Source organism: Dawidia soli, assembly GCF_018598185.1.
GTDB classification, from domain to species: Bacteria; Bacteroidota; Bacteroidia; order Cytophagales; family Cyclobacteriaceae; genus Ohtaekwangia; species Ohtaekwangia soli.
Window position 1 is genome coordinate 1 of sequence record NZ_JAHESC010000052.1, and the last position, 55,065, is coordinate 55,065.

Below are 55,065 nucleotides of genomic sequence, written 5' to 3' on the forward strand. Positions count from 1 at the left end.
ATAAAACTTTGCCATGCAGAGCTGCATGGCTATTTTATTATATATCAGTCACTTACATTAAGTAGACGGCTATGGTCGCAGACTGGCAACAGTAGCAGGCAAAAGTCCCGCGCTGCGCGCTAAGACTTGCGCCAGCAACGCATTTAGCGCGCTTGTTTGAAAGCACGAGCAGTCGTTAGACTGTCAACCAAAAAAAGGGCCGAATCGGCCCTTTTTATTTAATACTTGTCAGTCCGCTATTTCTTTACAGGCCTGGCGCCCATAAAGAACGTAAGCTGTCCACCCTGAGTAATCTCCGCGTGCGTGAGATACAAACGATCCAATGTCTTTCCATTCAGCACCAGCTTCTGCACATATACATTCTTATCGCTTTGGTTTTTAGCCTCGATGGCGAAGGTTTTTCCGTTCTCCAGCGTGAGCGTGGCAGACTGGATGGCCGGGCTGCCTACTATATATTGATCCGAGGCGGGGGCTACGGGGTAGAAGCCCAGTGTTGTGAAGATATACCAGGCGCTCATCTGGCCGCAGTCGTCGTTGCCGCCGAGACCGTCCGGGGCGGGCTGGTATTGTTTCTTCAGGATCATGCGGGTGCGCTCCTGTGTTTTCCAGGGTTGATCGGTCCAGTGGTACAGGTAAGCGGCGTGGTGGGCCGGCTCGTTGCCGTGTACGTAGTTGCCGATGATGCCTTCGCGGGTGATGTCTTCGGTGTGGGCAAAGAATTCGTCGGGCAGGTGCATGGTGAACAGTGAGTCGAGGTGTTGCACAAAGCGTTTCTTGCCGCCCATGCTGGCAATCATCTGCTCGGGCTCGTGCGGTACGTACAGGCTGTAGTTCCAGGCGTTGCCCTCGATATAGCCCTGACCGTGGGTGCTCAGTACATCAAACTCTTTGCGGAAGCTGCCATTGCTCAGCTTCGGGCGCATATAGCCGGTGCTGGCGTCGTACACATTGCGCCAGTTCGTCGAGCGCTTCTGAAACTCGGCATATACATCCTGGCGGTTCAGTTTCTTCGCCACCTGCGCAATGCACCAGTCGTCATAGGCATACTCCAATGTTTTAGATACAGAGGATGAGTTCTTGTCTTCCGGTACATAGCCCAGGTCGATATAATAACTGATGCCGTCAAACTTGCGATAGCGGGCGGTGGCCACACAGGCATCAAGCGCCCGGTTGGCATCGCCCGTGAAATTGCCTTTGATGATGGCGTCGCATATCACGGATACGCTGTGGTAGCCGATCATACACCAGTTCTCGTTCGCATAGTGCGACCAGACGGGCAGCATCTTGTGAACGCTTTGGTCATAATGCGCGAGCATGGATTTTACCATGTCGTCGTTGCGCTTGGGCTGGATGATGTTAAAGAAGGGGTGCAACGCACGATAGGTGTCCCACAGCGAGAAGGTGGTGTAGTTTGTAAAGCCTTGCGCGGTGTGATTGTTCTGGTCCAAGCCGCGGTATTGCCCGTCGACGTCGTTGTATACGGTCGGGCCGAGGAATGTGTGATACAGGGCCGTGTAGAAGTTTACCAGATCGCCACGGGTGGCTGCCTGTACGCGGATCTTTTGCAGCTCCTGCTCCCACCGTTGCTGGCCGTCCGCTTTTGCTTTATCAAAGTTCCAGTGCGGAATTTCCTGCCGCAGGTTGGCCAATGCGCCGGCGGTGCTGACGGGTGACAAGGCAAACTTGATCTTGATCTTCTCGCCTTCGGTGGTTTTGAAGTCAAAGTACATGCGCAGCTGCTCGCCGGCCAGGTCGGGGAAGTTATGTTCCTGGTCGAACTTGCGCCAGAAACCTTTGTATACATCGGGTTTGGAAAAGTCTTTCGCGCCGTACTGCGCGAACGGCTTCGAGAAGCTCATGGCAAAGTATACGGTACGGGTACGCGCCCAGCCTGCTGTCTGGCGATAGCCGGTGATGAGCGTGTCGTTCTCCACGCGCACGAAAGTCCATACATTCTTATCGGCGTAGTTATAGATGCCGTGCATCAGGTCCAGGATGATGTGAGCCTGATCGGACTTGGGAAATGTATACTGGTGAAAGCCTACGCGGGTGCTGGTGGTCAGCTCGGCCAGGACGCCGGGCTCTGTCAGCTTTACGCGGTAGTAGTTTGCTTCGGCGTGCTCCTCTTCGTGTGAGAAAGCGGAGCGGTAGCCTTTCTCCGGATGTTCTTCCGTGCCGGGATTGAGCTGCAGCGGGCCCGTGGTGGGCATCACCAGGAAGTCGCCCAGGTCGGAGTGGCCGGTGCCGCTGAAGTGCGTATGGCTAAAGCCCACGATGGTCTTGTCATCGTATTGGTACCCCGCACAATATTTATACACCAGCGGATTGTATTTGCCCTCGGCTTCGTACGGTATAGTGTCCGTATCGGGACTAAGCTGCACCATGCCAAAGGGCACGGTGGCACCCGGATACGTGTGCCCCATCTTGTATGTGCCGATCATGGGGTTGACATACGGCACCAGCTTTTCCTGCTGTGCAATGGCCGAAAGCACTGACAGCGCTAATAGCGCTGTCAGAACTTGTTTTTTGAATGAATTTTGAACGATCATTTCTTTTTCTTGGTCGGAGTCGTAGGATTCTCGATCGAAAATGAATACGGAGCATCCTCTTTGGCGATGCTGCGTTGTTTCTGCGGCGTGGCAACCATGTCAAAGTCCAATGTAGCACCTTCCAGCAGGGCCTTGTGGCTCAGCCAGTTTTTGGTGTAGGGCTTGCCGTCAACCTGCAGGGAAGAGATGTAACGATTTTCGGCGCTGTTCTTCGGTGCGTTCAGCGTAATCTTCTTGCCGTTCTCCAGCGTCACGATCGTTTTCTTGAACAACGGAGCGCCTACAACATACTGATCGGTTGCCGGACATACCGGGTAGAAGCCCATCGCCGAGAATACGTACCAGGCCGAAGTCTGACCGTTGTCTTCGTCACCGCAGTAGCCGTCGGGTGTCGGCAGGTACATACGGTTCATGGTCTCGCGTACCCAGTACTGCGCTTTCCAGGGCTCACCTGAGAAGTTGTACAGGTAGATCATGTGCTGGATGGGCTGGTTGCCGTGTGCATACTGGCCCATGTTGGCGATCTGCATTTCGCGGATCTCGTGGATCACCGCGCGATAGTAGCTTTCATCGAATGTAGGAGCCATGTCGAACACCTCGTCGAGCCTGGCATTAAACTTCTCTTTGCCGCCCATGAGGTCGATGAGACCCTGGATATCGTGAAATACCGACCAGGTGTAGTGCATGCTATTGCCTTCGGTAAAGGCATCACCCCATTTCACCGGGTTGAACGGAGCCTGGAACTTGCCGTCCTTGTTTTTACCGCGCATCCAGCCGGTCTCTTTGTCGAAGAGGTTGCGGTAGTTCTGGCAACGCTTGGCGAAGAGGTCGATCTCTTTCTGAGGCCGTTTCAGGGCTTTTGCCAACTGGTAGATGGCAAAGTCGTCATACGCATACTCCAGCGTGCGCGCAGCGTTCTCGTTGATGTTAACATCGTATGGCACATAGCCCAGCTCGTTATAGTACTTTACACCGGCGCGGCCAACGGCTGTCAGCGGGCCTTCGTTGTTGGCATCTTTCAATACGGCCTCATACAGGGTGTTGATGTCGTAACCACGTCCGCCCTTCAGGTACGCGTCTGCTACAACAGAAGCAGAGTTGTTGCCCACCATAACGTTGCGGTAGCCGGGGCTTGCCCATTCGGGCAGCCAGCCTCCTTCTTTGTATGCATTTGCCAAACCTTCCTGCATCTGTGCATTGAGAGACGGATACATCAGGTTGAGGAAGGGGAACATGGAGCGGAAGGTATCCCAAAAACCGGTGTCGGTAAACATATAGCCCGGCAATACCTGGCCATTGTAAGGGCTGTAGTGTACAACCTTACCTTGTGCGTCGAATTCAAAGAATTTGCGCGGAAAAAGCAGTGAGCGGTACAGACAGGAGTAGAACACACGCAGCTGATCGATGCTTCCACCGGTTACGGCAATGCGCGTCAGCTCTTTATTCCAGGTGGCCTTGCCTTTTTGCTTCACCGTTTCAAAGCTGTCGCTGCCGAGCTCTTTCAGGTTCAGCTCGGCCTGTTCTGCGCTGATGAACGAAGACGCCACGCGTACGTGCACCTGCTCGCCGCGGCGTGTCTTAAAGCCTACCACGGCGCCGGCATGCTCTGCCTTTACTTCGAGCGCGTCGGTTTCGTTGTATTTATCCCAGCCTTTGGCAAGCGTAAAAGGCTTGTCGAACTTCAGCACAAAATAGTTTTTGAAGTTGTCGGGCACACCGCCGCTGTTGCGGGTGGTGTAACCGATGATCTTTTGTTCGTTCGGAATAATCTTCACATACGAACCTTTATCGAAGGCATCCAGAATAATGTAGGCCTGATCGGTTTCGGGGAACGTAAAGCGGAAGATCGAAGCCCGCTCGGTGGGCGTCAGCTCGGTGGTTACGTCATAGTCTGCCAGGTACACACTATAGTAATACGGCTTGGCAACTTCCGCCTTATGCGAAAACCAGCTGGCGCGCTTATCTTCGTTCAGCTCCCGCTTGCCGGTTACGGGCATGATGGAGAACTGACCGTAGTCATTCATCCAGGGCGACGGCTGGTGAGTCTGCTTGAATCCTCTGATCTTAATAGCGTCGTACGTGTACGCCCATCCGTCTCCCATCTTACCCGTCTGTGGCATCCAGAAGTTCATCCCCCAGGGCATGGCAATGGCCGGATAGGTATTACCGTTAGACAACGCGTGATTGGACGCGGTGCCAATCAGGGGATTTACCCATTCTTCAGGATCGGCTATCGGCGCGCTTACTTCCTGCGCCCGTAGCTGCATACTTCCCAGGCACACCAGGATCACGAAACAAAGAGATCTCATCATGATATAAAAATTGGTTATCGTTGAACACTCATTTCAGCCTGCTCGCCGGTGTAGCGGTTCCAGAGCTCGTCCAGCGTATAGCCGGTTTGCTCCTGCCACAGGGCATCGTGGTAAATGCCCATCTGCAGCTTCCGGTGCAGCATGTAGACAATGCCCGGCTGAATGCGTTCTTCCATCCACACGAGGAAGCGCGCCGCCACCCGGTACCCTTGCAGGTAGTGCTGGCCGATGCGGTAAGGCGGTAAGGACCACCCCGCGCCGCTGTTGTCAACCCCGAACTTATAACGCGCATAGTCGGCAATGCCTTCTGTGAGCCAGCCCGGGCACCGTTCCCACGGATAACTCTGGGCGACATGCATGACCTCGTGCGTTACCACGTCGATGTCTTCGGGATACGCGTGCAGCCAGCGCGAGCTGAACCGCACGTGGGCATTGCCGGTTACTTCGGCCACGCCCGTGTACGCCGTGTCTACGTGAAAAATAACCTGGCGCTCCGCCAGGGGGTTGTACTGCGCCGTCAGCACAGCATACACCTGGAAAAAGGTCTCGATCATACGATCTTTTACCTTCACATCCAAGGTACTGTCTTCGCTTTCAAATATAAGTGTAAAACCATTGCGATGATACACATCAGGATGATCCTGGGAAAATCCATTAAGGGTGACCCCCAGGCAGACTCCTGCCAGGAAGCCTTTCAGCATGTTACAAAACGATGGCATGGTGGTGGTGATTGTCCGGGATGCCGATTACTTGCGCTCGTCGTAGACGCCAAACTCCATAATTACCGGTGCGCTGCTAAAACGCTCCACTAAAATGCGCACTTTGCCGCCCCAGACCCGATCAAAACGGTGAATCTTGATCTTATTGGCATTCTCTCCGGCAAAGATTGTCTTCCAGACGCCGTTCAGCTCGTACTCCAGTTTATACTGACGAATGTTCGGCTGATGCTCGGCAATGACCACCATATTAAAAGAACGGTCCTTGTCCAGCGCGACTTCGTACCATGGCGCCTTCACCGTGCTGTTCGAGGTCCAACCCGTGCTGAAATCGTCGTCGTTGGCAAAGTCCATGATCCACATGTCGTTGCTCCAGCTGGCATTGGCCGGCTGGCCTTTGGCAATGTTAGGCGAAATGATCGGCGCATCGCTTGCCGGCAGCGGCGACAGGGGGCCTTCGTGCTTCCACAACTTGCCAATTTCCTTTAAACCGGCCAGGGCATTGTCGTCGATCAGGCCGTCGCGGTTGGGCGCCACGTTCAGAATAAAGTTGCAATGCGCCTGATTGAACGGCACCAGGTTGTCTTTCACCAGCACGTTTACGTCTTTGATGGCTTCCGTCGGAAAGCCGCTCTTCCAGAACCACGATGCCTGCAGCGGCAGGCATGACAGCGCCGGCAGCTTGTTGGCTTCCTTCGAAATGTGCTGGCCTGCCCCCTGCTCGTACGACTTGATGTCGGTGTAATACAACGCTTCGGCTGGATATTTAGCTGCGTTCAGATCCATCACCAGGCAGTTGGGCTGCAGTGTCTTGATGAGGGTATAGATCTCTTCAAACGGAATGTCATCGTACGAAATGCGCGACCAGGGGGCGTCCCAACCGTCAATGATCAGGGCGGTGATGTCGCCGTAGTTAGTCAGTAGCTCGGTGAGCTGTGCTTTCACCATGTCAATGTGCGCCCGGGTGATGTGGCCCGGACGCAGCTTGTGATGCGTATCGAGAATGGAGTAATACAGCATAACCTTCAGGCCGTTGGCACGGAAAGCATCCGCATATTCTTTTACGACATCGCGCTTCAACGGACTGTTCATGACGTTGTACGGTGTCGTTTTGGTATTCCAAATGGCAAAGCCGCTGTGATGCTTGGTTGTCAGGCAACCGTACGTCATGTTAGCCGCCCTGGCAGCCTTGGCCCACGAATCGCAGTTCAGCCTGGACGGATTGAAGAGCGCCGGCGAGGCATCGGGGTCTGCCCAATCCTGATCGGCATACGTCGGGATGTTGTAGTGTATGAACATGCCGAAGCGAAGATCTACAAATTCCTGTTGCAGTTGGGCCAGGCTTTTTGCGGCCGTACTCTTCCGGACAGTCTGTTGCGCTCGTAAACCGATGCCGGGCAATGCACACAGCATACAAACAAATACAAAGGTTGATAATGAGTAACGATTCATGGTTTGAGGTTAGACGTAAGGTATAAAAATGACCGGAGGGCCACAAGCGCCCTCCGTATCCGTTTTTTTCTCTTAGTGGAAGATCTCTTCCAGCTTTGCATTCAAGGTTTCGGCCCGCAGGTCTCTGGCAATAATCTTGCCATCCGGCCCGATCAGGAAGTTTGCCGGTACGGCACGGACCCCGTACTGCACCGCCGCCTGGTTCTGCCAGCCCTTCAGATCACTGACGTGCACCCACGGCAACTCGTCTTTTTCAATGGCTTTCTTCCACGGTTCGGCTTTGCTGTCCAGCGATACCCCCAGGATATTGAATCCCTTGGCACTATACTTTTTATATTGTTCGCGCAGGTTGGGGTTCTCGGCACGGCACGGCCCGCACCAGCTGGCCCAGAACTCGAGCAGTACGTACTTGCCTTTGTAGGACGATAGCTTTACCGGTTTGCCGTTCACATCGTTCATTACGAAATCGATATACCCGTTGCCCACTTGCGTGGCGCGCAGGTTGGCGATGCGATCGGTGATCTCTTTGGCCTTGGCCGTCTTCTTCAGCGGCGCATCCAGTTTGTCGAAAATGGCCTGCGCCTCGTCCAGGTTCTCCGAACTTACATAGTTCATCAATTCATTCAAGCTCGCAAAGCTACGCAGGTGGTCCAGCACAAATTGCTTGCGTACGCTCATCTCGCCGCGGTACATATTATCGGCTTCTTTCTGGATCGTAGCCGCCTGTACGGTATCACCCGCGTTGCGCACCTGGTCTGCCTTGTTGTAGAGTTCCATGACCTTGGCACGATAGGCGGTGATCTGCGCTTCCAGTTGCGCGTAGTCATCTTGCACCGGCGAGCCTTTTACTTCCAATTTGTCCAGTGCGTCGGCCTTGCCCACGAGTTGCAGGTCCAGGTTCTGGACGTAGAACACTTTTTGAAAGCGGGCCTCCGGAGAGAAGATGATGGTCATGTCGGCCGGCTCTTGCACACGGCCGCGAAATACAAACGTACCGTCGGTAACGTTTATCGTATCGGCGATGTCTTTTACGCCGTCTTCCATATGGCGCATGATGACGTTGCCTTTCAGGCCTTCGATCTTGCCGGTAATAACGTAGCCACGGGGGCTTTGCGCATAGGCACCCACGCCCAGCAGCACCAGCATCGTAACAACAATGAATTTGTTTTTCATGTTTTTAAGTAAGGTTACAGTATTGAATAAGGATCCTGTAAGCACTTTCCGCACGAATATCGCCCGGTCAGGTTACAGCATAAAACCGGTTATATAAATTATCGCCCCGGCACCGGCCTGGCCGGGGGTTACCTTGTAATCAACGCCCGGAGCGCCCGCACGGGAATCGCTTCCCGTGAGACCATCTGCACGTGGTTATCGCCGTTGTACAACGACCGCGTGGCGGATACTATGCCGATGACGTTGCCTTTGTCGTCCAGTACGGGTCCACCGCTGGAACCCTGTGAAAAATCGGCCGTCACGCTCATCTTTTCGCCGCCATTGCGACGGTACCAACGCGACACGGTGCCCTGGGTAAAAGAGTAAAACATGTTGTGCGGGTGACCGATGACGTTGGCGTCGTCGCCGGGCGCGGCATCGGGTCCAAGCGGTAACACTGGTAATTTGTTGCCCCGCGTGTCGATCTTAAAGATGGCCACATCGTCGGCTAGGCTTGCGGCCAGCACTTCCGTCACGGCGTATACCGTGCCCTCGGTATCCATCACCACCACCGTCAGGTCGGTCTTCTCATCTGTCGCGTCGCCGCGGAAGATGTGATAGCTCGTGACGGCAATGCCTTCTTCGGCAATCACAAATCCCGACGCCGCACGCAGGTGGTCGTTGGGGCAGTGGGAGCATTTGTACAACGTACCCACCACTAGCACACCCTTGCGGCATTGCGCATAAATGCGTGTATCGGGCAGGGCTTTGGCCTGCGGCCTGGGCAGGGTCACCGCGCACTGTGTACGGCCGAGCTCTTCGGCCAGCGTCACGAATGCGGTTGTCTTGCCCTCGTCCACGAGCCGGCGCGCACCGCGCTCGAGACTGCCATAAACAGCTTCATCTTCGATCACGGAAACTCCGTCCATCCCGGCAGTGCCTTGTGCACGGACGATCCGGCCAACCGGAAGCACGAACACCATCACAAAAATAAAAAGGGTAATGTGTCTGTAAACTTTCATCTTCTTCACTTCTATTATGTCCACAACAGAGATCCCCTCGGGCGATCTCCGCGCCATGATCAGTAGTCTGCCAACGGGCCGGCTTCCCTAAGCCAGCAATCGTTTTTCCCTACCTTTTAAATCATTTGTACAACCGGCGGATTACACTGCGGTAAATAAACCAACGCTGTACAATCGCACAGCGTTGGTCCTTTCCAGGCAAACAAACTATTTCCGTATAGCCACATCGATCACGTCGCCGTCCAGTCCGTCCAGCGTGTACGTGATATTTCCATTCTTACCCGTATCGATGTCCAGGTAATACAACGCACCCTCCGTGCCCGCCACCAGGACATCCTTTCCATTGATCTTATCCAACTTGATCATGGTTACCGTTTTGCCGCCAAAATCGGCATCCAGCGCCTCCAGGCCTTCATTGATGTGACTGTAGCGATAGATCTTATCGTCAGAGTTGAAATACAGATCCTCATAGATCGTACCGACAAATTTCGTATTCTCCCGCACCAGACCGGCACCTTTAAACTCCCGGCGATACTTCGGACGGATGGTTGCGGGATCGTGCGAGAAATTATATTCATAGATCTTACCGGCCGCATCGCGCGCAAAGGCAAGACTCACCGAGCTATTCAGGTTTTCCATGGCAAACATGTCGATGCCTACATTCTTAGGATCGAACCCGGGGCCGGTAGGCATTACATCATAAGTAGTATCCTTATACACGGTTGCCATATCGAACGTCACGATACGTTTCCTTTTGGTATCGAATGTTATATAATATTGCGGACCAGGAGTTTCCGCTCCGGCCAGGATATAGTCATCGGCCAGCTCGTAGTCGCCCGCGGCTGCCAGCCCGTATTTACCGTACGTAGGAAACCCATAAAATGTATTGGAAGTACCACGATATAACTTATGATCAATGACACCCGTCGTAATACCAAAAAAGTTCCCGGCCTGAAGGTTGTTGACGGTGAACGATGCCGGGGGATCAAAAAAGTTATCGCGCACCAGGGACGCTTTCTTCATCGTGCTGGCGTCGATAATCACGCCGGCATTCTGAGGATCGCCGCTGATCACCCAGTAGTCAATGATGTTCGTTGGCTGGAACGCCAGGTTTCGCGCAAGCAGCTGTTTGGGTTGCGCCGGCAGCGGCTCACCATTCAAACCCTCATATAAGTTGGGCATGATCGTACCATCCGGCTTCACAAAGGCCAGGTGTGACTCGCCACCCACATCCGTCAGCACAACAGTTCCCGCACTGAACTCGGTCTTGGCACTGATCTTGAAGTCGTAGTAATATTTCAGGTTGTTCGAATGATCTGTAATCGTCAGCGTGGCAGAATACGTACCGGGTACGAGCGAAAACAGTGTCTTCAGCGTCCGTCCTTCGAAATATTGAAAGAATGGCTCGTACGGAAACATGAATTGCCACTTATAGCTCAGCTGATCGGTGTTCGCCAGGCTGTGAACGACCGTGGGCGTGATCTCCAGCGTGTCGCCCACGATGGCATCGAAAGTCGAGTCTACGAGGTCTTTCACGACGGGGACCTCAACATTCGTATAATCGTAGCTCCCCTGGTCTTCATAGCAGGCAGCCGCCACCAAAAGAAGGACGACAATGGAAAAATATATTCTTTTGCGCATAGAAAAGCCGTTTAGTTGAATAGCACTTTGCTGTTGTTCTCATCAATGAAATAATGCCGCTGCGCGTCATTATCCCACCGTATCTTAAACCGGAGGGTGGCAGGATTGGCCTTGCTGAACAAAACATATTCCTTGTCCTCCACGACCGTATCGAGCTGATAATCCGGATTGGATTGCACCCACGTAAAAGGGTCTATCAAAAAGCGGCGGAACTTGTCCATGATGAACAGGTTATAGGGAATGTTAGCTCCTTCCATAACCAACGGGATGTTGCCAATGGAAACCAGGTATAGTTGATGTTTTACGCGCGAGTAATCCATAAATACCGATTCAACACCCGTCCACCAGTCCGGTTTCTCCAGCCGGCTTGAAAAAACCAGCTTTGCATATACACCATGCGGCAATGCCGTACCGAAATCCTCCGTAGGGACCAGCATGAAGTGCAGGGCAACACTTTTATCCTGCAGGAGCGTATCCTGGTTGTACAGCACGATCGGCACCTGCAGGGTGCCCGAGTCCGCTGAAATGGTATAAAACTCCTCCAGCGGTTTGTAATGCAGCCCCGAGGTAGCCGTGGTAATGGAATCTTCCAACACCTTGATCCCGAAGCGACGGTCATGGCTTACCCGCAAACCCGCTATACGCACCGGCAGGTATAGAGTATCGGAAGTTTTTTCCGGTGTATAGGCAAACGAAAAAACGACACTGTCGCGGTCACTCGTTTCCTCATCATCGAAATCGAAATAAACGTTGTCGGAGGTTCCGTACCGATCGATCTCCACTTCACCGCAGGAGAACAAGGCACTGGCCACCAACAGGAATAATATGGTTTGTTTCATACGAAAAGACGTTAATGGTTGAATTAGTTACGTTGGCCAAAAGCAATCTCGTCGTCCGGCATGGGCAGCACAAAGATCTTGTCGGAAGCCGGAATCGCTATTTGCTGCGCACCGAGAATGTCGCGGTTCAATCGCTTATACGCGTAGAACAACTGTCCCTCGGCAAAGAATTCTTTGCGATATTCTTTTACCAGCTCACTCAAAAATACTTCCCTGGACGTCTCCCCATGGATCTCCGTACCGATGCCCCGATTGTAGCGCACCTTGTTGAAATAATTCCAGGCAGTCTCCGGGTCAGCATCGAACGAGCACTCCGCTGCGATGTAATACATTTCGCTCAGGCGCAGCATCGGCGCAACGAGAGGGTGGCGATTGCCGTCACCATCGCGCTTATACTTTTGGAGGAACAGCGCCGTAAAGCCGCTGGTGGTGCCCTGGGTCAACCATTGTTTATACCGATAGTCTGATGCACCTACGCTACCGGTCTCGTAGATAAGCGTACCATCGTCTACCAACGCACACAAGGAGGTGATACTTTCATTAAAGTGATTATCCAGATCGCCACCACGCTTGTCAATATCCCAGCCAAACAATACTTCTTTATACGCAATGCGGTCCCTGTCTTCGGTGGCATCGGCGTTAAAATCTTCTTTTGCTGTCCACGGAAACTTGCCCGCGTCGATGACCAAACGTGCATGTGTCAACGCAGCCACTTTGTCGTTCTTATACAGGTATACACGCGCCAACGCACCGCATACCGCATAGTAGTTCAGCCGATGGCGGCGGTTCTGCAGAAACATACGATTGGCTGTTTCCGTTTCCTTCGCATCATCCGGATACCCGACGACATAGGTATCTTTTACGATGGGATCCCATGCCTCCAACAGGTCTTTGGCTTGCAGAAGGTCGGCAATTACCTTCTCTACCAGCTCGGCCCCCGTCGACTGCGGCGTAACGGCATTCGTAAAGGCGGTTACATAGGGGATCGTCGGCGACGCCGGGTCGCTGAGGTACGATGGTGCAAACATCCGGTAAAGATCAAAGTGCAGGTATGCCCGTAACGCCAATGCCTCTCCCTTGATGATATAATAATCGCCCTCGTTTTGGAAGATCGCTTTTTTATCGTCGATATGCTTCAGGATAATGTTCGCGTTCGCGATGGCCGTATACAGCCCCTCCCAGATATCATCGCGCCGCTCCCGAAAATACTCGTGTGAATAGTTAAACGTTCGGGTCTGCAGGTATTGCTTGTCCCAGGTTGCGCTTGTATTGGCGGGAGCGTAATAATCCTGCGCGAGCACGTCGGGTGTGCCGGCCAGCAACTCGTATCCATAGAGCTCTTTGGTCACACAGCTTAGGTATACCCCGATCAATGCTTCCATAAATCCTTCCTGGGTACTGAAGAGCGTCTCCTCCTCCACCTGTGACTTGGGCTTCACATCCAGGTAATCCGAGCAGGATACCATCAAACAAGCCACCATTAACCAACAGAATATATGCTTTTTCATAGGCTTAGAATGTTGAAAAGAGAGAGAATGTCACCGAGCGTGCAAATGGATAGTCGATCCCGCGCTCCATCTTGATCGTAGACCAACGGGTAATGTCATTGGCCGTCACACCCAATCGCATCGTACGCATTTTCCAGCGACGCGCCATGACAGATGGCACCTCGTAAAAGAGGTTGGCGCTGCGTAGCTCGACGGTGTTTTCGCGCTGCACAAAGCGCGACGAAGCACGCGTTTTCTCCAGGTTGGTGATATCCTTGAACGCTGCGTGATCTCCGGGCTGCTTCCAACGCCCCTGAAATACGCGCGCGTCCACGTTTTCGTACGGGTTCGCATTCTCCACCCGGTCGATCAGCGTTTGATTATACAGATCGCCACCGAACCTGCCGTAGAAGTTCAGGCTTAGCGTAAAGTTGCGGTACATGATATCCGTACCAAACGAGCCGTCTACTTTCGGAGCTTTGTCGCCTACGGCCACGAAGTCCTTTACACTATATTCATACGTGAGCGTTCCGTCTTTCTTCAAAAAGATCTCTTTACCATTCTCCGGGTCGATACCCAGCGAGCGAACGGCATAGATGGTATTCAGCGACTCGCCTTCGTAGTAGCGCAACAGCGGCGTGGTCTGATTGTCATCTTCGCCCTGCTCATCATCTATCTGCTCGTTGTATTTCTTGAGCGACTCTGATATCTTTTTGATCGTATTGACATTTCGCGACGCATTGGCCCACAGCGAGACATTCCAGTGGTTGGTGCGGTAGACGGTACCCCGCATGTAAAGCTCAAACCCTTTATTCTCCATCTTACCGAGATTCGACTTATAGGATGTGAAGCCCAATGACGGCGGCACCACGATGTCGGCCACGAGGTCGTCTGTCAACTTATAATACCCACGCAACGTAAAGCTCAACCGGTTCTTAAAAAAGATCGATTCGAGGCCCAGATCATACTGGCGCGTACGCTGCCAGCGCAGATCGTTATTACCATAGCCCATAAATGCAGCGCCCACACCGCTGGAATACCAGTCATTGAAATATTTATAAGTAGTCTCGGCCAGGTAAGATTCAAACGAAACCTCACCCGTTACACCCGTCGTGGCCCGCAGCTTTAACTGATTAATATTAGGATTGCCTTGCAGGAAGGATTCCTTGTGCAGGTTCCAGCCCAGGCCTGCCGCCCAGAAGGGTGCAAACTTGTTGTCGTTACCAAACTTAGACGATCCGTCCATCCGAACCGACACGTCGGCCAGGTAACGATCTTTGTACGAATAGTTGGCGCTGGCGAAGTAGCCCAGCAGCCGCTCTTGCGAGTACCAGCCGCCCGGCATGTCGTCTTCCCGGTAACGTGTAGCGAACCCTACCTGATCAAATCGGTCGTTTACAAAGCCGATCGCCCGGAAGGCAGTGAAATCAGAAGTATAGTCGCGAATGTTCGCTCCCAGGTTGGCGAAGATCGTATGCTTGTCAATGGTCTTGTTATAATTCAACACCACGTTGCCGTCATAGGTGATCTCGTCGTTTGTTTTATACTGATACTCGCCGCGTTTCTTCAGGTCGTCGCCGGCATAGTTGGCATATTCGTTCCGGAAAGGCGACTTGAACATATCCTCCTGCGTCAGCTTTTTATCGAGGTTCAACTGGCCGCGCAGCTCTAACCGGGGCGTGAGGCGCCAGTAAAAACCCGTCTGGTTGATGATCTGTGTGTAGACGTTCTTATTAAAGCTATGCAGCGTCGCATCGTACACGGGGTTGAGATACTCAACCCAATCGTTCATATTATGTGCCTGAAAGAAATCCAGCACCTGCATGACGTTTCCGTTTTCGTCGGACTTGCGGTAATAGGGATTTGTCTTTACGTATTGTTCAAAGCTGCCGTATGGAGATTCGTGCGCACTCACCTGGCTTACCTGCACACTATTGCTGATATTGAACTTCTCTTTGTTGTATTGCAGGTATACTTCCAAGCCCGACCGATCGCGTTTCGAGCCTTTCATAACACCGGCCAGCGTTTGATAACGCCCCGTGAGCCGGTACGTGAGCGAGTTCGAACCGCCCTCTATGGCAACAGAAGCTTTGTGACCAATCTCCGTCTGGATCGGCTCCGACAACCAGTAGGAGTCCACCCCTTCCTCTATCGCTTGCGCGCGATGGTTGTATAAGCGGTCGAGATCCAGCTGTGTCCAGGTGCTGCGGCCCGACGTATTTGAATAGACTCCCGCCAGCCGTTCGTACTCCAGCTTATCCCTGGCGTTAAGCACGTCGTATACCGACAGGTCCGGTCCCGTTACCTGCATGTCGTAATTGAACGTTACCTGCAGCGCTCCTTCTTCGGGCTTCTTCAAGGTAATAACCACCACGCCGTTCGCAGCACGGGATCCGTAGATCGCGGCGGCGGCGGCATCTTTCAACAAGGTGATCGACTCGATGCGGTTCATATCCAGGTCGTAGATCGTTTGAATGCTCACCTGGAAGCCGTTCAAAATAAACGTGGGCAGGTTGGGATTGTTCATCTCCGCCCGGTTTACGAGACCATTGGTCTGATCTGTTGCCGTGGCATTGGATGGCAACCCGGTAGCACCGCGCACCTGAATGTCGGGCAGCCGGTTCGGATCGGAACCAAACGAGTTGTCTTGCTGCACGCGGAACGAAGGGTCGAACGACTGAATACTTTGCAGCAGGTTCATGGGGTTTACACGCCGCAGCTCTTCGCCGGAGACGGTGATCGGCCCGCCGGTAAAGCTCTCTTTGCGGCGCTCGCCGTAACCGTCTTGAATGACAACCTCGTCGAGCTCGGAAGCATCAGACTCCAGCATGACGTTGACCTGTGTACGGCCGCGCACCGGTTGTTCTTGTGTCTTAAAACCGATGAAGGAAAATACCAGGATATCATCTTCACCCACCGCCAGCGCGTATACCCCGTTGTTGTCGGTGGTGGTACCCTTGGTCGAGCCCTTTACCATAATGCTTACGCCCGGCAGCGCCACGTTGTCGGCATCGGTCACGCGACCGGTAACCGTCTGGGCCAGCCAACGCTCCGCATTGGGTTTTGCATTTTGTACGACGGCGGATTCCGGGCCTTTAAACAACAGGATGCGGTCGTCCATAATTTTATACTGGATCTGCTGAGGTGCCAGTATGTCGTGCAACACATCGGATACAGGTTTATCGGCAACCTGTACCGACACTTTTTGGTCTACCGGCACCGCGGTAGAGCTATAGACGAATTTAATACCGGTCTGCTCCTGAATGAGCGTCAGCACTTTGCGGATTTCCTCCTGGTCTACGGAAAGGGAAACATGCTTATCGGTCAATTCCTGGAAGAAGGAAGCTGCGAACAACGGTTGGGCCAGGAAAACGGACAGCGTGGATATAACAGTGACTTTCCATACCGCCTGGAAATAGGCGGCAAGTCGCTTTTTTTTCATACCTTTAAATGTTTTGTTCTGAAATTGGTACTTCGGGCAAAACGCTACCCCCTCAAAACGGATAGCTCTCTAAGCTGGCAATGCCCCACATTGTCAGCTTTTTTTGTTTTGCTATTATTAAAGGATGCTGTAGAATTGTTGTTGCATAGGATGTGATTAGGTTAGGTTAAGTAATTATAGGTTAGGTACTTCTCATGTATACTACGGGTTTACCGGGCAGCCCTTTCCGGTGATCCGGATCGTGGTGCCTTCGATGGTATAACCAGCGCCCACCGAACTGCAGATAAACTCCAGGCGCGTCTGCAGGTCTTCGCCGGCCAGGTCACCTGTAAACGCACAGTTATACAGGTTCGCGTCTTCTGGTTGGATCGCAATCCCATACGCACGCTCCAAATTATGGAGTACGGTTTTCAGCGGGGTTTCGACAAAGTCAAAAACAATGCGTTCAGCCGGTGCATCTTCCGCCGCCAGCGGTACAGGCTCTGCCACCAGCGATACCGTGAGCTCTTCCGTTTCCAGGTCCAGCACAGCCCGTTGGTTGGGTGTGAGGTATACCTGGCGCTCTTCCGTCAGCAGCCCCCGCAGCAGAGCCCCTTCGGTGTTGCGCGATACCATGACTTTACCCGTCACGACGGCTACCTCACTGGGATGCCCCGCGCCGTGCGCCTTTACGGTAAAGCTCGTCCCGACCACCTGTGTGATCAGGTCCTGGCTGAATACCATGAACGGGCGCTCCCGGTCTTTATTTACTTCAAAAAAGGCCTCTCCCGTCAGGAATACCTCGCGCTTGTTGGCGGCAAACCGCGCAGGGTATTGCAATGAGGCTCCCGGTTGTAATGTTACCCGCGTGCCGTCTTCTAACGCCAGGGATACCGGCAGCACCGTCATGTTCTGCCGCAGCTGCAACGTCGCACCGGCTTCGCGCGCAATAGCCTCGGGCGTAGTGTGATCGGTGCGGACAAAATAACCCGCGACCAACAACCCCATGATGAGCGAGGCGGCAATGGCCAGCTGTGTACTACGTCGCCGAAAAAAGCTTACCGGGCGTGATTCGGTGGCATCGTCCAGCTTTTTGCTGAGCGTAGCCCATAGACGATCGTCGATCGCCCCGAACTCGCTTTCCCGGTAGGCAGGCAGCCCTTCCTGGTCCAGCACGTTGTACCATTGCTCGACGATCTTCTTCTCCTCTTCGGTACAGCGTCCTTCCAGGTAGCGCTTCAATAAACTGTGGAACACCTCTTTGCTCATGCAACGGATCTTTTTGTTTTGCCTGTTAATAAGTCAATATAGAATACGATCATCCCTAAAATGGATAGACATTATTTTTAACATTTTTTTAACAAGAGCCGGTCATCATTGCCGGGCGGCAGGCACGGTCGACCGCAATATGTCTGGGGGGTTATAGGAGATGGATCAGCAGAAAACCGTATAGCAAATAGTCCTTCAGGTGGACACGCATACGTTTCAGGGACTGGGTAATGTGATATTCGACAGCCTTTTCCGAAATGTTCAGATCGCGGGCAATCTCCTTGATCGAACGATTCTCAAAACGACTCAGCTTAAACACCTGCTGCGTTTTTTCGGGCAGCAGAGCGATACCTTTGTCGATGGCCTGTGAAAGGTCATGGTGTATGGTTGTTTGTTCCGTCGTGTGCGCATGGTCAGACGCCGTATGCTGCACATAGGTCACAAACTTTTCGTGAACGATCTGCGACTTGTAATGATTGATGATGCTGAACTTGATGGCGGTAAAAAGCCACGCACGCACGTGCTGGATATCGACGGCGGCACGTCGCTCCCATAAGTTCAGGAACAGATTTTGAGTGAGCTCTTCCGCGATCTCTTTGCTGCCCGTCTTGCGATAGGCTACCAGCAGGATCTCCTTCCAATACCGCTCGTATACCACACGAAATGCCCCCTTATCCTCATGCTTCATGAGGCCCACCAATGCTTCGTCCGGGAGAAGAGAATAGTCCATGATCGGGTCGTGAGAATCTGAACGTGAAATTTAAAGGTAAGCAAAGGAGACATATAAAAAAACGCATTATGGGCCAACGGTGTCGATTTATTCTAAAAATCGCACTAAAACGTTTACGATATTTTAAGATTTTCAAAAATCATGAAATAAAATTCCAATTCTAATATCCGAAAAATGGGGGTATTAAGGGGCAACACGGTGTATAATAAAAAAGGCCGTCTGATGCCCGGCCCTCTTCTGTACTCTTCTATTCTTCGTAGAACTCCTGTAAGGCGCCGAAGTAGATCGTGTTCCAGCCGTCGACGATGTCGTCGTAGTCGGCGTCGGGAATGTTGATGTGCCGCAATTCGACGGACGTGCCGCTGCCGGCCGTGTGGAGCTTGATGGTGACGATCGATTCTTCTGCCTGGTCGCCGAAGTACCATTGTTGTACGATCATCTTATTTTCTTCGAAGGAGATGTTCTTGCCGACGATGCTTCCCTCCCACAGGGAGAACTCGCTCCCCGGCTCAGTAGACATTTCGGCTTCTTCTCCCGACCACAGATGGATCGTGAGCGGGTTGGTTAACGCCAGGTAAACATCTTCTGGCGGAGCGGCGATCGTATAATATTTTTTGAATGATTTCATGATCTCTGTGCCAATGGCCTGGTAAAGATAACAAAAAGCGATCGGTCGTATCAGCGGGCCTGGACTTCTTCTGCGGGGGGCAGGTCGGGAAGCTTTGCGTAAAAGACAGAGCCTTCGTAGAGCACACTGGTAAACGTGATCGTACCGTGCAGCTTCTGCACCGCTTTCTTGACAATGTATAATCCCAGGCCGTTGCCCTTGGAGTTCTCGTTACTGCGGAAGTACATATCGAATATGCCTTCGTGATAGCGCGGATGTATGCCTTGCCCGTTGTCACCGACTTCGAGTACGATGTCGTCCGCCTGCCGATACACGCGCAGGTGGATATACGGACGGTCGGGCCGGCGGAAATTGATGCTGTTCTCAATGAGGTTGCCCAGAATGACCGTTACCAGCGATGGATAGGAATAAAACGATGTTACCCCCACCGTTACGCGAAAGTCGATCTGCGCGTTTGTCAGCTCATCCTTAAAGGTCTTGAACACGCCGTGCAGCAGGTCGTGCACGTCGATCTCGGTAAACTGCAGCCGCTGCAGGCCTACGTCGCTGATGGATTGCAGCTTCACCAGCATGCGGTCGAGGTGATGGGCCGTCTGCTGCACGCGCTCGAACAACTCCAGCACGGGCGGATCTTGTACCGTAATGCGCGCCACCTGCACCAACCCCAGAAAGGTGGTCACAGGCCGACGAAAGTCGTGCGACGCGCGATAAAAGAATGTATCGAGCTCTTTATAGGCCTGCGTCAGCTCGGCCGTGCGCAGCTGGATCGTCTCTTCTTGTTGCTGATTGATCTGGGTGATCTCTTCCTTCTGCTCGGCAATTTCATTGTTGAGGCGGATGAGCATGGCATTGCTTACCGCGAGTTCTTCCGCCTGGATCCTGATCTCTTCTTTCTGCTCGGCGATGTTTTGATTCAGCTTCTTCTCGCGCTTGAATGACCGGTAATTTACCGCCGCGAGCACCGCCATGAGCAATGTAATGATGCCCGCCAGTACGGTAAAGTATCGCTGCCGGTCCAGTAACGTCTGTTGTTCGCGCGCTTCGGCGCGGCTCTTTTCCAGAAAGCGCGACAGCTGCCGGGACGAGTCCTGCATAAAAGGTGTAAAGACGTGGGATTGATTATCCACAGGAGGAAGTGAGTCGTATGGCGAGGCCATGTTCACGCGCACCATTACCAGCAAGCACAAAAAGCACAGAACCAGGGTCAGGTGGATCTTCACGTATAGAGGGTCTAGGGAACGAAATATAAACAACTCCCCACGATAATTCCTACTCCTGCTGTACCAACAGGGCCTCTTTTTACAGTTGCCACCCCGTTAGCAGGCATCGGTCCGCTGGTGTATACCCCATTTGGGTAGTATCGATGTTCCGCTATGCGCTGCCCAACCGGATGCCCATGACCAGGATATCATCCGTCTGGACGCGGCCGTCTTTCCACTCTTCCATGGTCTTGTCGAGAATGGCGAGCTGCTCGGTCATGGGTAACGTATGGATGTCCAACAACAGCTTGCTGAAACGCTTCGACATAAACTTCATATTCTCTTTGCCGCCAAACTGGTCGCGGTAACCGTCGGAGAAAAGGTATACCGTGGTGGGCACGTCAACCCGTATCTCGTGTTTCTTAAACGACAACGTGGGCTTGGTCTTGCTGCCGCCGATGGGGTGAATGTCACCTTTTACCTGGTGCAGGGTATTGTTCTGAATATAGATCAACGGATTCTTGGCGCCTGAGAACTCCAGCATCTTTTTCTCCCGGCGGTAGATACACAGCGCGGCGTCCATGCCGTCGTTGTTACCTGTTATCTCCTGGCGCAGGGCCGTACGGATCTCCCGGTGCAGCGCGTCGAGTATGGCGTTGGTTTCCGCCACCCCGCGGTTGATGATGCCGTTCAGGGCGTTGATACCGATCATCGACATGAAGGCGCCCGGCACGCCGTGGCCGGTACAATCCACCGCGGCAAATGCTATGTCGTTGTGCGCGGGATCGTCGTGGCCGTTGGGCACGTCAAAGAACCAGTAAAAGTCGCCGCTGACCACATCGCGCGGTTTAAACAATACAAAAGAGTCGCCGATCTTGCTCTGCTGATCTTTGCGGGGAAGCATGGCCTCCTGGATCCGCTTGGCGTAGTTGATACTGCTCTTGATGTTTTCATTCTGCTGATGCAGCCGCTTGTTGACGCGGATCTTGCGGCGGTAGCCCACGATCAGTACCAGCGCCAGCACGCCTACCAGCAGTATGCCGACAATGACCGAGCTGCGGAACAAAGCTTCCTTCTCGATCAATGCGTTTTGCTCGCGGATCTTGGCACTCGCCAGTTCCTTGTCTTTATTTAACAGATCGATCTCCAGTTGCCGCTTCACACTGATCTCCTCCACGATGCGCAGCGAGTCTTCCGTCTGCTGCAGTTTCATGCGCTGTTCCAGCAATTCGGACTCCGTCAGTTTCTTTTCCGACTCCACCTGGTCGATCTGCTGCTTCAGCTCCTGCATTTTGCGGGCGTTGAGCTGTTGGCTCTGTTTCCCCTCGCGGGTCAGCTCGCGGATCTCCCTGGCATTCTTTTGGCCAAGAATGATGGCATTGTAATGCGCCAGGTATTCTGTCGCCTTCTTTTCGTCGCCCAGGGCTTTATAATTGGTCGCCAGCAGGGAATAACATTTCGCCTGCGCATCGACATCGTTTTGCTCCAGCGCCAGGGCGAGCGCTTCGGTGAGCGGCTCGAGGGAACGCTTCGGTCGGTCCAGGGCCGCATGCGTCATGGCGCATTGTATCAGGTCTTCCGTTTCGAATGCTTTGTTCTGCAGGGCATGTGCGGCTTTGACGGCGCTCTGGAAATTATCGAGGGCTTTGCTATAGCTCCTCAACGTGCTGTATATACGTCCGAGTTCGTGGTGGGCACGGTATTGTCCTTCGACGTTCGATGCCTTCTTGCTATAGGTCAGGCTTTGCCCCAGGTAGGTAGCGGCTTTATCCAGCTTGCCGGCCTCTTTGTAAAGGGCAGCAAGAGCATAGGCATGTTCGGCTGCCTCGGCCGGTTTGTTGCCTTTGACGGCACCGGCCAACTGCTGCTCACGTTCGGCAAGCTTCGTCGCATCCTGTGCCATTCCCGACGGGGTGATGGCAAATGACAATACAACGAAGAGGAGAAAGCAACGAACTACGACACAGATTTCTTTCATATGATATCAACCCTGCTCTGAACAGGGATCATGAGGTGCGAAGTTTGTCAACTGCAGCCAACTAAATGCTGCGCAACTATGTAAAACCTTACAAGGGCAAGAACTCAGAAACGCCCGTTGCGGCGAAAAATGACGCTCTGCAACACGTACCGGAAGTGCCAACCGTAAACAACGTACTGGCCGTGCACAGCCGGCACCACCCGCTGTTGGCACCGCCGGAAAACAACACTTTTCTTTACCGCCCGTAACATATAAAACAGCGGCACACGGCGCACACCGCAACAATTTCGCTCGAATTCGCCGTCCATAGAAAAGATAATACATCGCAACGAAATTTCCGACCCCACCAGACACCGCCGCCAAACTTTATTCAACCCGTCAACACGGCCACTCGACCCCGGCGAATGGGTCGATCGTCATGCCCGCGGTTTGATCAGAACCGTTCAGCACGCTGTACATTTTCGGATATACGTCCCGCGTGTAACGTGGCTGAAAGACTCCGAAAGGCGTTTTTAAGTCTGGCCATAATTTTGTTTTACCGTCTGCAAACGCCTACTGCCGTGAAAACACTCATCGCTATCATCTTATGGTGCATCCTCTTTGTACTGTGCTGGCCGCTGGCCCTGGTCATGATCATTTTGTTTCCCATCGTATGGTTGTTGCTGCTGCCGTTCAAGATCGTCGGCCTGAGCATCGACCTGGTCTTTAAGCTCATCGGCGCGATCCTGCTTTTCCCTTTCAAACTCGTCAAGTCGCTGTAGAAAAAAGCCCGTGTATGCGCCGGATGTAGTATCTTGCTGCGGTGGAGAAGAACCGTACATCATCGCTCCGTTCATTCATAACTTCGCTGCGCAAGGCCTATATCCTGCTGCGGCGCAATGATCCACTGATCCTGGCGTCGTCTACCGCGTTCTTTGCAACCTTCTCGCTGTCGCCGATCATCGTCATCCTGGTGAACGTCTTTAGTGTCTACTTTAAATCGGAACAGATCCGGAAACAGCTGTTTGAAAAGTTGAAGACGACCGTAGGTCCCTACGCCACCGAGGAGATCGAAAAGATCGTGCACAACTTTATGTCGGTGGAAGGAAGCGCCTGGATCACCGTGGGTGGGTTTGTCTTCCTGTTGTTTGTCGCCACGACCCTGCTGGGCGTCATCCGTAAGGCCATTCACCAGCTGTGGTACATTCGCCGCAAGCATTCGGTGCGGATCCAATACGGTATCAAAGAACGGATGATCGGCATCGGCATGCTGCTTTTCCTGGGACTGTTGTTCCTGACAGCCCTCTTGCTGGATGCCTCCGTCGCGGTGATCCGCGAACATTTTCCCGACGTCAACACCGCCTGGATACGGCTCATGAACATCCTCTTTTCGCTGCTGGTTGTTACCGCCTGGTTTACCGGCGTGTTTAAGATCTTACCCGAAGCGCGTGTAAAATGGAAAGCGGCGTTGACCGGCGGACTGCTGACCGCCGTATTGTTCAGCATCGGCAAGATCATCCTCGGAAAACTGCTGGTGGAAAGCAACCTGCAGACACTCTTCGGCGCCTCCGCCTCCATTGCACTCTTATTATTATTTATCTTCTACTCCGCATTGATGATGTATTACGGCGCAGCGTTCACCCACGTATATGCCGAAGCCATCCACCACCCGATACAGGCCGGCCGTTATGCCGACGAGTACGAAAAACGCGTGGTGCAACACTCCTGATCTTTGTTCTTCCGCACGGAAAGTGTTCGGAAATGATCAATATACGGCCGAAGCATTCGCAGAAAAACGGCATTACGACGTAAAAAACGCATCTTTATACATCCGGCACGCTGCTTGAACGGGGTTTGACGCCTTTTGATATCAAACCCCTTTACCGCTATGTTTAGAAATTACCTGCGATTCTCCACACGTGTCTTTCTCAAAGACAAATTCTTTGCTTCGCTCAACATCCTCGGCCTTGCGCTGGGCATTGCAGTCAGCATTCTACTGCTGCTGATCTTACAGAATGATCTGACCTACGACCAATACCACGAACACCACCAACGCATCTATCGCGTGGGTGGCCACCTCAGTGCTACTGGCATTGACATTCGCGTGGCGCGCTCGGCACGCGAACTGAGAAATGTATTGCAAGACGAATTACCGGAAGTGCAAGCCGCCGTACGGGCCAACAGCTGGGACCACACGCTGGTGAAATATGAGCCACGGGCCGGCGAGGAACGTGCCTTTTACGAAGAGAACATCGTGCGCACCGACTCCAACTACTTCCAGGGGTTTTCACATACCTTTCTGGCCGGCAATCCCAAGACGTGCCTGGTCGATCTGAACACGCTCGTGCTGACGGAGTCTACCGCCAAACGGTATTTCGGCGACGAACCCGCCCTGGACAAAACACTTCTGATCGACAACACGTCGTACAAGGTAACCGGCGTGATCAAAGATCTGCCCTCTAATACACACCTGTCCTTTGATATATTGCTCTCCCAACTTGCCGATCGCGAATGGGTGCGCGGTGAAAATGGCCAGATCAAGTCGGAAGCCTTCTGGAATCCCGATGTGTATCTGTACGTGCTCGTGCCCGAGGACTACGAGCCGCAGACATTTTATAGTAAGTTTCCCGCCATCTTCGATAAGTACTTCAAATCCTTTGGCGACCAGGTGGGCGGTAAGTATGAACCGATCCTGGAGCGTCTCGACCAGATCCATTTTCATTCCGGTCTGGAAGCCGACGAACCGCAAGGCAATATGGCCTATCTCTATGCCTTTAGCGGCATCGGCATCTTTATCATCCTGCTCGCCTGCGTCAATTATATGAATCTGTCTACCGCCAAATCGGTGAACCGGGCCGCGGAGATCGCCATGAAGAAAACGCTGGGCTCGGGCAAGCCTGCCCTGGTGGCTTCTTTCCTGGGCGAGTCTGTTTTTCTTTCCGTCATTGCTTCCATCCTGGCACTGGGCATTGCCGCCACGGTCATTTATGCCACCTCGTTCAACGACCTGATCGGCAAAAAACTTGCACTCGACTTTGTGCACAACCCCGTATTGCTGTTCGGAACGGTAGGGCTAACAGTATTGATCGGCGTCATCTCGGGGCTATATCCGGCCTTCTACCTGCCCGCCATTCCCACCTTGCAAGCGCTCAAAGGCGCGTATAAAAACCGCAAATCAAGCCTGGTGCTCCGAAAAGTGCTGATCACAACGCAATTCGGCATCTCCATCTTTGTGGTGGTGTGCACAGTCTTCATGCAACGGCAGATCCGCTACGTACGGAACAGGGAACTGGGCTTTAATAAAGAGAATATCGTAGTACTGCCGATCAACGACACGCTGGTACAAAACCAGATCGAAGGCATCAAACATGAATTTCTGCAACGGCCGACGATCACGCAAGCCACGACGGCCTACCATGTATTGGGTATGAACGTCAATGGACAACCCGTTATGTGGGCTGAAAGCGAAAGCGGCATGAAGCAACAAGCCTTTACGCTGATGTTTGTAGGCGACGATTACCTCAAGACGATGGGACTGACGTTGGTCGATGGCCGCGACTTTCAACCCGGCCTGGCCGATGCAGACCATTCCTTCCTGGTGAACGAAGCCGCCGCCAAACTGATGGGCTGGGGTAACAACGCCGTGGGTAAAAAGGTCAAGTTCTTCCATGACAAGGACGACAAACAGGTGATCGGCGTGGTCAAAGACTTTAACTATAACTCGCTTCACAATGCCGTAGAGCCGCTTTTGATAGCACGCGGACGCGACAACGGCGGCTTCTTGCACCTGCGTGTACGGGGTGAAGACCTGCCCGAAACCATGGACTATATCCGGCAAAAGTGGTCGCAGATCGATCCGATCCACCCCTATGAATACTTCTTTCTCGACCAGCGTTTCAACGAACAGTACCGCGCCGACGAGATCCAGTACAAGCTAGTATCCACATTATCTTACATCTGTATTTTCATCTCCCTGCTCGGGCTGCTGGGCTTGTCGGCATTTACGGCGGCGCAACGCACGAAAGAGATCGGCATACGCAAGGTGCACGGCGCATCGGTACCGCATATCATCTACATGCTGTACAAAGATGTGATGTATCTCGTCTTGCTGGCGTCGGTGTTGATCATTCCGGTAGCCTGGTATGTTGTTACGCAGTGGCTGGGCAACTTTGCCTATCAGATGCCGCCGGACTATGGGTTGTTTGTTGTCGTTACCGTGTTTGCCATAGCCATCTCGTTCCTTACCGTTGCGTTCCATTCCTGGAAGACAGCACGTACAAATCCGGTCGACTCATTGAAATATGAATAATCGATCGCAAATAATACATGCTTAGGGCCGGTTTATGCAAGCGAATTGAGTTGTTTTTGTAGCGATATATTGGAAATAATAATTTGTCATTATATTTTAGCGGCTCAAACAAATTAAATTTTATAGCTATGGCAAAATCAGCTAAAAAAACAGCAAAGAAAGTAGCGAAGAAAGCTGCTCCTAAGAAAGCCGCTAAGAAAGCTGCCCCTAAGAAGGCCGCTAAGAAAACTGCGAAGAAAGCCGCTAAGAAAAGCAGCAAGTAATTCAGTTGAAGGCAGCATAGACAACTATGCTGCCTTCGCTATTTAAACACGTTACCCGTCATTGTTCCGCTACTGCTCCTCCTCTTCTTCCCCCATTCCCTGATCCTGTAGTCTCCGTCAACGCGATTTAGTCGCTTCAGCGCAACGCTTTTCTCCTGTCCATACATTTACACAGAAATATCCCCAATAAGCCCCTGCGTGGCCTCAAATACGCCTAAAACACCCATTCGGTGCAGGCATACATTTGCTATCTCGGGGGTATAAGAAGAAAGTTTGAAGCCATGGAAACCGAGAATAACATCAACAACCACGAGCTGATCATCGAAGTGATTACCTGGACGGCATTGATCGCCATCGTCCTGTATTGATAACCGCCCGCTACCGGTGCAGATCGCTGACCGGAAGACAACCGGTCCGTTGCCGACTAACTATTCAGGAACCGTTCGACCGACAATCCTTCGAACTTTTCAGGATTTACAATCTTGTAAAACACTTTCTCCAGCGCTTGATTAAGCTCTACCGGCAGCTCCAGCATCGGAAAATGACAGGTGCCGTGGAGTACGAACAGCTCATAGCCGGCATTGGCATGTTTGCTCAGCAGGCTTTCGTCGGTAGGGATGTAGTCAACGTTGATCAGGTACAATTTCCACCGCAGTTGCTCCAACAGCTCTCGCTCGCGTGCGGCAAAGCTGAAGATAGACGTGAGCGAACCGATGACCATTGGCGGGTATGCCGTCCGGTAGTCGTTCGTCACCATGTCGACAATGCCGATATCGGTATCGTGGGTCAACAATCCTTGTTTGGCGTATGACTCGACAGTGTTACCAAAGTCGGCCTGCAGGTTTTGGTGGATGCTGTTGACCTGTTGCATCACCTCCTCCGGCATTTCCGTACCGGCATGCTTCAACGCATCGACCACTACCAGCCCTAATATCGCGGCAGGGTTAAGGGCGGAAGCTTCCAGGATAACATCGGAACCCATCGAGTGGCCGATCAGGATGACCTTGCTGAGATTGAGTTCCTGGATCACCGCATTCACATCGGCCGCAAATGCTTCGATGGTCCATTCCTGACGGTCGTTTCCCGACTGCCCATGTCCCGGCAGGTCGATGGCGATGACGCGGTAATGCGCCGAAAAATGGTTGATCTGTTCTTGCCAGTATAACTTGTCGATGGCCGCGCCGTGCACGAAGAAAAGGGTAATATCGCCGGCACCGGCGTCTGTATAGTCGATCGGAAGACCGTCTCTGTAAACTACCATAAGCATGGGGTTATGAACACCCAAAAGTTAAAAAAGCATGCCTATTGTGATGTTTTTCATGCGGCGTTTCCGGAAATACAACCATGCTCCCCCCGCCAGCAACACCAGCCCCGCGCTGTATAGATGAAATTTTAATTGCCATATGCCCGGCGCGCTTGCGGAAGGATCGGCCGCGGCATGTCCCCAGGCAATGAACGCATCTGCCATCGGTAACTGTCCAAACAGATATTGTTTTTTCCCCCCGTGCGTCATGGGTACACCAAAGGCTTCGATGCTGTTTCGCAATCCGACATAGAGCGGCTGCTCGTCGTAAAGCGCCAGGGTGCGCAAGCCCGCCAGCGACGCGGCTGCACCTGCCTGTAAGATCACGGGGCCGGAGTCGATGTCGCCAAAGCCAATGGTTCCCGCCGGATACTCGCGTATGCAAGGCAAACCGAATCGATGCGTAACGAAAAGCGCGCGGTAGCGTTTAAACTGCTCGCGGGCAAAGACCGCATCGACCTCTGGCAGAAAAGAAAGCATTAGACTTTGCGACGATCCTCGCGCCTCTTCTAGTATCGCCCCCGTTACCGGATCAACCTCGTGCGGAATCAGCCCATACGTATCGAGCTGCGCGCGTACCCGCGTGATCCATGCGTCCATGACGTTACGGTATTGTGGTTTGAAAAGTTTGTCGTGCAGCGCCAGCGACGCTACTCCCACCACCGCATCGGCTGGCCAGGCTCCAAACCGATACGACGCTGGATACGGTGTTTTGTCTGACCGGATGGCCTGTGCAATATCCCGACACCGTGCCTGGAAGGCCGCAACCTCGGATGCCGGCCGTTTCGACGGCGCCTGCAGCAACAATTTCCGACCAACCGTATAATTATACCATCCCTGGTAGAAGGCACCATAGGACAAAGGCAGATACTCGTCAAAGATATCACGCGCGGTGTTCGAGCCCAGACGCGCTACGGAGGTTTCAATTTCCAGGAATGCTTCATGACGCAGGGATCCACCCACATCGGCCCGGGCGGCGACATCGGCCCACGCCAGACCATACAGGGCGTGCATAAAAATATATCCCTCCGGATACAGCTGCTGCATGTCGGCCGCCGCACCATTGTCCATGGCCTGTTTTAAACCCCGAAGCTCGTGCAACAGATCATCATACTCCACCTGCCCGGGATGCACCGCAACGGCCGGCCGGTAGTACAACGCAACATTCCAATATAGGATCAGCACGGCCGATACGCCGACCAGCACGAAGCCTATACCTTTCCAAAGCTTCTGCATCCAAAGGAATTTATACAGTCCCAAAAGGGCAATTTACGATGTAAATGCGCAGCGAACAGCAACTCACGGTATAGAATGTTGGAAGTGAGCCGTTCCTTTTGTATCTTCCTTGGTCTTTTTCGTTAACGCCGCTCCTAAACATTTCGGGTATATGCGCACGCTCCTATGCTTATGGCTCGTTCTGCTGCTTACTGCCTGTCAATCGGGAAGGATTCCCTGCCCCGAGCCCAGGGCGGCCAAGGTCAAACGTTCGGTGATTCACAAACGCTTCCTGGATTCCGACGAAACGCTTTCCGCAAAAGCGGAAGACACCAAAACCCACGCCAAGGGTGGTAACAAAAGCTCGGTGCGCACGATCAGCAGTGTTTCGGTAGAAGAATGGGATTGCCCGCAACCGGGCCGGAAGAAATATATGCCGCGGTCCGTCAAGCAGAACATCCGGAAGAATATGAAGAAGATCAATGCCCCGGAGAGCAAACGCGACTCTGCCGCCGCCACCGTGCGACCATAGCCGTTACAACCTTCCCGCCTCACGCGCATCTTTTACAACCCGCATGGTGACATACAGCTGCCCGGTATGACGCTGCGTATGCTCGGCCGCATGTACGAGCAAACCCAGTACCGTCGACGGTATTTTTTTACGGCCCACGCCACGGCTTTCCAACAGCGTGCTTTCATCTGTCTGGCGCAACTGTTCCAGGCAGGCATCTACCTGCTTCCGGAATCTTTCAAGCAACAGGGCGACGGTGCATCCTTCAAACGGCCTGCCTTCTCCCTGCAGCGCTTCCAATTGTTTCTCGGAAAGCTCTTCGCCCCGTGCATACGTAAAAAGCCGGCTCAGCACGCCGCTCAGGTGCTGCAGGTGAAAACCCACGGATGCCACCGCGGCGGGCTGATGCCACAAAGCATCGTCCGGAAAGTCGGCCATCCATGACGCTACCTCCTCGCGGGCTTGCAGCAAAGCGTGCGCGACCGGTTGAAGATGTGGCGGAATGCCGTCGATCGGCCCCCGCAGCCAGACTTCCAATATGTTCTGATTCATAGTTGTGCTTTATAAAGGTAGGTGTTTATGAACGAAACACCAGGCACGGCCTTTTACGTTTCCCGGTATGAAGTCACCGCTCAACGACAGGACAATTCTCGCGGCACCGTCTATCCTGGGGCTTCGCCCCTCGGGTGTCGAGCAGCTCGCCGCGCAATTCTTACATGCCGGTTTAGCCCGACGGCTGGGAATAAAACACCCGGTGGAATCCGTCCCTACGCTCAACGATCGTTATAGCGATCAGCGCGATCCGCAAACGCATTGTCTCAATCCACGCCCCCTGCGAGAATTTTCGATCGCGTTGGGCGCTGCTGTGCAGCGTTGTGTTCCCGGACGTTTCCCGATTGTATTGGGTGGTGATTGTAGCATCCTGCTGGGTATTATGTCGGGATTAAAACGGCTCGGTACATACGGTATTGTATCACTCGACGCTCATGCCGATTTCTATCAGCCCGAAAAATCCACGACGGGCGAAGTGGCCGACATGGACATGGCCATGATCACGGGCCGGGGACCCGACCTGCTCACCAACATCGACAACCTCAAACCCTATGTGCAGGACCAGCACGCTATACATATCGGACAACGCGACTGGGAAGAAACACAACATTACGGCTCGCAGGATATTCGCGCGACCGCCATTACCTGCATGGACCTGGCAACGCTGCGGCAACACGGCGTCGCGTTGCAAAGCGCGTTGCTCGCAAACCATCTGCAATCGCTGAGGATCGATGGTTGCTGGCTTCACTATGATATGGATGTATTGGCCGACGACATCAACCCCGCCGTGGACTACCGCCTGCCCGGCGGCCTGCGCTATGATGAAGTCGAGTTGCTGATCCGAAGCCTGTTTGCCACGGATAAAATTGCAGGCATAAGTGTAGCGATCTTCAATCCGGACCTCGACCCCGACGGCCGCATGACCGCAAACATGGTCGAACACGTTGGACGGATCTTTGATGCACCTGTAACACTATAATTTACATTCGTTCCGGCACACGGAAAATCACAGAAGCGAGTGTATAACAGACCCTTGCAGGCCGGCCCAGCAGTTGTCCCGTTGTCCGGTCGACATTGTCGCCTTCAGTGCCGGCGAGTTTTACTTGCCGATTCGACATTTTTCCGTTACCTTAATCTACCGGGCAATTTTCGTTGAAGTCACGTTCGTTGAAGCCATACGGGCGATATGAATCCAAAGATCTCTTCCTTCACTCCGCGCAACGTCCTTGTGTTGATCGGAGTCATTTTCTTCGCGTCAGCCGTTCTGATCGTGATCAACTACTACACCATCCTGATCACATCGGGCGTGCGTGCTTATATCAATGGCGAATCGCAATACTCAAAAGGGCAAAAGGATGCGTCCCGCAACTTACTATTATACCTCGACACCCGTGACACGCTTTATTTCAATTGTTTCCGCAAAGAGTTACGTGTTAACATCGGCGACAGCATTGCGCGGGTGGGCCTCAGCGCCGGCGCCGATGACTCGGTGGTCCGCGCGGGGTTTACAGCGGGGCGCAATCATCCGGACGACCACAACGCACTGATCTGGCTTTTTAAGAATTTCAGGAATATCTCGTTCATGAAGCGCGCCATTCAATTATGGAAGGAAGCCGACTACATCATTTTGCAAGAGTACCGGCTGGCGGAAGAGGCACATCACAAGATCTTGCGCGGGCAGCTTACCGCCGCGGACAAAGCGCAATATGTCGTAAAGATCACCGGGTTTACGACCGGTCTCACCATTCGCGAGCGTGAGTTCACGGGAGTACTAGGCGCCGCCGCACGAACCGTAAACTATTGGTTGTTCATCACCAATGTGATCATGACGCTGTTGATCATCGGCAGCGCGAGCGGCTACGCCCTCGTGATGATCCAACGCCTGCGCGAAAAAAATGCGGACCTCAGCCGTACCAACACCGAGCTGGACAAGTTCGTTTATAGTGCCTCCCACGACCTGCGGGCGCCGATCTCGTCGCTGAGCGGCCTGATCGAGATTGCGATGGTCGAAAACGATGTAAACCAGATCAAGTCCTACCTCGCGCTAATGAAAACCACCCTGGGCAAACAGGACGAGTTCATCCGCGAGATCATCGACTTTTCGCGCAACAAACGCACCATCATCCACCGCAAGGAAGTGAACCTCGACACACTGTTCGACCAAGTCATTGCCCGGCATCAATACATGCCAGGCGCGCATGACATTATCATTCGCAAAGAAATAACCGATCCGATCCTTTGGAGCGATGGTCTGCGGCTGGAGATCGTCATGAACAACATTATTTCCAACGCCATTAAATACCACGATCGATCCAAGGAAGAGAAATACATCTTAATCAAGAGCTATCGCAAAAATGGCATGCATGTGATCGAGATTGCCGACAACGGCCAGGGCATTCGAAAGGAGTTCCATGAAAAGATCTTCGATATGTTCTTTGTGACCCCTAACAACCAAAAAGGATCGGGACTGGGGCTTTATATTACCAGGGAAACGGTCTCCCGGTTGAAGGGCAGTATACGGGTCGAGTCCGAATCGCGGGCCGGCAGCAACTTTATCATCAATATTCCCGCAGTATGAAAACCGATCATAAATTCCTCATCATTGACGACAATGAAGTGGATCAGCTCGTTACACAACAATTACTGAAAAAGGATCTCGGGGCGGTGGATGTTGCCCAGGCGGGGAACGGCATCGAAGCCATGCAATGGATCCGCGACCAGAAATCAAACCTGCCCGACAGCCTCGTCATTTTGCTGGACGTGCGCATGCCGCTGATGGATGGTTTTCAGTTCCTCGACGCCTTTGAGTCGCTCAACGAAGATGTCAAGAAAATGACCAAGATCATTATGCTCTCGTCTACGCTTGACCCGCGCGACATCGAGCAAGCCGAAGCCCACAAGAACGTAATCCAGCTGTTTAGTAAACCCCTGCCCGTAAAAGAGCTGCAGGCGCTGATCTGACGGGGATCACTCGGACGCTACGCACCACTGTCGGCCGGCGACGGTGCGGGCTGGTCCGTCTCTTCGCCCGGCCGGCTGACACCGTATGCAGACGGCGTCACGCCAAATAATTTCTTAAAACACTCGCGGAAGTACGGCAGGTCGGTAAACCCCACCTCGTAGGTGATCTGTGCAATGGTCAGTTCACCCTGGCTGAGCAGTTGCGCCGCGCGCTTCAACCGGATGGTGCGGATAAATTCGTTGGCCGACTGCCCCGACACCGCCTTGAGCTTACGGTATAGCTGTGTGCGGCTCATCGCCACGTCACGGCCCAGATCCTCTACCCCATACGCCGGATTGGCCATGTTGCGTTCGATACTTTCCAGGATTTGTTGTATAAACCGTGCATCGGCCGACGTATGTGTCACTTGCTTCGGCGACAGGCGGAGCACAGATCGATCCTGGAAAGCCGCATGCAGCTGCTCCCGCCGGCGTACCATATTACGTACTTTCAACAGCAGCACCTGTGGGTGGAATGGCTTGGTAACATAATCGTCGGCGCCGGTCTCCAATCCCTCCACCTTGAAAAGCAGCGATGTACGCGCCGTGAGCAGTATGACAGGTATATGCGCGGTGCGGGCGGTGGTCTTCAGCGTACGGCAAAAGGTTATTCCGTCCATGACGGGCATCATCACGTCGCTGATAATAATGTCGGGAATCTCCTCCTGGGCAATGGCCAGGCCCTCCTGCCCGTCGGCCGCTTCGCGGATACTATATTCTGCCTGGAATATCGAACGTACATAGGCACGCACCGCGGCATTGTCTTCAACGATCAATAGCTTTTGTACATCTTCCGGATGCTCCGACGGTTCTGGATGGACCGGTGCCGTCACCAGGACGGGCGGCTGGGTGTAAACAACCGTGTCGGGTTCCTGTATACCATCGGCAAGCTGCGTTGCATTAAAGTGCGCATTTCCCTTGCGAAGCCTGACGGTAAACCGTGTAAAAGCGTGTTCTTCACTCTCTACGGTAATAGTACCCTGGTGCATGTCCACCAGGCTTTTGGTCAACGCCAGGCCTATGCCGGTGCCCGCCTGGTGGCGGTCTTCACCATAACTGAAAAAGCTCTGGAAGATATGCTCGACGTGGTCGCGGCGTATGCCTTTTCCACTGTCTTCGACGATGATCAGTACGGCATCCTCTGATTCTTGCAAACGCAACACCACCCTGCCACCTGCCGGCGTATGCTTGAGCGCATTCGACAACAGGTTAAAAAGGATCTTCTCAAAATGATCGCGGTCAAACCACACGTTGATCACCGGCGCCGATGCCTGCAACGTCAGGCTCAGCTGCAATTCTGCAGCCAACGCCTCAAACGACAGTTTTACCTCTTGCACAAACTGCACCATGTCGCCCTCGCGTACCGCCAGCGGCAGGTTGCCCGACTCGGCCTTTCGAAAATCCAGCAACTGATTGACCAGGTGTAGCAGGCGCTGCGCATTATTTTGCACCACCAGCAGTTGGTCGCGTACCGGCTTGCCCACACCCGCAGCGTCCAGCAGGCTGTGCAAGGGGCCGAGAATGAGCGTAAGCGGTGTACGAAACTCGTGCGAGATGTTCGTAAAGAACTGCAGCTTGGCGTGATTGAGCTTCTCCAGGTTCTCCCGCTGCAGCCGCTCCACTTTTAAATCGTGTCTGAAATTGGCACGCATGAGGATCAGCTTGCGGAAGAAATGCAAGATCAGCAAACTGGCCAGTACATAGCCCACGGCCGCCCACGTCGTTTTCCACCACGGCGGCAGAATCACGAGCGACGCCTCGCTTTCGGCTTCGCTCCACACCCCGTCGCTGGTAGTGGCCTTTACTTTAAACCGGTAGCGACCGGGGTTGAGGTTGGTATAGTTGGCATACCGGCGGCCGGCGTGTGTATAATTCCAATCTTTATCGAACCCTTCGAGCTTGTAAGCATACCGTGTTTTTTCGGGCGCCGCATAGGTCAACGCGGTAAATTCAAACGAGATCGAGTTCTCGAAATGTTTGAGCGTCACCTCGACGGTTTCCGCCAGCGGCTTTTCCAGGATCACCCGCCCACCAAACGACTCCCCCACCGGCACAGGTTTGTTAAACACCTGGAAGTCGCTGATCACCACGTTGGGCACCACCGGGTTGGCCACGGCCGCTGCGGGATCGATAATATTAAATCCCTCCGAGCCGCCGAAAAGTAGCAACCCCTGCGGATCTTTATAACAAACATGGTTATAGAAAAAGCCGCCCTGTATCCGGTCGTGGCTGTCGTAGCTCTTGACAAAGTGTGCATTGCCGGGATCGATCACGGTCAGGCCATCCCAGTGCGCCAGCCACAGCTTACCACTATCGTCTTCGAGTATGCTGACGAGTACGTTATTGCTCGGCCCGGCTTCGAACGGATGTGACCGGAACGCTTCCGTGCGGCGGTCAAAGGAATTCAATCCACCCTCCGTTCCGATCCACAGACCGCCCGCGTGGTCTTCATAAATGGCATTGACAAAATTATTCGTCAGTGCGCTGTGCAGGCTGTCGCCCCGATAATAATGGCGCACATCCAGCCCCTGTGTTGTGGGGCGCACGCGGTAGAGGCCATTGCCACGGCTTCCCACCCACAGCGCACCGGCGTGATCCGCATGCATGACCACCATCGGCACCCGCTCCAGCTGCGGCTCCTGGTAACGCACCACGCGCCCTTCGGGCGTGATCATGTTCAAGCCGCCGCTCCACGTCCCCAGCCATACATTGCCCCGCACGTCTTCGGCAAACGACATGACGTAGTCGTCGCTGATCGGGGCCGCAGACTGCAGGCCGTAGTGTTTGAACTGTGTGATCTGCGTGTTGTTGCCGACGGCCGCCTCCGAAAAAGTATAGACACCGTCGCCGGCGGTACTCACCCACACGTTGCCACGCGAGTCGGTAAATAACACCTGTATAAAATCAGTGAAGTCGTTTGCCTCCCGATGCCGGATGGTATACCGGCGGAACCTGCCGTCGGTGAAGCGAAAAAGGCCTCCGCCGAGCGTCGAGATCCAATATCCACCGGCACGCGCGCTGCGCAAGCCGGTAAGGATGCTCCGCGTAGGATCAAATGCCGAGGTTTTGTAAGCCGCGAAACTTTTGGCGTAGCTGTCGTACTTGTTTAGTCCCTTTTTCGTACCCACCCATAAGACACCACCACGGTCCAGGAAGAGTGACGTAACCGTGTTGTGGCTCAGGTTCACCTCGCGGTCATCACCGCCCAGGAAACGCACGAACCTGCCGGCCTCGGGATCAAAAAAGTTCAGTCCCATTTCCGATCCGGCCAGGACATAAGGCCGCTCGCCGTCTACGACCATAAACGTGCGAAAAAGATTGTAGCCCGACGATTTACCATCGACGCTATAATTCGACGTGCCGCTTCCATCGACACGCTTGATGCCTTTTTTAGTACTATACCAGATTACCGGCGGCCGCCCCTGGTGGCGCGTTTCTTCGATGTGGTATATATGATGATGCAGGCTGGCGTCTGCCGGGTCCGCATTGTATAAGTAACGTACAAACGTATAGTCCTTCCGGCCACCCGCACCGGGTGGGATCATTTTGTTGAGCCCGTACTCCGTACCTACCCACAGATCACCGGTAGACGAGAGGAATATATCCGTAACAAAGGGTTGACTCAGCGTGGTGGTATCATTCACATCCAACACAAACGCGCGAAAAGAGCCCGAGACTTCATCCAAAAGATTCAGGCCGTATTCCGTCCCTACCCACAGCTGTCCCCGGTCATCCTCTTGCAGGGCCCACACATTGTCGTTGCTCAGGCTGGCCGGATTACCGGGTTGATGCTGAAAGTGCGCAAACTTACCCGTGCGGTGATCATAGCGAAACAATCCACCCCGGTGCGTGCCGATCCAGATCGCCCCTTTTCGGTCTTCATAGATCGTGGTGATCTTGTTGCTCCGGATCTTGTCAGGCGCATTGTCGGAGTGGAAGACGGTCGTGGTATAACCGTCGTAGCGGATCAGACCCGACCAGGTGCCGATCCATAGATACCCCGCGCGATCCTGTAAGATGCAGTTGATGGAGCTCTGTGAAAGCCCCAGCTTTTCGGGCAGTGCGTGAAAAATGATATTCTTTTGCGGAAGCTCGGCCGGTTGGGCCACCCCCCTGACCGTGTCCAGCCCGGCTGCCACCAGCAGGTACACCCACAGGAACTTCCGTATAGACATAAACAGATGTTTTAAGGTTCATAAGACCGACCTTCCAAAGTCATCCTGCACCCGCACGATGTCGTCTTCGTCAGACGGATGCAGGGCATCGGTATGTTGCCAGATCTCGGCCACCATGCCCCAGTTCTCCAACCCCACCAGCCGGTGGCGCTGCCCGCGATCCAACCGGATCACATCGCCCGCGATCATGGACTGTACAATGCCTTCGTCGTCGTTGGGGCTGACGGCTATACCCGCTTCACCGGCTACCAGTTTCCAGATCTCCGCGCGGCGGTGGTGATACTGCCACGACAAGCGCCGGCTGCCTTGCACGATCAATATTTTCGGGCTCAGCCGGCCGCTGATGCGGAGATCGGCTGCGGGAATCCCCGGAAAGAACTTCTGTGCAAATTGTTGCGCTTGCGTTTCATCGATGACAAAGAAACCGCCCCAGGGGCGGGCCAGGTCGCGTGCGGTCACTAAAAAACCGTTCGCTTCCAGGTATTGTTGCACTTTTTCAAAGATCGCAAGCTTCGGGTCGGTAGGGTAAAAGGTCAAGGGCATGTCGATTGGTTTGGTCAACTGAAATATCGTGAATCATACAGATATTTCCGCTACCCACACACGTATTCTAACGTACCCCTTATGGGGACCCCACCCCCGCTTATTTATATACCGCCTTCAGGTCATCTTCAAACAGTGTATACGGATCGCCATAAAACACCTTGAAATCAGCTGCCGCCGGATGCCCCCGGTACGGCGCATAATGATGTTTGTCATTGCCATTGCGCCACACCATGATGTATGCCAGCTGGATCGAGCGATCGGATTTTAAAGGTTCCAGGATCACCTGTGTATACCACACCGGGTTCGTCACACCCTCCAACCCCGTTTCCGTCAACGCCGCCACCTTCTTCTTTTCCCGCGCCAGCGCGGATACCGCCGACAACCCCGCCCGCAGGTCTGCCGCTTGTTCCTGCGGCGACTTCTTATTCCAGGCGACGCCAACGTCCATGTAGTTGTCATACCCCAGAATGTCGACGTAGTCGTCTCCCGGGTAACCATACAGATACGACGCACGCGCATCCTGCAGGTCCATGCGGCTGCGGTCTGGAGAGAACGCGTACAGAATGTGGTGCAGTCCTTTAGTATTCTTCAGGTAGTCGACCGTAAAGCGCCACAACTGAATATACGCTTGCTCGGTGCACAAACCCTTGCCCCACCAGAACCAGTTGCCGTTGTGCTCGTGATAAGGACGGAAGATAATCGGTATAAACTCTTTACCTTGTTTGCACGCGGCCAGGAATGCGGCGACGCGATCGAGGCGCTGCACAAAGTCGGCGTGTAGTCTGCCGCCGGGTAAAATGGCTTGCACCGCGCGGGTCGTGTCCCAGGAGCCGCCGCCGGTCACGGGATTGTCTACATGCCAGGAAATGGTGTTGATGCCGCCCCGTCTGTAAACATCGCGTATCCAGCGGTGCATGGATTCGAACGGAACGCCGTCGAGGTTGTTGGGCTGGCCTTCCTTACCAAGGTCCCAGCCGTGCACGGCAGGATAGGCGCCGCAAATATCCCTGACGTCCGAGCGGCCTTCGGTACCAATCCAGCCGACGCCGTAGGCATCGGTTTCATGGTGACCGAAAAGAATTCCCCGCTCGGAAAGAGTCTGAAGATTGTGGTATAGCGCTACCGTCCCGGTCGTAGCCTGCTTGTCCAGCGGCCGCTGCGCCAACGCCGGCAGCGCTATCATAAAAAGTATATATAAAGAAAGTCGATTCATACTATAAAATTTAGCCCTCAAAGGGCGTGACACAATAGCCCCGGGCTGAAGCGACAGCGTAGGCCTGGGTAAATAGACAAACGAATAACCCAAGCCATGAAAGGGCGTAACAACTCTTCCCGGCCTCTGCTCGCTTCACTCCCCATATGCGCTTTCTTTAAGGCTTAGGAACAACGCGAACGTTATCAAAAGCCATATCAGCATCCAGCGTCCCATCGCCGTGAAAGAGAATGCGGATAAAGTAACCGTCGGGGTTCACCTTCGGATCCTTTACGATCTCGTTCAACGGGATGGACACGGTGCGCCATTCACCGTGACTATCATAGTGCGGCCATAGATACGTGCTCGCGTCGTTGTCCTCTCCCAGGGTTAACTTGATCTGGTTGCTGTTATACGGTTTCAGCGTGTTCACTTCAAACTTAAACAGGTAGTTGGCAGGGTTCTGCATTGCGTCGGCCGGAATGTTCTTGGTCGTACTGCCGTCGACGTTGTTGGGGCCGCCCACGACCTCCGTCCACGCCCAGGAGCCGATCTCGCGTTTCACATGGATATAGTTGCCCGAGATAGCCGGCGGCGTATCACCGGCCGTAACGTAGTCACTGCCCCACCAGCCCCACCACGGGTCGCTGCTGATCAGCAACGCACGGTTGTCGCGATAGGGAAATACCGCCGTGCCTTCGCCGTACGTGCCCGATACAACAATGTCCGCCGGGCCGTCGGGTATACCTTCCGGCACCACGGTTACAACAGAATCATAGCTGGAGTAGATCACGTCCGCCGATACCCCGCCGAACCTCACCTTGCCCGCTTCGGGTGTGACGGCATATAGATCAAAGTTGGCGCCCTTTACGACAACAACTTCGCCGGGCAACGCATATTCGTTCGCGGCCAGACCGTACACAATGAGTGGCGGCACCGACACCTCGAGGGATGCTGTTACCGTACCGCCGCCGGTGGTCAGCGTGATTTGGTTGCTTACCTCCTTCGGCACCACGCGGGGTATCTGCAGGGTGATTTCCGTGGCCGTAAGGAAGGCCTGGCGAAGGTCGACCTCCACATCGTTTATGCGCAGGCTTTGCACACCGCAGAGGTCGTGGCCCTGAATGATAATGAAGTCGCCCATGTTGCCCCCCGCGACGGCCTCCGCGCGGTTCTGTGCCGTTGACACCCGGGTGATCTCCGGCGTGCCACAGCCGCTCTCGTCGTCGCTGCACGACACCGACAGCACCGCGCTTATCAACATAACGAAGGAAAATTTTATCGATGAATAGATGATTTTCATACTGTAATTTTTTATTGATGGAAACACGCTACGCCTACCAATCGGGGTTTTGCCCGTTGTTCGGTCCGCCGAGGTTCTTATTGGCATTCAGTTCGCCAAGCGGCAGCGGGAACAACAAGTGCTTTCGCTCACGGCGTTTGATGACGTTGTTCTCGTCCACATCCACGGCATTCATCACCTGCAGGTATATACCCCACCGCAGCAGATCCCAACGGCGGCCGCCTTCCAGCGCCAGCTCGCGGGCACGCTCTTCCAATACGAACGAGCGGAACTGTTGCTTTGTCATAGACGGCGCCGCCGTAGCGCTGCTGCGCGTACGCACGCGGTCCAATGCCTCATAGGCCTCTGTCGTCGGGCCGTTCACCTCGTTCTCCGCTTCAGCATAGACCAGCAACACTTCGGCAAAACGCAGGAACGGATACGCAAAGTCACCATTCTCGGTATTGCGGTCGCTTACGCCTTCAAACTTGCGAAGGATCGCCCGCATAGCACCGGTGTTGGTAAGCACATCATCGTCGGGCGTCCAGCCATAGGGCGGGTTGGCCTCGTGCCGCCGGGCCGTATCTTTCAGCGGATACATCCGCCACGCACCCCATTGATACCAACGGTGGTTGACACCTTCTGTGATACGCTGATCGTTGTCTTCAAAAAGCTCGTACCAGTGTACCCGCATGCCATACACCGCACCTTGCAGCTCATCGCCCGTGGTCGTTTTATAGGATCCCGCAAATTCGTGTGACACGACATTGCGGAATACGGCATCGTTGGTAATGGAGTGCAGCGACCAGATATGCTCTACCTGGAAACGGTTCTCCTTCTTCCACACGTCGGCGTATGTCGGAAACAGGTCATACGCCTCGCTATCGATCAGCTCCCGCGCCTTTACGCGTGCAGAGTCGAAGTATGCCTGGGCATCCATAGACTCGTGCCCCGCCACCACGTTCTTGGCAAACGTGATCGTGGCGGGCTCGGCAATGATCTCATCCGGATCGTTGGGACCTCCCACCGGTATTACCGCCGGGCCACCCTTTACGGTAACCTCGCCCGTCGTCAGTGCGCCCGAAGCCATCGTTAAATATACCTTTGCCAGCAATGCCTGAGCGGCACCACGACTCAGTGTGTGCTCCTCCGCATCGGCCTTGGCGAACATCAGAGACTCCGCGCGCTTCAGATCGCTGATAATAAAATCATAGACCTCCTGCACCGATGCACGGGGTTGCTGCGGCTCGGCGCCTTGCACCACCGTCTGCCGGAAGATCGGCACACCGCCGTAACCCTGCACCAGGTTGAAATAAGCCCAGGCCCGAAGAAAGTAAGCTTGCCCCATATAGTGGTTTTGCTTCGCGCGGCCAAAGCTCATGCCGTCGATCGTGCTGATCGCCGACGTAGCGCGCTCGGCCAGCAGATACGGGCCTTGCCACAGGCGGAACATATCACCGTATGACTGCCAGTTGCCGGTACCCAGCTCTCTCATGCCCCAATCCGGACCGGTCTCATAATCACCGTCGAAGTTCACGACGCGGTGCCAGATGCCCCACTGAAAGTACAGGTCCCCCCCGATGGTGCTCAACGCACCGTCGATCATCATCTTGGCGCTCGACTCGTTGTCCTCGATGCTGTCCGGACGCAAGATGGAATAAGCTTTCTCCTCCAAAAAATCGCTACAGGCTACAACCTGCAAGAGCAGGCAGAGCGCGAATATTTTCGTATATGGTTTCATCGTTGTATGCGTAGAAGTTTATAAGGTTACCTTGAGACCCAGCGAATAGGTACGGCTGCTGGGATACGACGCCAGGTCTACACCGCGGCGGGCATCAGACCCGAACCCGTTCACGTCCGGATCGTACCAGCTGTAATCGGTAATGGTGAACAGGTTGGTAATGTTGCCATACACATAGATCGACTGGATGTGCTTGAACCGCGGCACCCAGTTATACCCCAGCGAAATGTTCTTCATACGAACATACGAGCCGTCTTCGATCTCCCGATCGGAAAAACGCCAGAGGCGGGCTTCCGACCAGTTGGGCTTGGGCTGCGTGGCCCCCTCGGGATTCTCCGCCGTCCACCGGCCCTCATACATGAACCTGGGGATATTCATATACTTACCCATGCGCAGATTCGCCAGGTTGTAGTTTACGATATCATTGCCCATGACACCCTGCAAAAAGAAGTTGAGCGTAAACCGTTTATAATTAATGGTGTTGGTAAGCCCGAAAATATAATCGGGATTGGTATTGCCGATAATGGCGCGATCACCGTCGCCAATACCCGTTACACCGTCCAGGTCTTTATACTTCTGCTCGCCGATCTTGGAACGTACCGTTTTCTCACGGCTCTCGACCGGCAGGTTGGCATAATAAGGGTCCGCCATCACCTCCGCCTCGTTGTCATAAAAGCCATCCGTTACACTGCCGTACACCGCCCCCACAGGCTGACCATTGCGGAAGATAAAGATGTTGTCGATAGCATATCCCAGGCGCTGGGCAAACTGGTCATCGATCAGGTCGCGTATCTCGTTGCGGTTAAACGCAATGTTGCCGCTTATATCCCACTGCAAAGTATTGCGCGCGATGACCTTGCCGGTAAGCGACAATTCCAACCCGCGGTTTTCCACCGTGCCAAAGTTTGCCTGAATACTGGCAAAGCCGGTGCTCATCGGTATCTGCAGTTGCTGCAACAGGTCCCGGGTCTCCTTTTTATATACATCCACGGTCAGGCTTACGCGACCGTTCATCAGGCCGATGTCCAACCCCGCATCTACCTGCCGGGTCGTTTCCCACACCAGGTTCTCGTTGCCCGGCGTGCCGTCTACCAGCGCGCTGACAATCGCGCCGTTAAAAGCCGCCTGCCCCAGGGTGAGCTTGGTAATGGTGGAGTATGCCCCGATGGACTGGTTGCCCGTCTCGCCATAACTGCCCCGCAGTTTTAAATCACTAAAGACGCCGAGCTGCTGAATGAATTGCTCTTCCGAAAGTTTCCAGGCCAGGGCAAACGACTTGAACGTAGCCCACTTGTTGTTGGTCGTAAACTTGCTCGACCCGTCGCGGCGAAACGACGCCGTGAGTAAATACTTGTCTTTATAGGCATAGTTCACACGCGCCAGCGTAGAAAGCAAAGTATTGCGGCCTTTAAAGTTACGGGGTTGCTGCCGGTCAGAGCCTGCATTCAGGTCATTGTAGCCGTTTACATCCAGCTTGAAATTGCGCACCTCTACCGACTCGTCTTCGTAGTTCTCGATCTCGGCCGTAAGACCCGCCACGGCATTGATGGTATGATCGGTGGCAAATGTTTTATCGAACGACAGCAGTGACTCATAGGTATTCTTGGCCCACGTATTGGAGCTTACCTGCGCGACACCGCCAAACGTCTGGCCCTCCCAGGTATACTTTCCGTAAAACGCCTTGCGATCCCACGAAGAGAAATTATACCCGATGTTTTGCCGGAACTTCAGGTACGGAAGCAGTTTCAGCTCGATGTAGTTGGCGTTAAAGAACGTCATGTTCCGGAAGTCGTTCTTGGTCGAGTTGATGGCCATCCAGGGGTTGGGCGCCAGCCAGCTGATGGTGCTATACCCCGAAGCGGAATTGGAGTGTATCGGCTGCGAAGGCGGGAACACCAGCGACGACCAGATTAAGCCCCGATCGTCCGCGTTGGTCTTGGCCATATTATAATCACCCAGACCGAACTGCACGCTCGTGCCAATGGTCAGCCACTCTTTCAGGTTGCGGTTTACATTGGCGCGTACCGCCAGGCGATCGTAGCCCGAACCGACAATGGTCCCCTCCTGCTTAAAGTAATTACCCGAGATCATATAATTACCTTTGTCCGTCCCCCCCGATGCCGACAGCGTATAGTCGGCCGTGGAGCCGTTCTGAAAGATCATGTCCTGCCAGTTTGTACCACCACCGAGGTAGCCGTCGAGAAAATCCTGCGGGGTAGGCTGATAGGTGGAGTCGCCCGCGGAGTTTACACTCCACGTACCGTCAAAGTCATTTACATATTGCACGCCTTCATAGGTGCTATAATTACGATTGCCCTCCAGTTGATAGTTGGCATAGTCATACCCTTTCAGCATGTCCATTTGCTTGACCACTTGCGAAATACCGTAGTTCACATTGAACTCGATCTTGTCCTCGCCCGCGCGCCCCTTCTTTGTGGTGATGAGCACCACACCGTTGGCACCGCGGGAGCCGTAGATGGCCGTAGCCGACGCATCTTTCAACACCTGTATAGATTCGATGTCCTGCGGATTGATAAACCCCATGGGGTTGAGCATCTGCCGCTCCCCGCGCTCGGTATTGCTGGTGGGAGAATTGCCCGAGGTAAAAGGAATGCCGTCGATGACGTACAGGGGCTCCGTACTACTGGAGAACGAGTTGGCCCCGCGCACCTGGATGCTGATACCCGCGCCCGGCGCGCCATCGCTCTGATTTACCTGTACCCCCGCGATGCGGCCTTGCAACGCCTGGGTGATATTCGAGATGCCGGTGAGGCTAAGGTCCTTGGCGGTAACACCGCCCACAGATCCTGTCAGATCACTCTTGCGCACTTCACCATAACCGATCACCACCACTTCGCTGAGCGTCGAGACATCTTCGACCAGGGTGACGTTAACAGTCGTCTGGTTGTTGACGGCTATATCTTGTGAGGTATAGCCGATGAACCGGAATTGAAGGACCGCGTCAGGTGCCACATCGATGCGATAAACGCCGTCGGAGTTGGTAATGGTGCCGGTGTTGGTGTCTTTCACCAGCACGTTGGCTCCCGGAATCGCGTTGCCGGCAGGGTCTTTCACCACGCCGCTGACGGTGGCCAGCTGCGCGTGGGCCAGGGGGCCCATCAGCAACAGCCACACCAGCAGCCCGGAAAGACGCCTGCAAAGGTTAGGTAGAGGTTTACACGTCATACTGTTTAGGGTTTAGTTGGTTGAGGTACTTAGTCCAGGAATATCTTCACCATCAAGAGGAAGAAGATCAGCAGGAATGCGCCCACGCTCACTTCCAGAAAAAACAGCCAGGCAGCCCTGCGGTAATCTTTTTGAGCAGCCAGACGGCGCGTTTGCTTCAGGCGGGTGAACCAGGTGAACATTCTCTACGCAATCGATTTAGGCAGGAAAGTTTCGATTTTGGCCCAAAACCGACGATTGGCAGATGTTCCAAAAACGGGGGACAAACGTTTCCGACACAGAATTAAGCGCATTTTCGGTCCACCCCGCCCCCGCAGAAGGTCGGAATCCGTGGTCCGATTTTTTTTCTACCTTTAAGCATGCAAATCACTAAAAACAAAGTAGCCGCGATCCACTACACGCTTCGCGACAACGCAGGTACGGTCATCGACACAAGCGACGGACGCGAACCTTTGTATTATATCCATGGCATTGGCAACCTGATTCCTGGCATGGAAGACGGCTTGGAAGGAAGAAAAAAGGGCGACAAACTTCAACTGAAGATCTCCCCGGATAAAGGCTACGGTCACAAAGACCCTTCGATGGTGCAGCAAGTACCGCTGTCGGCCTTTGGCGGCCAACCCGTAAAGCCGGGCATGAAGTTCTCCACCGGCCAGGGCGGCGTGGTAACGGTAACAGAAGTAGGACAGGATTCCGTAACAGTGGACGCCAACCACGAGCTGGCCGGCGTTGAATTGAACTTTGATGTAGAAGTAATGGACGTGCGCGATGCTTCGGCGGACGAACTGGCCCATGGCCACGTACACGGTCCCGGTGGTCACCACCACTGATCAACCCATAACGACAACAAAAAAGCCCGGTGACATCACCGGGCTTTTTCTTTTATTTATAGTACGTTACTTCCACCCGGAAGCGCGAATCGATCGCGCCCAGGCGGTCATACGCCGACTTGGATATTTTGATAATAAGCTTGTCCGTCATCGCCGTATCGGGCAGCTTGCCCATCACGCGTACAAACACCTCGCGGTTGTTCATTTCGTTCTTGATCTTGAGGATCGTGCCCACCGGCGCCGTACGGTGCAACGCCAGGTACTTGCGATTGCCCTCCGTGCCTTCGATCAGCTCAGCCAATCCCGATTCCATGATCTCGTCGCTGTTCTTCACCGATTCGGAGATGCGGATCGTCGTAGGCCGTTGCTCCGCCGGTTGTTGTTTTACCGGCTCGGCCTTTTCGCGCGGCGCCTCCGTTACCGCCGGCGGATCGTGTTTTACCGGCGTGGTCGTAGCAGGCGTTGTATTCGTATTGGTCGTTGTAGGTGTCGTGCTGGTATACGCCGGCGTCGTACGCGGTTCTTCGGAGGGCGCGGTGTGCGCCGCCGGTTGCTTTACCACCAGTGTCTGACCGATGCTGATCTCGTTGCCGGTAAGCTTGTTCCAATCCTTCAGCTGTTGCACGCTGATGCCGTGTTTTGTAGCGATGGAAAAAAGTGTCTCTTTTGCCTCGACGGTGTGCACGCCCTTACCCGAAGCTGCAGCGGTCGGCGCCACGGAGGCCGTTGTTTCTGACGGTGTCGTGCCCGTAGTGGTGTTGCGACGTTTGATGGCGAGCTCCTGGCCAAGCGAGATTGTATTGTCGGTCAGGTTATTCCATTCCTTCAATTCATCGACTGTAATGCCATACGCTTTCGAGATCGAGAACATCGTCTCACGCGCGGCCACGACGTGAATGAAGCCACCACGGCCCGCCGCCGACGAGGTATTGGTCGTGGCGCGATTCGTTACCGGCTTGGTGTAGGGTACTTTTAATATCTGTCCCGTGCCCAGCCCGGAGGCCGCATCGGGATTGTATTGCACAATGGCATCGACGGTGGTGCCGTACCGTTTTGAAATGCCATAGAGCGTTTCTTTTTCTTCTACACGGTGTACGACAAAGATTTTGCCGTTCACCGTTTCGATGCCCAGTGAATCATAAGCCTGCGGCTGAAAAAATAAAGCACCCGCGTAGATCAACACATTTATCATAAAAAATAGCTTAGAAGCTCATGTTTATTCTTCACGAAAAATAAGCATCCCGAGAGGATGAAAAAAGTATCCTGGCCGATTCCTTTCAGGTGCTCACCCGTTTTTTCCTGCAGCAGCAACTCCCCCGCATCGGTCCACACCGCGAGGTGACTGACGAGGCTTTGCTCTTGCGTATAATACGCTATAAAAATCTTGCCATTATACTCCACGTATTCCAACGACAGAACGACGGATAAATTTAGCGTTTCCCGTAAAAATTTTGCCACCGTACGGAAATACTCCGTGCCGTCGCCATACTGTTGCGGCCGCAGCACCACATCCGGCAACGGTGCAGCCTCGTGTGGCGGCGGGATCTCTTTGCCCGAATGCAACGCCAGCACAAGGGGTTTGGAGCCTACACCCGACGAAAATCCATAGAGGCAATCGCCTTGTCGTTTCGCGAGCGTAAAATCATTGTGCCACCACAATAACTGCAGGTCGGCCAGCGCATACGCCAACATGCCCTTGCGGTCGGGATTGTTGGTATCGATGTAGAGCGTAAACAGCACGATGCCCCCGGCAGCATCGGCCAACGCCACCCACCAGGGCTCCTCCAGACTTTTATGGTGCCACAGGAACCGATCTTCGCCATAGTGCAGCGCCGAGAACGTCACCTGCTTGCGGGCGTGGTCGCGCACCTCCAGCAACAGCACGTTTTCGTCGGGCAATACCACCGTGTTCCAAAGAACGCCGTCTAATACATGAGAAAACTTCCGCTGCAGCATGCTGCCCAACTCTGTCTTTATTTGGCTATTTTTATGCAAGGTATTGAAGATTGAAAGATTGGAAAATTCTAGCCGCAAAAGATTGGTAGCCCGGTTAGTCGGGCTTGTCGCCTGCCTGGTCCTGTTGGCCCCCGGCACCGTCCTCGCCCAGGAAAAGCACGTGCTCGTGCTCAGCATCCGCGACGAGATCGACACGCGCATGGCCCGCTATGTAGAGCTTGCCCTGCAGGAAGCCGAAGACACAAAAGCCGACATCGTCCTGATCGATATGGACACCTATGGCGGCATGCTGACCGACGCCAAAGACATCGTCGACAAGATCATGCACGTAAAAAAGCCGGTGTGGGTCTTTATCAATACCGACGCGGCATCCGCCGGCGCGCTGATCTCCATCGCCTGCGATAGCATCTACATGGCCCCCGGCGCCAGCATTGGCGCGGCCACCGTCGTCACCGGCAACGGCGAACGCGCCCCCGACAAATATCAATCCTACATGCGCTCCATCATGCGCTCCACCGCCCAGGAAAATGGGCGCGATCCCGCCATTGCCGAAGCCATGGTAGACGAGAACGTCGCGCTCGACAGCATCAAGAAACCCGGCCAGGTCATTACCTTCTCTACCGACGAAGCCATCCGCCACGGCTACTGCGAAGGCAAAGTAACCTCCATCGATTCCCTGCTGCGCCACAACCATGTCACCCGCTATACCCTGCACCGCTTCGAGCTTTCGTCCGTCGACAGCATCGTAGATTTTTTTATGAATCCGCTCATCAGCGGGCTGCTGATCCTCATCATCCTCGGCGGTATATATTTCGAGCTGCAGGCTCCGGGCCTGGGATTGGCGGGATTGCTGGCCCTCATCGCGCTGGTACTATACCTGGTGCCCTACTACCTCAACGGCCTGGCGGAGAACTGGGAGATCCTGACACTGGTAGCAGGCATTGCGCTGATCGGCGTCGAATTGTTTCTGATACCGGGCTTTGGCGTGGCCGGCGTCGCCGGCATTACGCTCACCCTCGGCTCGCTGGTATTGATCATGATCAACAACGATGCGTTCGACTTCTCCTTTGTGCCCACCAACGATATGCTGCTGGCGCTCGTCGCAGCCCTCGGCGGCATGGTCGGCAGCCTGGTGGTGCTGTTTGCCGGCAGTTCGCGCATCATGAACAGCCGCGCCTTTCAGCGCGTGGCCCTCACCGACACGCAAGACAGCACACAGGGCTATACCGCCAACTTCATTCAAACGCCCATGACGGGTAAACACGGCACGGCGCACACCGTGCTGCGCCCGAGCGGCAAAGTAAACATCGACGGCCAGGTATACGACGCCTTTACCCGCGGCGAATACATCGAGCCCGGCGAACCGATCGAAGTGATCGGCCACGAAACCACCTCCCTCAAAGTCAGAAAACGATAACATGAACATACTCGGTATAATACCCGCCCGCTATGCCTCCTCCCGGTTTCCGGGCAAACCTTTAGCAGACATCGCAGGAAAATCCATGATCCGCCGCGTATACGAGCAGGCCAGCAAGGCCGGGAGTCTGTCGTCCGTCGTAGTAGCGACCGACAATGCCGAGATCTTCGCCCACGTAAAAGCCTTTGGCGGCCACGTAAGCATGACCCGCGAAGACCACGCCAGCGGCACCGACCGTTGTTACGAAACCCTCGCCCAACAGCCCGGCACCTTCGACTACGTCATCAACATCCAGGGCGACGAACCCTTCATACAACCCACGCAGATCGACCTGCTGGCATCACGCCTCGACGGCCAGACCGAGATCGCCACACTGGTAAAGGCCATTCACGAACAAGAAACGCTGTTTAACCCCAACGTGGTAAAAGCGGTCATCAGCGCGCGTCGGGAAGCATTATACTTCAGCCGCGCCACGTTGCCGCATATCAGGCTCACCCCGGAAGAGCACTGGCTGCAACGCCACACGTTCTATAAACACATCGGCATGTATGCCTACCGTGCCGATATCCTGAAGCAGCTTACCCAGCTACCGGTTTCGTTGCTCGAAAAAGCGGAGTCGCTGGAACAGCTGCGCTGGTTGGAGAACGGCTATCGCATCGCAATAGCCGAAACGACAGAAGAAACCATTGGTGTAGATACACCCGAAGATATAGTACGTGCGCAAACGTTGCTGGACAGATAATAAGAGGCTCGCCCAGCACACAAACCCTGTTAACCAAAACCTAAACCTTCGCTATACATGACCTGCAAGAACTGTCACGCACCCGCGCCGGGTGCGTATTGTGCCGCCTGTGGCCAACAAACCCATATTCACCGCGTCACCATGGGCCACCTTGCCCACGAGGTATCACATGCCCTTACGCATGCCGACAAAGGCTTTCTCTTGCTGATCAAAGAATTGATCACCCGCCCGGGCATTGTTGCACGCGAGTATCTGAACGGCAAACGCAAGAAGTATTTCAACCCGTTCACATTTCTGGTGATCACCTCCGCTCTTTATGCATACATCAGCTATAAGACCGGGTATTCCAATGCCATGGTGGCAAGTGATGCCCCGTCATCAAACCGCAGCCCGTATTATCAGGAGGTAATAGAGATCGTCGTTCAGAACGGCAAGTTACTCATGCTTATTCTCATCGTACCGCTGTTTGCAACCCTTTCGTGGCTGTTCTCGATCCGATCGCGTTTTAACCTGGCCGAAAACTTTGTACTGCAAGCCTTTGTCGTGGGGCAGATCAACATCGTGCGTGTATTGCTCTTTATCCCAGCCTTTCTACTGGCCCCAACCACCATTCACTGGAATGTATATGTATACGAAGCATGCTTCGCACTATACCTGACAGTGACATACCGTCAATTCTTTCGAAACAAATGGATCTTTGCATTCCTGAAAGCGATCGCGGTATACTTCCTGTTCATTGTACTGTATTGGGTCGTGATCATTGTCTTCGTCGCCCTTCGGCACGCGGTAAACCATTAAGGGTCGACAAATAAAATATACAAAACCCTGCAAGGGCGCAACACAATAGCCCAGGCTGAAGCGCCAGCGCAGGCCTGGGGCCAGCAAACAATAGATAGATATACAAGCCCTGTAAGGGCGCAACACAATAGCCCAGGCTGGAGCGCCAGCGCAGGCCTGGGGCCAGCAAACAATAGATAGATATACAAGCCCTGCAAGGGCGCAACACAATAGCCCAGGCTGGAGCGCCAGCGAAGGCCTGGGGCCAACAAACAATAGATATACAAGCCCTGTAAGGGCGCAACACAATAGCCCAGGCTGGAGCGCCAGCGAAGGCCTGAGGGCCAGCAAACAATAGATAGATATACAAGCCCTGTAAGGGCGCAACAACTCGCATGCCGACGCAGGCTCATAAAACAAAAAAAGGTCGCCCCATAGGAGCGACCTTTTCTCTATACCTTGGCAACCAGCTTACGCGATAGAAACACGCTTGAACTCGGCTACCGTCAAACCTTTCGTGATGCTGTCCAGGTACTGGGCAACAGTCTTAGAGTTATCTTTTACAAACACCTGGTGCAGCAGCGTCGTGTCCTTGTAGAACTTCTGCAGTTTACCTTGAGCGATCTTCTCTACCATGTTCTCAGGCTTGCCTTCCGCCAGAATTTGAGCTTTGGCAATTTCAAGCTCTTTCGCGATGATCGCAGGATCAACGCTCTTCTCGTCAACCGCTACCGGGTTCATCGCGGCGATTTGCATGCCTACATCTTTACCGGCTTCCACTACATCTTTGCCGTTCACACCTTTCAGCGAAACGAGCACGCCAAGTTTCGAACCAGCATGGATATACGGAACGATCGCTTCACCCGTCATGCGGATGTACTCGCTGATCTCGATTTTCTCACCGATCTTACCCACCAGCTCAACGATCTTGTCGTTGATCGTCAGATCACCGGCTTTCAGGCTGAGGAGAGCTTCCTTATCAGCAGGCTTGTTCGTGAACGCCGTCTCTACGATCAGCTTACCCAGCGCCTGGAACTCTTCGTTCTTGCCTACGAAGTCGGTTTCGCAGTTCAGGGCGATCAGGACAGCCTCTTTGTTGTCGTCGCTAACTTTTACAAACACAGAGCCTTCTTTGGCATCCCGGTCAGAGCGGGAAGCAGAAACCTTCTGGCCTTTCTTTCTTAATATCTCGATCGCTTTATCAAAATCTCCTTCGGCTTCGGCAAGGGCCTTTTTGCAGTCCATCATACCGGCGCCCGTCATTTGACGGAGCTTGTTTACATCTTGTGCTGAAATAGCTGACATATGTTTTTATTTACGAATTTGAATGATCTAAAAAAACTAAACATCGGCGTATGGCCGATGTTCAGTGCATTATCAGTATAAGAATTGTTGATGAACACATGTGCCGCGTGGCACCGGTGGAATCGACAATTTATTACTTCGGCTCTTCTACGGTTTCGTCAACGCGTCTTTTCTCGTCTTCTTCTTTCCGTTGCGCTGCATCGTCCTTGTCCTTCTTACGCTCTTGCAGGCCTTCCTCGATCGACCTACCGATGTTTTTGGTCAGGATCGAAATGGACTTGAATGCGTCGTCGTTAGCAGGGATCGGGAAATCAACACCACCCGGATCTGAGTTGGTATCCACCAGGGCGAATACCGGGATGTTGAGCTTTTGCGCTTCGGTTACAGCGATGTGCTCGCGTTTTACGTCGATCACAAAGAGGGCCGCCGGCAGTCTGTTCAGGTCGGCAATACCGCCCAACAGTTTTTCCAGTTTCGCCTTCTCGCGGGTAACCATGAGGCGCTCGCGTTTCGCCAGGTTGGCGAAGGCTTCGTCCTTCATCAACTTTTCGATCTGCGAAAGTTTCTTCAGCGATTTGCGGATCGTAGCGAAGTTGGTCAGCATGCCACCCAGCCAACGTTCCGTCACGTAAGGCATGTTAAGGCGCTTTGCTTCTTCTGTTACGATGTCCTTAGCTTGCTTTTTAGTCGCTACGAACATGATCTTGCGACCTGAGCGTACGATATTCTTCAGGGCGAAGGTGGCTTCGTCCAGGCATGCTAGGGTTTTGTTCAGGTCGATGATGTGGATACCGTTGTTTTCCATGAAGATGTACTCGGCCATCTTCGGGTTCCACTTGCGGGTAAGGTGACCAAAGTGTACACCTGCGTCCAGCAATTCCTGATATGTTAATTTTTCAGCCATTCTCTTGTTATTAACGCTTGCTAAACTGGAATCTTCTTCTAGCCTTTCTTCTACCCGGCTTCTTCCGTTCTACCATTCTGGAGTCGCGGGTCAGAAGGCCTTCTTTTCTAAGGGTAGGCTTGCTCTCGGCGTTGAATTCCACTAATGCACGAGCGATGCCCAAACGAACCGCTTCGGCCTGGCCTTTAATGCCACCACCTTCTACGTTGATCGTTACATCGTACTGGCCTTCAGCCTTGATGGCAGCAAGGGGTTGCTTTACGGTAGTCTGGTGAATCTCTGAAATGAAATATTCTTTCAGCTCACGTGCGTTTACCTTGATATCTCCTTTGCCGGGCTGTACATATACCCGGGCGATGGAGGTCTTTCTTCTGCCGATTGTATTAATGATCTGCATTGTATCAGAACTTTATTTCTTTGGGTTGTTGTGCTGCATGCGGATGTTCAGTGCCGGCATAAACGTGCAGGCTTCTGTACAGTTCACGACCGAGTCTGTTTTTGGGAAGCATGCCGCGTACCGCGTGCTCGATCAGACGCTCAGGGTGCTTCATGCGGATCATGGTAGGCGTGTGCTCACGCTGACCGCCCGGATAACCGGAGTGCGTAAAGATCACGCGATCGGTCCACTTCTTGCCCGTCATGCGCACTTTCTCAGCGTTAATAACGATTACGTTATCACCGCAATCCACGTTCGGTGTGTAGCTCGGCTTGTGCTTGCCGCGGATAATGTGTGCCACTTGGCTGGCCACACGACCCAACACCTGCGCATTGGCATCTATCACTACCCAGCTTTTTTCAACTGTAGCCTTGTTGGCGTTCAGTGTCTTATAGCTATTATGATCCATTGTATTGTTAAAAATTCAAGTAAATACACTACCCCTTTCAAAAAGGGACACAAAGGTAAACCGCTCCTATCGTAAATGCAAGTAAGAATTCAAAATTGCCTGAAAATGCCTTTTACAGCGTAAATTCAAGGTTTTTGAAGCTAAAATTGCTCGAAAAGACTTGAAAATCCCTGCCTGAAAAGCCGGCAGGGCCTCTGTGGAGACGATTAGAGAACATCAAATTTCCCCATTCCACATGTCTACGCTACAAAAGTAAAAGTTGCCGGCCGTTTGAGCAAAAGGATGCCTGCGTAAATTGACGATCACTACCGGTGCGCGCAAGATGCAGGGTAGGGCAACTTAACGGCGAAGTAAGGGCGGCGTATGACCGGATTGCGGTGGCCTTTAACGACACTTGATCGTGTCATCGGTCAGCCCTTTTTAGACTAGGTCATCTCTGGCGTAAGCCTGGGGCAACCGAACTTCTGCCTCCGCTCACAACTGGCGCCGGTCTTGCCCCGCCCCGGGGCGGAGACCGGTGCTCCGTATGGTGGCGGTCTCCCGACCGCCTTGTGCTAACATTGTAACCTGCGTAACCAAAAACAACCATGGATCCTGTCTCTTATACACAACAGACGCAGCCCCCCAACTTGGCTGTGTT

At 53.7% G+C, this 55,065-nt stretch carries 44 protein-coding genes; 13 read left to right on the plus strand and 31 right to left on the minus strand.

Translation table 11 applies throughout. The annotated features are described in order from the left end of the window. Nucleotides 1–236 precede the first annotated feature (236 nt). The 15 genes from KK078_RS25610 to KK078_RS25685 form a co-directional block, all read right to left on the minus strand. Nucleotides 237–2,549 carry a GH92 family glycosyl hydrolase gene (locus tag KK078_RS25610; protein WP_254093188.1) on the minus strand — a complete coding sequence of 771 codons (2,313 nt, stop codon included), beginning with the start codon at nucleotides 2,547–2,549 and terminating at the stop codon, nucleotides 237–239. Further along, complete coding sequence (locus KK078_RS25615) at nucleotides 2,546–4,861, minus strand: GH92 family glycosyl hydrolase (RefSeq protein WP_262898806.1); 2,316 nt, start codon at nucleotides 4,859–4,861, stop codon at nucleotides 2,546–2,548. Before KK078_RS25615 ends, KK078_RS25610 begins: the two co-directional genes overlap by 4 nt. Nucleotides 4,862–4,875: 14 nt before the next feature. Continuing rightward, nucleotides 4,876–5,580, minus strand: coding sequence for a basic secretory family protein (locus KK078_RS25620; protein ID WP_254093189.1), 705 nt, complete (start codon nucleotides 5,578–5,580; stop codon nucleotides 4,876–4,878). Between the two features lie 27 nt (nucleotides 5,581–5,607). After that, nucleotides 5,608–6,990 carry an alpha-L-fucosidase gene (locus KK078_RS25625; protein WP_254093190.1) on the minus strand — a complete coding sequence of 461 codons (1,383 nt, stop codon included), beginning with the start codon at nucleotides 6,988–6,990 and terminating at the stop codon, nucleotides 5,608–5,610. A 111-nt stretch (nucleotides 6,991–7,101) separates the two neighbouring features. Next, nucleotides 7,102–8,202, minus strand: a complete 1,101-nt coding sequence (locus KK078_RS30705; RefSeq protein WP_317195993.1) for a redoxin domain-containing protein — start codon at nucleotides 8,200–8,202, stop codon at nucleotides 7,102–7,104. Nucleotides 8,203–8,330: 128 nt separating this feature from the next. Further along, entirely contained in the window at nucleotides 8,331–9,203 is an 873-nt protein-coding gene (locus tag KK078_RS25640) for a S1 family peptidase (RefSeq protein WP_254093191.1), read from the minus strand. Between the two features lie 207 nt (nucleotides 9,204–9,410). Continuing rightward, nucleotides 9,411–10,844 carry a PKD-like family lipoprotein gene (locus KK078_RS25645; RefSeq protein WP_254093192.1) on the minus strand — a complete coding sequence of 478 codons (1,434 nt, stop codon included), beginning with the start codon at nucleotides 10,842–10,844 and terminating at the stop codon, nucleotides 9,411–9,413. A gap of 11 nt (nucleotides 10,845–10,855) precedes the next feature. Then, entirely contained in the window at nucleotides 10,856–11,683 is an 828-nt protein-coding gene (locus tag KK078_RS25650) for a DUF4843 domain-containing protein (RefSeq protein WP_254093193.1), read from the minus strand. 23 nt (nucleotides 11,684–11,706) lie between these two features. Next, nucleotides 11,707–13,191 (minus strand): RagB/SusD family nutrient uptake outer membrane protein, encoded by a 1,485-nt coding sequence (locus tag KK078_RS25655; RefSeq protein WP_254093194.1) that lies wholly within the window; start codon nucleotides 13,189–13,191, stop codon nucleotides 11,707–11,709. 4 nt (nucleotides 13,192–13,195) lie between these two features. Continuing rightward, nucleotides 13,196–16,612: a SusC/RagA family TonB-linked outer membrane protein gene (locus KK078_RS25660; protein WP_254093195.1), complete on the minus strand. Its 3,417-nt coding sequence runs from the start codon at nucleotides 16,610–16,612 to the stop codon at nucleotides 13,196–13,198. A gap of 201 nt (nucleotides 16,613–16,813) precedes the next feature. Continuing rightward, on the minus strand, nucleotides 16,814–17,860 hold the full coding sequence (locus KK078_RS25665; protein WP_254093196.1) for a FecR family protein: 1,047 nt from the start codon (nucleotides 17,858–17,860) through the stop codon (nucleotides 16,814–16,816). 151 nt (nucleotides 17,861–18,011) lie between these two features. Further along, on the minus strand, nucleotides 18,012–18,590 hold the full coding sequence (locus KK078_RS25670) for an RNA polymerase sigma factor (protein ID WP_254093197.1): 579 nt from the start codon (nucleotides 18,588–18,590) through the stop codon (nucleotides 18,012–18,014). Nucleotides 18,591–18,837: 247 nt separating this feature from the next. After that, a complete protein-coding gene (locus KK078_RS25675; RefSeq protein WP_254093198.1) occupies nucleotides 18,838–19,218 on the minus strand; it encodes an SRPBCC domain-containing protein in 381 nt (126 codons plus the stop codon). A gap of 50 nt (nucleotides 19,219–19,268) precedes the next feature. Continuing rightward, entirely contained in the window at nucleotides 19,269–20,438 is a 1,170-nt protein-coding gene (locus tag KK078_RS30710) for a sensor histidine kinase (protein WP_254093199.1), read from the minus strand. A gap of 151 nt (nucleotides 20,439–20,589) precedes the next feature. Continuing rightward, entirely contained in the window at nucleotides 20,590–22,395 is a 1,806-nt protein-coding gene (locus KK078_RS25685; RefSeq protein WP_254093200.1) for a SpoIIE family protein phosphatase, read from the minus strand. Nucleotides 22,396–22,955: 560 nt separating this feature from the next. Here KK078_RS25685 and KK078_RS25690 point away from each other — a divergent pair. The 5 genes from KK078_RS25690 to KK078_RS25705 all read left to right on the plus strand — a co-directional run bounded on the left by KK078_RS25690 (nucleotide 22,956) and on the right by KK078_RS25705 (nucleotide 27,314). Beyond that, a complete protein-coding gene (locus KK078_RS25690; protein ID WP_254093201.1) occupies nucleotides 22,956–23,156 on the plus strand; it encodes a hypothetical protein in 201 nt (66 codons plus the stop codon). 41 nt (nucleotides 23,157–23,197) lie between these two features. After that, the gene (locus tag KK078_RS25695) at nucleotides 23,198–24,103 is read left to right on the plus strand and encodes a YihY/virulence factor BrkB family protein (RefSeq protein ID WP_254093202.1); all 906 of its coding nucleotides are present in this window, start codon (nucleotides 23,198–23,200) and stop codon (nucleotides 24,101–24,103) included. Nucleotides 24,104–24,262: 159 nt separating this feature from the next. Next, complete coding sequence (locus KK078_RS25700) at nucleotides 24,263–26,683, plus strand: ABC transporter permease (protein WP_254093203.1); 2,421 nt, start codon at nucleotides 24,263–24,265, stop codon at nucleotides 26,681–26,683. A gap of 128 nt (nucleotides 26,684–26,811) precedes the next feature. After that, on the plus strand, nucleotides 26,812–26,946 hold the full coding sequence (locus KK078_RS30565) for a hypothetical protein (protein WP_262898807.1): 135 nt from the start codon (nucleotides 26,812–26,814) through the stop codon (nucleotides 26,944–26,946). 230 nt (nucleotides 26,947–27,176) lie between these two features. Beyond that, nucleotides 27,177–27,314 carry a hypothetical protein gene (locus KK078_RS25705; RefSeq protein WP_254093204.1) on the plus strand — a complete coding sequence of 46 codons (138 nt, stop codon included), beginning with the start codon at nucleotides 27,177–27,179 and terminating at the stop codon, nucleotides 27,312–27,314. Nucleotides 27,315–27,370: 56 nt separating this feature from the next. Here the strand turns inward: KK078_RS25705 and KK078_RS25710 are convergent, their stop codons facing one another. Beyond that, nucleotides 27,371–28,207, minus strand: coding sequence for an alpha/beta fold hydrolase (locus KK078_RS25710; RefSeq protein WP_254093205.1), 837 nt, complete (start codon nucleotides 28,205–28,207; stop codon nucleotides 27,371–27,373). 27 nt (nucleotides 28,208–28,234) lie between these two features. Next, a complete protein-coding gene (locus tag KK078_RS25715) occupies nucleotides 28,235–29,485 on the minus strand; it encodes a hypothetical protein (protein ID WP_254093206.1) in 1,251 nt (416 codons plus the stop codon). 151 nt (nucleotides 29,486–29,636) lie between these two features. On the opposite strand from KK078_RS25715, the gene KK078_RS25720 reads away from it, so the two are divergent. Further along, nucleotides 29,637–29,996, plus strand: a complete 360-nt coding sequence (locus KK078_RS25720; protein WP_254093207.1) for a hypothetical protein — start codon at nucleotides 29,637–29,639, stop codon at nucleotides 29,994–29,996. 3 nt (nucleotides 29,997–29,999) lie between these two features. On the opposite strand, the gene KK078_RS25725 is transcribed toward KK078_RS25720, so the two are convergent. Continuing rightward, the gene (locus KK078_RS25725; protein WP_254093208.1) at nucleotides 30,000–30,527 is read right to left on the minus strand and encodes a DinB family protein; all 528 of its coding nucleotides are present in this window, start codon (nucleotides 30,525–30,527) and stop codon (nucleotides 30,000–30,002) included. Between the two features lie 67 nt (nucleotides 30,528–30,594). Here KK078_RS25725 and KK078_RS25730 point away from each other — a divergent pair, with 67 nt between their 5' ends. The 3 genes from KK078_RS25730 (at nucleotide 30,595) to KK078_RS25740 (ending at nucleotide 33,488) form a co-directional block, all read left to right on the plus strand. Further along, nucleotides 30,595–31,506 (plus strand): arginase family protein, encoded by a 912-nt coding sequence (locus KK078_RS25730; RefSeq protein WP_254093209.1) that lies wholly within the window; start codon nucleotides 30,595–30,597, stop codon nucleotides 31,504–31,506. A 207-nt stretch (nucleotides 31,507–31,713) separates the two neighbouring features. Next, on the plus strand, nucleotides 31,714–33,105 hold the full coding sequence (locus tag KK078_RS25735; protein WP_254093210.1) for a sensor histidine kinase: 1,392 nt from the start codon (nucleotides 31,714–31,716) through the stop codon (nucleotides 33,103–33,105). After that, complete coding sequence (locus KK078_RS25740; protein WP_254093211.1) at nucleotides 33,102–33,488, plus strand: response regulator; 387 nt, start codon at nucleotides 33,102–33,104, stop codon at nucleotides 33,486–33,488. The genes KK078_RS25735 and KK078_RS25740 overlap by 4 nt, the downstream gene beginning before the upstream one ends. Nucleotides 33,489–33,505: 17 nt before the next feature. On the opposite strand, the gene KK078_RS25745 is transcribed toward KK078_RS25740, so the two are convergent. From KK078_RS25745 to KK078_RS25775, 7 genes are all read right to left on the minus strand, one after another. Further along, nucleotides 33,506–37,702, minus strand: coding sequence for a hybrid sensor histidine kinase/response regulator transcription factor (locus tag KK078_RS25745; RefSeq protein ID WP_254093212.1), 4,197 nt, complete (start codon nucleotides 37,700–37,702; stop codon nucleotides 33,506–33,508). An 18-nt stretch (nucleotides 37,703–37,720) separates the two neighbouring features. After that, on the minus strand, nucleotides 37,721–38,245 hold the full coding sequence (locus KK078_RS25750; protein ID WP_254093213.1) for a cupin domain-containing protein: 525 nt from the start codon (nucleotides 38,243–38,245) through the stop codon (nucleotides 37,721–37,723). 100 nt (nucleotides 38,246–38,345) lie between these two features. Then, nucleotides 38,346–39,461, minus strand: coding sequence for a glycoside hydrolase family 26 protein (locus KK078_RS25755; RefSeq protein ID WP_254093214.1), 1,116 nt, complete (start codon nucleotides 39,459–39,461; stop codon nucleotides 38,346–38,348). Nucleotides 39,462–39,618: 157 nt separating this feature from the next. After that, a complete protein-coding gene (locus tag KK078_RS25760; RefSeq protein ID WP_254093215.1) occupies nucleotides 39,619–40,743 on the minus strand; it encodes a glycan-binding surface protein in 1,125 nt (374 codons plus the stop codon). Between the two features lie 34 nt (nucleotides 40,744–40,777). Next, entirely contained in the window at nucleotides 40,778–42,463 is a 1,686-nt protein-coding gene (locus KK078_RS25765) for a RagB/SusD family nutrient uptake outer membrane protein (protein ID WP_254093216.1), read from the minus strand. 18 nt (nucleotides 42,464–42,481) lie between these two features. Beyond that, nucleotides 42,482–45,649: a SusC/RagA family TonB-linked outer membrane protein gene (locus KK078_RS25770; RefSeq protein ID WP_254093217.1), complete on the minus strand. Its 3,168-nt coding sequence runs from the start codon at nucleotides 45,647–45,649 to the stop codon at nucleotides 42,482–42,484. 29 nt (nucleotides 45,650–45,678) lie between these two features. Further along, nucleotides 45,679–45,831, minus strand: a complete 153-nt coding sequence (locus tag KK078_RS25775) for a hypothetical protein (protein ID WP_254093218.1) — start codon at nucleotides 45,829–45,831, stop codon at nucleotides 45,679–45,681. 177 nt (nucleotides 45,832–46,008) lie between these two features. Between KK078_RS25775 and KK078_RS25780 the strand changes: the two genes are divergently transcribed. Further along, on the plus strand, nucleotides 46,009–46,479 hold the full coding sequence (locus tag KK078_RS25780) for an FKBP-type peptidyl-prolyl cis-trans isomerase (protein ID WP_254093219.1): 471 nt from the start codon (nucleotides 46,009–46,011) through the stop codon (nucleotides 46,477–46,479). A gap of 52 nt (nucleotides 46,480–46,531) precedes the next feature. Here the strand turns inward: KK078_RS25780 and KK078_RS25785 are convergent, their stop codons facing one another. Next, on the minus strand, nucleotides 46,532–47,671 hold the full coding sequence (locus KK078_RS25785; RefSeq protein ID WP_254093220.1) for a LysM peptidoglycan-binding domain-containing protein: 1,140 nt from the start codon (nucleotides 47,669–47,671) through the stop codon (nucleotides 46,532–46,534). Next, complete coding sequence (locus tag KK078_RS25790) at nucleotides 47,668–48,435, minus strand: DUF4905 domain-containing protein (RefSeq protein ID WP_254093221.1); 768 nt, start codon at nucleotides 48,433–48,435, stop codon at nucleotides 47,668–47,670. Before KK078_RS25790 ends, KK078_RS25785 begins: the two co-directional genes overlap by 4 nt. 82 nt (nucleotides 48,436–48,517) lie before the next feature. Here KK078_RS25790 and KK078_RS25795 point away from each other — a divergent pair, with 82 nt between their 5' ends. The 3 genes from KK078_RS25795 to KK078_RS25805 are packed head-to-tail and all read left to right on the plus strand — an operon-like array spanning nucleotide 48,518 to nucleotide 51,392. Beyond that, nucleotides 48,518–49,852, plus strand: coding sequence for an NfeD family protein (locus KK078_RS25795; RefSeq protein ID WP_254093222.1), 1,335 nt, complete (start codon nucleotides 48,518–48,520; stop codon nucleotides 49,850–49,852). A 1-nt stretch (nucleotide 49,853) separates the two neighbouring features. Next, nucleotides 49,854–50,594: a 3-deoxy-manno-octulosonate cytidylyltransferase gene (kdsB, locus tag KK078_RS25800; RefSeq protein ID WP_254093223.1), complete on the plus strand. Its 741-nt coding sequence runs from the start codon at nucleotides 49,854–49,856 to the stop codon at nucleotides 50,592–50,594. Between the two features lie 57 nt (nucleotides 50,595–50,651). Further along, nucleotides 50,652–51,392: a DUF3667 domain-containing protein gene (locus KK078_RS25805; RefSeq protein WP_254093224.1), complete on the plus strand. Its 741-nt coding sequence runs from the start codon at nucleotides 50,652–50,654 to the stop codon at nucleotides 51,390–51,392. Nucleotides 51,393–51,842: 450 nt separating this feature from the next. Here the strand turns inward: KK078_RS25805 and tsf are convergent, their stop codons facing one another. The 4 genes from tsf to rplM form a co-directional block, all read right to left on the minus strand. Beyond that, nucleotides 51,843–52,676: a translation elongation factor Ts gene (gene tsf, locus KK078_RS25810; protein WP_254093225.1), complete on the minus strand. Its 834-nt coding sequence runs from the start codon at nucleotides 52,674–52,676 to the stop codon at nucleotides 51,843–51,845. Between the two features lie 133 nt (nucleotides 52,677–52,809). Then, nucleotides 52,810–53,580, minus strand: a complete 771-nt coding sequence (rpsB, locus tag KK078_RS25815; protein ID WP_254093226.1) for a 30S ribosomal protein S2 — start codon at nucleotides 53,578–53,580, stop codon at nucleotides 52,810–52,812. 10 nt (nucleotides 53,581–53,590) lie between these two features. Beyond that, nucleotides 53,591–53,977 carry a 30S ribosomal protein S9 gene (gene rpsI / locus KK078_RS25820; RefSeq protein ID WP_254093227.1) on the minus strand — a complete coding sequence of 129 codons (387 nt, stop codon included), beginning with the start codon at nucleotides 53,975–53,977 and terminating at the stop codon, nucleotides 53,591–53,593. 4 nt (nucleotides 53,978–53,981) lie between these two features. After that, nucleotides 53,982–54,425, minus strand: a complete 444-nt coding sequence (gene rplM / locus KK078_RS25825; RefSeq protein WP_254093228.1) for a 50S ribosomal protein L13 — start codon at nucleotides 54,423–54,425, stop codon at nucleotides 53,982–53,984. Nucleotides 54,426–55,065 lie beyond the last annotated feature (640 nt).

What these genes read in the sequence shown, in the direction of transcription:
- KK078_RS30705 (WP_317195993.1), bottom strand. Translation starts at nt 8,202, where the DNA reads ATGAAAAACAAATTCATTGTTGTTACGATGCTGGTGCTGCTGGGCGTG.
- KK078_RS25730 (WP_254093209.1), top strand. Translation starts at nt 30,595, where the DNA reads ATGAAGTCACCGCTCAACGACAGGACAATTCTCGCGGCACCGTCTATC.
- kdsB (WP_254093223.1), top strand. Translation starts at nt 49,854, where the DNA reads ATGAACATACTCGGTATAATACCCGCCCGCTATGCCTCCTCCCGGTTT.
- KK078_RS25785 (WP_254093220.1), bottom strand. Translation starts at nt 47,671, where the DNA reads ATGATAAATGTGTTGATCTACGCGGGTGCTTTATTTTTTCAGCCGCAG.
- KK078_RS25770 (WP_254093217.1), bottom strand. Translation starts at nt 45,649, where the DNA reads ATGACGTGTAAACCTCTACCTAACCTTTGCAGGCGTCTTTCCGGGCTG.
- KK078_RS25790 (WP_254093221.1), bottom strand. Translation starts at nt 48,435, where the DNA reads ATGCTGCAGCGGAAGTTTTCTCATGTATTAGACGGCGTTCTTTGGAAC.
- KK078_RS25615 (WP_262898806.1), bottom strand. Translation starts at nt 4,861, where the DNA reads ATGATGAGATCTCTTTGTTTCGTGATCCTGGTGTGCCTGGGAAGTATG.
- KK078_RS25700 (WP_254093203.1), top strand. Translation starts at nt 24,263, where the DNA reads ATGTTTAGAAATTACCTGCGATTCTCCACACGTGTCTTTCTCAAAGAC.
- KK078_RS25670 (WP_254093197.1), bottom strand. Translation starts at nt 18,590, where the DNA reads ATGGACTATTCTCTTCTCCCGGACGAAGCATTGGTGGGCCTCATGAAG.
- KK078_RS25710 (WP_254093205.1), bottom strand. Translation starts at nt 28,207, where the DNA reads ATGGTAGTTTACAGAGACGGTCTTCCGATCGACTATACAGACGCCGGT.
- KK078_RS25735 (WP_254093210.1), top strand. Translation starts at nt 31,714, where the DNA reads ATGAATCCAAAGATCTCTTCCTTCACTCCGCGCAACGTCCTTGTGTTG.
- KK078_RS25720 (WP_254093207.1), top strand. Translation starts at nt 29,637, where the DNA reads ATGCGCACGCTCCTATGCTTATGGCTCGTTCTGCTGCTTACTGCCTGT.
- KK078_RS25755 (WP_254093214.1), bottom strand. Translation starts at nt 39,461, where the DNA reads ATGAATCGACTTTCTTTATATATACTTTTTATGATAGCGCTGCCGGCG.
- KK078_RS25760 (WP_254093215.1), bottom strand. Translation starts at nt 40,743, where the DNA reads ATGAAAATCATCTATTCATCGATAAAATTTTCCTTCGTTATGTTGATA.
- KK078_RS25740 (WP_254093211.1), top strand. Translation starts at nt 33,102, where the DNA reads ATGAAAACCGATCATAAATTCCTCATCATTGACGACAATGAAGTGGAT.
- tsf (WP_254093225.1), bottom strand. Translation starts at nt 52,676, where the DNA reads ATGTCAGCTATTTCAGCACAAGATGTAAACAAGCTCCGTCAAATGACG.
- KK078_RS25665 (WP_254093196.1), bottom strand. Translation starts at nt 17,860, where the DNA reads ATGAGCAAAGAGGTGTTCCACAGTTTATTGAAGCGCTACCTGGAAGGA.
- KK078_RS25650 (WP_254093193.1), bottom strand. Translation starts at nt 11,683, where the DNA reads ATGAAACAAACCATATTATTCCTGTTGGTGGCCAGTGCCTTGTTCTCC.
- rplM (WP_254093228.1), bottom strand. Translation starts at nt 54,425, where the DNA reads ATGGATCATAATAGCTATAAGACACTGAACGCCAACAAGGCTACAGTT.
- KK078_RS25620 (WP_254093189.1), bottom strand. Translation starts at nt 5,580, where the DNA reads ATGCCATCGTTTTGTAACATGCTGAAAGGCTTCCTGGCAGGAGTCTGC.
- KK078_RS30565 (WP_262898807.1), top strand. Translation starts at nt 26,812, where the DNA reads ATGGCAAAATCAGCTAAAAAAACAGCAAAGAAAGTAGCGAAGAAAGCT.
- KK078_RS25745 (WP_254093212.1), bottom strand. Translation starts at nt 37,702, where the DNA reads ATGTCTATACGGAAGTTCCTGTGGGTGTACCTGCTGGTGGCAGCCGGG.
- KK078_RS25750 (WP_254093213.1), bottom strand. Translation starts at nt 38,245, where the DNA reads ATGCCCTTGACCTTTTACCCTACCGACCCGAAGCTTGCGATCTTTGAA.
- KK078_RS25725 (WP_254093208.1), bottom strand. Translation starts at nt 30,527, where the DNA reads ATGAATCAGAACATATTGGAAGTCTGGCTGCGGGGGCCGATCGACGGC.
- KK078_RS25625 (WP_254093190.1), bottom strand. Translation starts at nt 6,990, where the DNA reads ATGCTGTGTGCATTGCCCGGCATCGGTTTACGAGCGCAACAGACTGTC.
- KK078_RS25715 (WP_254093206.1), bottom strand. Translation starts at nt 29,485, where the DNA reads ATGCAGAAGCTTTGGAAAGGTATAGGCTTCGTGCTGGTCGGCGTATCG.
- KK078_RS25805 (WP_254093224.1), top strand. Translation starts at nt 50,652, where the DNA reads ATGACCTGCAAGAACTGTCACGCACCCGCGCCGGGTGCGTATTGTGCC.
- KK078_RS25780 (WP_254093219.1), top strand. Translation starts at nt 46,009, where the DNA reads ATGCAAATCACTAAAAACAAAGTAGCCGCGATCCACTACACGCTTCGC.
- KK078_RS25645 (WP_254093192.1), bottom strand. Translation starts at nt 10,844, where the DNA reads ATGCGCAAAAGAATATATTTTTCCATTGTCGTCCTTCTTTTGGTGGCG.
- KK078_RS25640 (WP_254093191.1), bottom strand. Translation starts at nt 9,203, where the DNA reads ATGAAAGTTTACAGACACATTACCCTTTTTATTTTTGTGATGGTGTTC.
- KK078_RS25660 (WP_254093195.1), bottom strand. Translation starts at nt 16,612, where the DNA reads ATGAAAAAAAAGCGACTTGCCGCCTATTTCCAGGCGGTATGGAAAGTC.
- rpsB (WP_254093226.1), bottom strand. Translation starts at nt 53,580, where the DNA reads ATGGCTGAAAAATTAACATATCAGGAATTGCTGGACGCAGGTGTACAC.
- KK078_RS25765 (WP_254093216.1), bottom strand. Translation starts at nt 42,463, where the DNA reads ATGAAACCATATACGAAAATATTCGCGCTCTGCCTGCTCTTGCAGGTT.
- KK078_RS25775 (WP_254093218.1), bottom strand. Translation starts at nt 45,831, where the DNA reads ATGTTCACCTGGTTCACCCGCCTGAAGCAAACGCGCCGTCTGGCTGCT.
- KK078_RS25685 (WP_254093200.1), bottom strand. Translation starts at nt 22,395, where the DNA reads ATGAAAGAAATCTGTGTCGTAGTTCGTTGCTTTCTCCTCTTCGTTGTA.
- KK078_RS25610 (WP_254093188.1), bottom strand. Translation starts at nt 2,549, where the DNA reads ATGATCGTTCAAAATTCATTCAAAAAACAAGTTCTGACAGCGCTATTA.
- KK078_RS25655 (WP_254093194.1), bottom strand. Translation starts at nt 13,191, where the DNA reads ATGAAAAAGCATATATTCTGTTGGTTAATGGTGGCTTGTTTGATGGTA.
- rpsI (WP_254093227.1), bottom strand. Translation starts at nt 53,977, where the DNA reads ATGCAGATCATTAATACAATCGGCAGAAGAAAGACCTCCATCGCCCGG.
- KK078_RS25675 (WP_254093198.1), bottom strand. Translation starts at nt 19,218, where the DNA reads ATGAAATCATTCAAAAAATATTATACGATCGCCGCTCCGCCAGAAGAT.